Consider the following 57,671-nt stretch of genomic DNA (forward strand, 5'->3'; position numbering starts at 1 on the left):
TCCGGCAATTGTGCCGCTTGGTTGCGCGGCTATTGCCCGGCCTGTGGGGGCACCACCCCGGCTGACAGAACCACCACGTCCGTGAAAAAACGCGGCACTAAATCCCTGCGACGCAAGTGCTGTAACGATCCGGCGCTGCGCACGGTCCAGTTCCCAGGTCGAACAGAAATATCCGCCATCTTTGCCGCTGTCGGAGTATCCCAACATCACCTCGATCACATTGCCACCTGACTTAAGGCTGCGGCGGGCAAGCGGAACATCCAGAACATCCAGCAGAATTGCTGAGGCGTTGCGCAGATCACCGATCGTCTCGAACAGCGGCACCACAGAAATATCAAGTGTCTCTGATCCGAACCCGGCATAGCGGGCGAGAAGATAGACACCCAGGATGTCGTCTGCCGAGCGTGTCATCGACAAGATGAATGGTCCGACAGCTTTGGGATCCGGCCCTGTTCGAACAGCGTGCATAAGGGCTAGTAAGGCTAGCAATTCCTGCGCCTGATCACTCAACCCGTCACGCTGAGGATACTGCAGGTTCTGGTCTGCCAACTCGGTGCGCAGACGGGTCGACCATTTGGGTGTTCCGTATTTGGGCGCAGGTTCGAATGCAGACCAGATTTCTGCCAGAACGCTAGTCGTCACAGTCGAATTCTGCCGTATGTCCAAGGTTGTGGTACGCAACCCGAATACGGTTGCCGCCCGGCGAAGAGGTCGGATATGCCGCCTTGTTAGAATATCGGCGTTTACTGCACAAAGCGCCTCATCAAGCGCGTCGAGATCACACTCGAACTGCGAGATATGCTGATAACCGGCACTTGTCAGTCTTTGGCGGACGGCATTCAGGGCCTGCCGAAACGGTTCGTTCGGGTTGCGGTCATTCTTGGGTGCGCGGTTGATAATTGCCTGCAACCGTTCACCGTGAGGTTCGGGCAGTGGTAGGATCAGGGCGCTAATGCTCAGTTTTTGCGCGGCTTTATCAAGAGCCTGACAGTAGAGATCAATCGCTGTCTCGCGCCCACGTTGCAGAGCCAGTTTGGTCATCTCAGAGGTTACATTCGGGTTGCCGTCCCGGTCACCGCCAATCCAGCTATGAAATCGGACGTTGGGCGTCACATTTAAAGTCTTACCCAAAACCTGCATACAGGCGTGATCGAACCGGTCGATGACCTGTGGTACAGCATCGAATATTGCGTCGCGGAAAAATTGCAAACCCCATTCGATCTCGTCACGTAAACTGGGACGTGACAAGCGTAATTCTCCGGTCATCCATAGTAGGTCGATCTCGCCTTCCAGATCATTCAACAATGTTGAACGTTCAATTGGCGTCCAGCGCTGAGATTCGAGGCTGACCAGGATACGATAAATCCGGCGGTGAATTTCAAGAACGGTGACGCGTTTGGCTTCGGTCGGATGAGCCGTTAGCGTGGGGCCAGTCATTAAACTACCTGCCAACTTTTCGGTTTCCGCAACACTCAGATTAAGGTCCGACAACACTTCGGCAAATCCACCTTCAACCGCTTGGGCACCTTTTTGGGTTTCGATTTGTCGACGATCCCGCACATCTGCGTTTTCGTCGATGATGCGCAAAAGCTGAAACCAGATCGACAGGGCCTGCAAATACGGGATTGCGGCCTGGCCAGTTGGAATGGGGGGCAGCGGCTTGGCTTCGGCCCAAGAAGCGACATGTGGCGCCCTTTTCAAAAGGATGTTTCGCCATAGCGTGCGCAATTCAGTCCGAAGACCGTCCGCGTACGCGGACGGTGGAAGGGACGGCTGGGTATCCTGAGCCAACGCTTGCATCAGATCACTTTGTCTCTTGGATTTTTGCCATTGAAGAAATCATTGAGGTTTTCAATGACGCGGAACCCCATAGCTTCGCGTGCTTCTTTAGTCGCGCTTCCGAGATGTGGCAGCATGACGAGGTTGTCACATTGCAGCAGGTCCGAGCTAATGCGGGGCTCGCCGTCAAAAACATCCAGCGCCGCGCCGCCAATTGTGTCGAACATCAGGGCTTGGATCAGGGCGTGCTCGTCGATGACCTCGCCGCGCGCGGTGTTGATCAGGAAGGCGTCGGGTTTCATCAAGTCGAGTCGTCGACCGTTGATCAGGTGCCGGTTTGCGGCCCCTCCGGGGCAGTGCAGCGAGACGAAGTCGCATTGCGGCAACAGCTCATCGACAGTATCCACCTGAGTGGCATTGCACTTGGCCAAAACGTCGGGCGCCACCTGGCTGCGATTGAAAATAACGACGTCCATACCAAAGCCGTGATGGGCGCGGCGGGCCATTTCCTGCCCGATGCGGCCATAGCCGATGATGCCCAGGGTCTTACCGCTGACCTTGGTGCCGACCAGATGCGTGGGCCGCCAACCGGTCCAGTTTCCGGCGCGCAGCTCGCGTTCGCCTTCGCCAGCGCGGCGCGCTACCATCAGCAGCAATGTCATCGCGATATCGGCGGTACATTCAGACAGAACGTCAGGCGTGTTTGTCACGGTCATGCCAAGCTCGCGGGCTGAGGGCTCGCAAATGTGGCTGTATCCGACTCCGTAATTGGCCAGAATTTTGGTCTGTGCTGCGGGGACGTCCAGCGCCTCGGCGCTGAGCGTATCGGTAACGGTGGGCAGCACCGCATCATAGTGTTTCAGGGCGTCGCGGATTTCAGCCGGGGACATCGGAGTATCCCCGGTATTGAGTACAGTGTTGTAGTCTTCGGCCAGTCGCGCCTCGACGGCGGCGGGCCAGCGACGGGTGACAAGGACTGAAGGTTTGGTCATCACGCAGCCTTTCCCATGACGCGGGCAATGGTCTTTCCAATCACAGCCGGGTTTTCAGCAACGGTCACCCCCGCCGCCGACAAGATTTCGACCTTCTCCGAGGCACTTTCGCCAAAGGCCGAGATGATCGCACCAGCATGACCCATAGTCCGACCTTTGGGCGCGGTCAGACCTGCAACATAGGCGACGACGGGCTTGGTTATGTTGTCGCGGATGTATTCTGCGGCCTCGGCTTCCTGCGGGCCGCCGATCTCGCCGATCATGGCAATGACTTCAGTGTCCCTGTCCTGTTCGAACCGCTCAAGGATATCGCGGAACGAAGACCCGTTGATCGGGTCGCCGCCGATCCCGACGCTAGTTGAAACGCCGATGCCGTGTTCTTTCAGTTGGGCTGCGGCCTCATAGCCGAGCGTGCCGGATCGACCGATGATGCCGACATTTCCGGGCAGATAGATGTGGCCTGGCATGATCCCCAGCAGAGCCTTGCCGGGGCTGATGGTGCCCGCGCAGTTGGGCCCGGTCAGCACCATGCGCTTGTCTTTGGGATAGCGGTACATGTACCGCTTGACCCGGATCATGTCCTGCGCCGGGATACCGTCGGTGATACAGACGCAATAGCGGATACCCGAATCTGCGGCCTCCATAATGGAATCGGCGGCAAATGGTGGCGGCACGAAAACAAGGCTGGCATCGGCACCGGTGGCCTCGACAGCTTGTTTTACGGTGTCAAAGACCGGCACGCCCTCGACGGTCTCGCCGCCCTTGCCGGGGACAACTCCGCCGACGACATTAGTGCCATAGTCCAGCATGTCCTTGGTATGGAACCGTGCCATCCGTCCGGTAATGCCCTGAACGATAACACGACTGTCGCGGTCCAGAAGAATGCTCATTAGACAGCCCTCATCTTGGTGTTTTGGGTCAGATCGTTTTGCCACGCGCCAACAGCGCGTTCGGCGGCTTCCATCAGGGTGGTGGCGCGGATGATCGGCAATCCGGATTTGGCCAGAATTTTCTGACCTTCCGCGACATTGGTGCCGGCCAGCCGCACGATGACAGGGATTTCAAGCTCAAGTTCGCGTAGCGCCTGAACGACGCCCTCTGCGACCCAGTCACAGCGATTGATCCCGGCGAATATGTTGACCAGCACCGCCTGCACGTTCTTGTCTGACAGGACCAGACGAAAGGCCTTGGCCACACGTTCGGGTGAGGCGCCACCGCCGATGTCCAGAAAGTTCGCAGGTTCGCCCCCCGCCAACTTGATCGTATCCATCGTGGCCATGGCCAGACCGGCGCCGTTCACGATACAGCCGATATTGCCGTCAAGACCGACATAAGACAGGCCGCGATCCGCAGCGCGACTTTCGCGTGGGTCTTCCTGGCTTTTGTCGCGTAACTCTGAGATCTGCGGATGCCGGAACAATGCGTTGTCGTCAAAGCTCATCTTGGCATCCAACGCCAGAACCCGATCGTCACCGGTGATGACCAGCGGGTTGATCTCGACCATGGTGGCGTCCAGATTGCTGAAGGCGGCGTAGCAGCCCTGTAGCGTGCGCACCATTTGCTGCACCAATTTCGCCTCAAAACCCAGTTGAAATGCGATTTCGCGCGCCTGGAATTCCTGCAGGCCCACGGCCGGTTCGACGATCGATCGCACGATGCTGTCGGGGCGTTCGGCCGAGATATCTTCGATCTCCATGCCGCCTTCCGACGAGGCCACGATCATCACCCGCTGGCTGGAGCGATCCAGCACGAAGCCCAGATAAATCTCGCGATCAATCGGCACGGCGGATTCAACGTAGACACGGTAGATGCCCTTGCCTTCGGGACCGGTTTGATGCGTAACCAACCTACGTCCGAACATCTCGTCACAGGCTTCATGGATTTCGTTCTCGGTGTTGCACAGTTTGACACCTCCGGCTTTTCCTCGGCCTCCGGCATGGACTTGAGCCTTCACGATCCAACGATCGCCCCCTAGCTCGCGCGCCCGATATGCCGCTTGTTCGGGACTGTAGGCCAGCGCACCCGAAGGTACGGCGACACCAAAATTCGAAAGAACCTCTTTCGCCTGATATTCGTGAATATCCATCTGCAATCTTCCTCCCGTTCATGCAGTGCGGTCAGGCCGCGATCGACGTGCCGTAGCGGCTTTCCAGCAGCGCTTCGATGGCTTCAAAATCCACTGTGCCACCCAGCTCGCGGATCGCCTCGCCAAACAGTTTTACGATGCGGCTGATCGATTGGTGGTTCAGTTGGTTCAGGATGCCGATGCGCACCTGTACCGGGGCGCTGAGTGTCGGCCAGATGCCAAAGCCACGCGCGCGGCAGTTCTGTACCAATTCCATTTCGCGGCCAGCCAGTTCTGTGGGCAGGTTCAGCACTACGAGGCTTGGCATGTCCGAAGTGACATCGCAGCCCATCGCGGTGACGGCGTCACGCAGGACGGCCTCATGCGTTTTGTAGGAATGCGCGCGTTTAGCCAGTCCTTCCTGCAAGGTCAGACGCAGAGATTCATGGAACGCGGCGACGGCATAGCCCGAATGGGTCCGGTGATAGGTGCCTTTCTCAACATCCTGACCGTCGACAATGCCCCAATGGCGGGCCTCGAAAATCGGATTGTGGACGTAAGAGTAAGCACCGGTTGTCTTCAGCGCCTCGATAAAGGCGTTGGTGAAGCTGACCGGCGCATAGGTCAGGGGCAGGCAGCACAGGCCTTTTTGAGGGCACGAAGCCCAGCCTGCGATGCCGGGGAAATCGTCGATACGAAAGTCTGCAACACCCAGCGAAGACACAGCATCAATCAGACCCATGGTGCCATGATTTTTACACGCATCCGAGAATCCCTGTACATCGTTGACACGGCCGGAACCGGTTTCCCAATGTGCCATGAAAGCCCATTTCGGCTTGTGTTCGGCCAATGCGACGTCGACCATCTCACCGGTCACGGGCTGGCCATGCGGAATTTCGATCACGGTGACGCTGGCCGCAATGGGATCAAGTGGATTGGCGGCATGTTCTTCAAGTGTGGCTGCCTTAATCCGTAGGGTCAGCGCGTCAATGCCGGAAAAGGTACCATTGGTGAACGCAACCACCTTGTCGCCAGGCATAACGGCCGAGAACATAGTGTCCAGCGCGCTCCAACCGGTGCCAGCAACCGCGAAGGTATAGGTATTGTCGGTGCCCCAGATTTTGCGCAGCATGTGCTTGCATTCGATCATGCCGCGCAGGACGTCACCCTGCATGTGATCCGCAACACCCGCATTTGCAAAGGCATGCAGAACGCGGGCATCGGTATTGCCTGGTCCGGGTCCCGCAGCCAGTGTTTCCGGAATTTCGAGCGTCGGGTAGATTTGAAACGTCATTGGCGATCCTCCTCGGCGACGGGGTCCGTAATGCGCCCCGTCTGTCGCGTTACCGAAAAGAAAAGCCGATCCTTGCGTCAGGGCGCAACGTAACTTACTACTGCTTTAGGGTAGCTATTTGGGTGGGAAAAAACCTACCCATTCTGGCAAACATACCGGTGTATACCGGAAACTTACCTACCCAACATGGTAGTTATTGGGTAAATTAGGTGGAAAATCAATGCTCGACACAACGCCCCCTCCGATCGACATCATGCTCGCCAACAACAATTCTCTCGTCCTCTCGGCGATGTCCGAAATCTTTGAGAGAGACAAACGATTCTCGTTGGTGGCGACATCTGCAACTGCCGAAGGTTTCCTTGGGGCAGTCATGCGTGTGCCGGTAAAGGTCTGCGTAGTGTCCTGGGAACTGCCAGCTTTGGGTGCAGCCAAACTGATCGAAGTGCTGCGCGAACAGGAAAATGCACCGCGTTTTGTGGTCTATGGTGATGAGGCAGGTGATGTCCCTCGGCTGGCCATGCAAGCAGGCGCCGCAGGGTTTGCACCTCGTTCCGGTGAGGTTGAAGGCCTGCTGGAGACATGCGTTGATGTTGCCAAAGGTAAGATGGTTTTCCCATTTATCGATGTACGCACGGTGCAACATAGCCCTCTTCAGACCTTGTCGCGCAAAGAGCGGGCTATCCTTGAGGCACTGTCGAAGGGAATGTCCAACCGGGAACTGTCGAAAGAGTTACAGATTTCCACCAATACCGTGAAATTCCACCTCTCGAATATCTATGAAAAACTGTCAGTTAGAAACCGGGCGCAAGCCATCGCTTATTACTATTCAGCCAAATCTTCTTCAGATTAGGCTCGTAGGTGATGTGTCGAGACAAAATAGAAAAACCTGCTCATTGCAGCAAGGATGAACACCCGCTCCACTTGTACTTAAATGTACAAACCGGATTGGACTGGACGTTCAGCTATCTCATGAAACGCCCAAGGTAGCTTTGGCCAGAAGCGCGTAGGCGACCCAAAATGAGGTCGACCAAGTACCGTGTTACAAGAGGGTGCCCTTGCGCAACATCATGAATGCGTCGTCGGTCAATATCAGCGCTCAGATGAAGTCTGTCACATCATTTCTTCGATCTTGTGATGATCAAATGCTCTGCAATTGCCCGGCAAGACGTTGCCATACTTGCTCACTGAATTCTGACTGCACTGCAGCCAATCGGACCATTCTGATTGTAAGTTCTTGTGCAGGCAGAGCATCGTCAACGCGTACAAGCTGCCCCTCTGCAAGCGGACTGGCGGCCAAAGAATAGGGCAACCACGCAACGCCGATTCCATCCAGGGCATATTGTAGCATCGCGAGCGTCAGTGCGGTCTCTGCTCTGGAGGTGATTGTAATATGCTCAGGCAATCGCGGCGCGACCAATCGGGAAAACACTTGCCCAAGGAAGACATCAGGCGGGTAGACTATCGCGGGAACGGTCTCGCCAACCAATTCCTCACGCATTGCAGGCGCGCAAACCGGGATAAGAATATCTCTGCCAATCGTCTTGGCCTCAAACGCATTTTCGAGATCTCGCGCACTGCCATCCGAAATAGTGTACATGATCGCGAAATCGACCTCTTTTGAGATCAGCTGCAACAGACATTCGTCCTGATTTCCCGATCGGACTCGAACCGAGATAGCGTCATTTTCGGTCAAGGTGCGGACTACTTTTGGCGAAACGGTTGTCGTGAGAGCATGTTGGCACACAAGAGACAGAGACTTGTTGGCCCTATCACTCGCTGTTTTCAAAGTATGACGTAGTTTGTGCAGCCGCGTACTCAGCTCACGCAGCTCAGGCTCCAAAGCCTGTACACCCGGCATCAGAGATACGGGTTTGCGACGGCGATCAAATAGGGTCGCACCGATACTGTCTTCGATAAGCCGTACCCGACGGGTAAAGGCAGATTGGGTCAGCAACCGCTTGTCCGCAGCGCGGGCCAGAGATCCGCTGTCCAACACGGCCAATATGTCATCGATCCATTCCAAACGCATGTGAACCAGTTACTGCAATGCTCAGTAATATGCAAACTTTGCAACATAGAAGCCACATTTCGAAGTAGCGGAGCCGTATCTCACATAGTAAATTGACGGAAACCAATATTAGGAGCCATGTTATGCATCTCGCCCGCTTCCCCCGCCTTCACCTGGCTCATCTTCCGACACCGCTTGAACCGATGAAACGGTTGTCGAAAGAACTGGGTGTCGAGATATGGATCAAGCGCGACGATTGCACCGGCATGTCAACAGGCGGCAACAAGACCCGCAAGCTGGAATTCCTAATGGCCGAGGCGGAAGCGCAGGGCGCGGATATGGTTATGACGCAAGGAGCCACGCAAACTAACCACGGTCGTCAAACCGCAGCCTTTGCCGCCAAGCTGGGACTTGATTGCCATATCCTTCTGGAAGATCGCACCGGATATCAGGACGGAAACTACAACACGAACGGGAACGTGCTGTTGGATCATTTGCACGGCGCAACAACCGAAAAATTTCCCGGTGGTCACGACATGGCGGGCGAAATGGAAAAGGCCGCCGAGAAAAAACGGACAGAGGGCCGTAATGTCTATGTTATTCCCGGCGGTGGATCTAACCCGACCGGGGCACTTGGCTATGTGAACGCAGCCTTTGAACTTTTGGGGCAAGCCAATGACAGTGGTTTGCGAATTGATCGGCTGGTACACGCAACAGGTTCGTCGGGAACGCAGGCTGGGTTGGTGACAGGAATGTGCGCCATGAATGCGCAGGTACCGGTGCTGGGTATCGGTACAAGAGCGCCTCAACCAAAGCAGGAACAGATGGTTTATGACCTCGCCTGCAAAACAGCCGAAAAGCTGGGTTGCTCAGGCGTGGTAAAGCGCGAGGACGTGATGGCCAATACCAACTATGTGGGCGAGGGCTATGGCCTTCCGACCGAAAGCGGCATCGAGGCGATTGAGATGTTTGCCGAGCTTGAGGGCATTCTTCTGGACCCCTGCTACTCTGCCAAGGGCGCAGCGGGCTTAATCGACCTGGCCCGCAAGGGCGAATTCAATGACCAGCGGATCGTTTTCCTGCACACTGGAGGTGCTGCGGCCCTTGGTGGTTATGATTTTGCATTCGACCACAAAAACCGATGGGTGAATGTCTGAGCAATGACATTGCGCCCAATTGGCATTCTAGGTGGCATGGGTCCCGAGGCCACCATCCTCCTCCAGCGTAAGCTGGTGGAGGCCGTGCCGGTAAGTGATGACCGCGATCACATCCCGCTTCTGATTGATATGAACCCGCAGGTGCCGTCGCGGATTGATCATCTGATTGAGGGGAAGGGCGAAGACCCAGGACCGACGCTTGCCGCAATGGCACGCCGTCTTCAGGGCGCTGGCGCCGCTGCGCTGGCAATGCCCTGCAACACGGCGCATCACTACGCCGACGCGATCACGGATGCAGTGACCGTTCCTTTGTTGAATATGGTGAAACTGGCTGCGGATCATGCTGTCAGTGAACTGGGGGCCGGTGGATGCGTTGGCGTGCTCGCCTCACCCGCAGTGCGCCGTACCCGCCTTTTCGAAACGGCATTGCAAGCCCGCGGGCTATCGATTGTCTGGCCAACGGATAGTGATAGGCTGCTGACGGCGATCCGCAGAATTAAGGTCGACGGTCCAAGTGATGACGCGCGTGAAACACTGCGAACGGCCTCAATTGCATTGGCCAAAGCGGGGGCAGATCTGCAACTTGTCGCCTGCTCAGAATTCTCGCTTATTGCCGATGGCGTCGCGGATGAGGTCAAAGCAGCGGACACGATTGATTTGCTGGTCCACGCGATCATTGAGTTTGCTCAAATAGGCTATCTTAGCGACGCAGACTAGAGAACTGCGCCGCGCACAGTAGCAGCTCGCTTTGGAAGATTGACGTCACAAACGTTCCCAAAGCTGGAGCGCGATTTGATCAAAGCCGGATGGATTGGAAAAGGCTGAAATTGTCAACGTCGCGCTCCACGCATCATCACCGACTGGCACTAGCAAGCCTTGATCAAGTTCTGCTGTAATTGCCGTTTCGGGCATCCAGGCAACGCCGCTTCCTGTCATCAATCGCCGCTTAATGGTCTCGACAAGGCTGTCGACATAGATCGTCTCGGTATTCAGGGTTTTCCGATCAATGGTGTTTTCTACGACCATTCCCAGAAACGAAGACCGGTCATAGGCAAGATAGGGGATCGGCGGGCCGTCCTGTCGTGCAAGATCCCATCCCATAGTGCGCGCTGGTTCAACAGCCGCCACCGGCACCAGACGATCCTTTACCAGATCCTTACGTTCAAATGCGGCCTCATCAATCATTGGCGAGACTGAATGATGATAATAACAAAGCAGGATATCCACCGCGCCTTCGATCAAAAGATCACAACATGTGCTTAAGGAATCAGACAAGACACGTGTGCGTAATTCGGGGATTTGCCTCTGCAACTCGTCTATCCGGGTTGCCAGAAAATTAACGGCTATGGTGTGAAGAACCGAAAATCTGATGAACCGGCTATCGCCGCGATCGGCATCCCGTAACGATTGGCGCGATTCCGATAACTGAGACATGGCCGCCAGAGCAACAGGCAGGAACTGTTGACCGGCCTCTGTCAGCTGAACAGGGTATGTCGCTCGGTTGACCAAGGGCAATCCAACCCAACTTTCCAAAGCTTTGATTCTACGGCTGAATGCGGATTGCGTGATGTTTCTCTCGTCGGATGCGCGGGTGAAATTCAAGGTCCGGGCGAGACATTCAAAGTCACGTAGCCAATTCAGGTCCAATGTGTGCTCCAACATGTCAACAGACGTGCTAGGCCAGCATAACGCAAACTATGCAAAAAATGAATAGTTTGATGAAATGTTTGAATTGGCTCTGAGAAAAGCTCTTGATCTAGACTTCAGGACAGGGTCTGGCGGTTGGTCTTCTTTTTTTCCTTCCGTCCGATGTTGCAGCCAAAGGGATATTGGCTCGACCCTATTGCGCAATAGGAAAGTCGAACGACGGAAAAAACGACGCCGAAACACGGCGCATTTCAACAGAGGAGAAAACCATGAGAACCAATCTGAAAACGCTGGGAATCGCAGCCGCGGTCAGCATTTATGCGATACCGGCCTTCGCAGCCGAAGAGGTCAAAATCGGTGTGCCATCCTGGACCGGCGCGCAGGCCATTGCACACGTGCTGGGTGCGGTGGTGGAAATGCGTATCGGCGGCAAAGTTGAATATGTGCCCGGCAACAACGCCACGATTTTTCAGGCGATGGATCAGGGTAAGGGCGATATCGACGTGCACCCCGATGTTTGGCTGCCCAACCAAGAAAGCTTTACCAAGAAATATGTAGACGAAGCGGGCACAGTAACTCTGTCGTCGAACCCCTATGAAGGCAATCAGGGTTTCTGCGTTAGCAAGGATTTTGGTGAAGCCAACAACATAACCGATATTGCGGATTTAGGCCGCCCCGATGTTGCCGCACTGATGGACAGTGATGGCAACGGAAAGGGTGAAATGTGGATCGGAGCGCCGGGTTGGGCTTCGGCCAATGTGAACGAAGTCAAAACCCGCGACTACGGTCTGCTTGATTTCATCGAACCGGTCCGCGCTGAGGAAAGCGTGAAGACCGCGCGGATCAAGGATAGCATCGCCAAAGGCGAAGGCTATGCCTTCTACTGCTACAAGCCACATGCGGTCTGGTACATGTTCGACGTGCAAATGCTGAGCGAGCCGACTTTCGACCCGGAAAAATACGTGATGGTTCAGCCCTCGGACGATCCGGATTGGTACAGCAAATCCAGCGTTGCGACCAAAGACGCGCTAAAGAACGTTCAGATCGCGTGGTCCAACACATTGCCGGACCGTTCTCCGGCAGTTGCTGACTTTTTTGCGAATTTCGCCCTGACGGCGGACGATGTTAGCGGTTTTGCCTATGAAATCAGCGGTAAAGGTCGTGATCCGGCAGAAGTTGCCCGCGAATGGGTCGAGGCGAACCCGGATCGCGTGGACGCCTGGCTGGGTCTCTGATCCCACTTCCAGAAAAAAGGGTGGCGCCAATTGTTGGCGCCACCCAAGCACAGTTCTCTGGGGGACACATGAGCGACGATACCGTTATTGAAATCTCGAATGTCTGGAAGATATTCGGGGGCAGGCCCGAGGTGGCGCTGCAGGCGATCCGCGACCGTGGGTTGGACAAGTCCCAAGTGCTGGCCGAATACAACTGTGTTGTCGGCGTCGCTGATGTCAGCCTTTCGGTAAACCGGGGTGAGATTTTTTGCATCATGGGTCTGTCAGGTAGCGGGAAATCCACTCTGGTCCGCCATTTCAACCGACTGCTGGAGCCCACTGCAGGTAAGATCGAAATCGAAGGCACCGATGTCATGGCCTTGGGGCCAAAAGAGCTTCAGCAGTTTCGCAACAACAAAATCGGTATGGTGTTTCAGAACTTTGCACTGATGCCGCATCGGTCGGTGTTGGATAACGTGGCAATGCCACTGGAAATCCGGCAGGTCAGCAAGAATGAACGCATGCGTCAGGCTGCCGCTATTCTCGATATTGTCGAACTGGGTGCCTGGGGATCAAAGTTCGCACACGAGCTGTCCGGTGGCATGCAACAACGTGTGGGCCTGGCTCGCGCGCTGGCAGCCAACCCGGATGTTCTTTTGATGGACGAGCCGTTCTCGGCCCTCGATCCTTTGATCCGGCGGCAATTGCAGGATGAATTTATCCGCCTGAGCAAGATCCTGAAAAAGACCACGATCTTCATTACACACGACCTGGATGAGGCGGTCCGCATCGGCAATCGGATCGCGATCATGCGCGATGGAAAGGTGGTGCAGATCGGAACAGCCGAAGATATCGTCGTGAACCCCGCTGATGACTATGTGGCTGATTTCGTTGCGGGTATTTCACGCCTCAAAGTGGTGCGCGCCCATGCGGTCATGCGGCCAATTCCAGAACATATTGCGGCCCATGGGCCGCTATCGGCGGATGCACCCCGTGTGAATGAAGGTGAAAATCTGAGCACGCTGATCAATCTGGCGATCGACAACAGCAGCGCAATCCTTGTGGAGGACGGCGGCGTGGATGTTGGCGTCATAACGCGTGCCGATCTGTTGCGCACCGTGATCGAAGGGACCGAAGTGTCATGAGCCATTCTGATGTGAACCCGTTGGAAGATACCGAAAGCGAAGCAGCCCTGGCCTATGCCGAAGAGCGGCGTGAAAACATTCGCACCTTTGTGCGCACCAGCCCTAAATACTACATCCGCAATTTCGACAAGATTGGTGCGTCGTCCCGCTTTACGCCAACTTTCAATCTGATGGCCGGATTGTTTGGTCCGGTCTGGTTCGGCGCGCGGGGTCTGTGGTCATGGGCGTTACCATTTCTGATCCTCGAAACAATAGCATTTGTGCAGATTGCGCGAGGACTGTTCGGCGATCTGGCAGCTGAGGCAATGGAGCGTATTGCATCGATTGAAGGGACGCTTGAACTGCGTCGTCAGCAATTGGCGGCGGCTATCGAAAACAACTCGGACAAGATCGATGTCTATCAGCGAACGGTGGACTCGCTTGAAGAAAACATAGGGGGTATCCGTGCCGAGGCCGAGGCGATGGCCGCTGAAGGTCCTTACATCATTCTGACCGGCCTGATCATACTGATCATCGTCAAACTGATACAGTCTCAGGTGGCGAACTGGGCGCTTGAGGCACGTTTCTCGGAATGGTTATCAGACCGTTCGATACGCTCGGCCATGCCGGTATCGCAGATTGTGTTCAGCGCGATCTTCATGGCGCTGATCGTCGCCGCAGCGATGATGCACTACAGTTTCCCCGGGCGCTTTTCGCTGCTTAGCCATTTCCCGACAGACCCAAACATCCGCCTGACCAGTATCACGTGGGTGGAAGATTTCATCGCCTGGTGCGTACGCAACAGCGAGGCTTTTTTTGACGGGCTGACATTCGGAATCCGCACTTTGCTGGATGCGTTAGAAGTCATACTGGTCCAGACGCCATGGATCGTGATCGCGAGCCTGATCATTCTGCTGACCTGGCTGACCGCTGGCATTAGCACGGCGATCTATTCAGGCGCATTTCTGGCCTATATGGGCCTCTTGGGTTTCTGGGAAGGTGCCATGACCACGCTGGCCTTGTTGGGGACAGCGGCGTGTTTGTCTATTGTCATTGGTATTCCGCTGGGCATGTTTGCTGCACGTCGCCCGCGGTTCTATGCGTTCATCCAGCCGATCATGGATTTCATGCAAACCATGCCGGCCTTTGTCTTCATGGTCCCCGTGATCGCGTTCTTTGGTGTCGGCAAGCCGGCGGCGGTCGTGGTCACCATGATCTTCGGCGGCACGCCAGTGGTGCGCCTGACCGTTCTGGGCTTGCGCGGTGTGCCCGAAAGCGTGCGCGAAGCGGCGATCAGCTTTGGCGCCAATAAGTGGTATCTGCTGACCAAAGTTGACCTACCGCTGGCAAGCCCGTCTATTCGGGCCGGTATCAACCAGACAATCATGCTGTCACTGGCAATGGTTGTCGTGGCTTCGTTGATCGGTGCTAAAGGGTTGGGCGAGGACGTTCTGGAAGCGTTGCAGTACGCGAATGTTGGCCAAGGTATCCTTGCAGGGTTCTCAATCCTGTTCTGTGCCATGATCCTGGATCGCATCGTGCAGGGCGGCCGGAAATGACACCCGTTGTATTTGTCCATGGGTTCCTGGGCGGCAGTCGGCAATGGCAAGGGCAGGTCGATGCGTTGGCAGGTTACGATGTCGTCACGCTGGACTTGCCAGGGTTTGGTGAAAATGCGCAGCTTGATGCCCTCAGCAGCATCTTGGGTTTTGCTGATTGGGCGCTGAATGAGTTGAAGATGCGTGGCATCGAGAAATTTCACCTGGTTGGGCACTCGATGGGCGGAATGGTCGTACAGGAAATGATTGCCCGCGCACCCGAGCGTGTGGACCGTTTGGTTCTTTATGGCACGGGTTCTGTGGGTGTGCTGCCTGGGCGGTTTGAAACCATTGATACCTCAAAAACGCGCGCCTGCGCTGATGGACCGCAAGCGACGGCCCGACGGATTGCTGCAACCTGGTTTCTCGAGCGGGAACGGGCTGTGACCTATGAAGATTGTGCCGCGATAGCGGAGCAAAGCAGCCTGAAAGCCATACTCACGGGTTTGGATGCGATGCATTCCTGGAGCGGTGCTGAAAGCTTGTCGGCGATCCAGGCCAAAACGCTGGTTCTTTGGGGGGATCGTGATCGTACCTACCCATGGAGCCAGACTGAAAAACTGTGGCAGTCCATTCCAAACGCCAATCTTGCGGTGATACCAGAATCTGCACATGCGACACATCTGGAAAAAGCCGGACTATTCAACGGAGTATTAAGTGATTTTTTTGGTGCCTGCTGACCTATCGTGACCAAAGTAACCAAGCAATAAATGAAATTCTGCCGAAGATTTGGTAATACACGAGATTAATCGTCACCGGGGCAGCTGTGCAGTGAAACAATGTCTACTCTGAAAAATTGCATAGATCTGTTTTGGTCAACGTGAGTTTCGGGTATCTTCGTGGGCCAGAAGTTGATGTAACAACACTACTTCCCAGGCAAGCAAGTGTTCCGAAGCGACGCTTGAGTGTGAAATTCTCATGAATTGTTACAGACTTTCATTTCACAAACGCGCATTGCGTCGCGTTCGTTTAAGCGGCGTCCTCCTCCGGTGGTTCTTTGGCTCCGGTCATGAAAGCCACGGCGTCGGACATCGTGTAGTCCTTGGGATCAATCGTGCAGAGCCTTTTGCCCAGCCGGTGCACATGGATGCGATCAGCGACTTCGAAGACGTGCGGCATGTTGTGGCTGATTAGTATGATCGGAATGCCACGTGCCCGCACATCCTGAATAAGTTCGAGAACTTTCCGGCTCTCCTTCACCCCCAACGCAGCCGTCGGTTCATCCATGATAATGAACTTGGTCGCAAAGGCTGCGGCGCGGGCGACGGCCACGCCTTGGCGCTGTCCACCAGACAGAGTCTCGACCGTCTGATTGATGGATTGAACGGTCATCAGGCCAAGTTCGGTCAGTTTTTCACGGGCGAACTTTTCCATCGCGGGGCGGTCAAGCTGACGTAGATACTTGCCCATGAACCCCGATTTCCGGATCTCACGCCCCATGAACATGTTGTCCGCAATCGACAGGGCAGGAGACATGGCAAGTTGCTGATAAACGATCTCAATCCCCATGTTCCGGGCGTCGATCGGTGAGGTGAAGTTCACCTTCTTCCCTTCGATCAGAATATCGCCCTCATCCGGGATCGTGGCGCCGCAGATGGCTTTGACGATGGATGATTTGCCTGCACCGTTGTCACCGATAACCGCGAGTATTTCACCCTGACGCAGTTCAAAATCGGAATGGTCTATGGCGGTCACATGTCCATAGCGTTTGACGATCCCACGGCCCTGGACGACTGGGGTAGTGTCTGACATTAGCCCGATACCTTTCTGATCCACTGGTCGACCGCGACCGCTGCGATGATGAGAAGTCCGATAAGAAGGAAGGTCCACTGCGCATCCGCGCCCAACAGCCTCAGACCTAAGGTGAACACGCCGACGATCAGTGCGCCAAACAGCGACCCCAGAATGGATCCGCGCCCGCCGAAAAGGGAGATGCCGCCGATCACGACCGCTGTGATGCTTTCGATATTGGCCAATTGGCCAGATGTTGGTGAGACTGACCCGATGCGGCCGATCAAAGCCCAGCCGGCAAAGGCACAGATCAAACCGGATAGCATGTAAACAGACATGAGTGTTCTGTGGACGTTAACGCCGGATAGCTCGGCTGCTTCCGGATCGTCGCCCACAGCATAGACGTGTCGCCCCCAGGCTGTGTGTTTAAGCGCGTAGGCCAATACAAAGATCAGGACGAGCATGAATAGGACGCCAACAGTGAATGTTGCACCGCCGATGCTGAATTTGGTGCCGAAAAATTGCAGAAATGGGGCGTTTGCCTCGATATCCTGGCTGCGTATCGTCTCGTTTGCGGAATACAGGAAATTTGTTGCGAGAATGATCTGCCACATTCCAAGCGTGACGATGAATGGGGGAAGTTTGACGCGGCTGACAAGCCAGCCGTTGAGAGCACCGATCAGGGTTCCGACGCCAAGTCCGCACATGACTGCGATAGGCACCGGTATGCCGTATCGGAACGAGAATTGTCCCATGATAACAGAAGAAAAAACCATGATCGCGCCCACACTCAAATCAATGCCTGCGGTCAGAATGACGAGGCTCTGTGCGGCGGCCACGATACCGACGATCTGAACTTGTTGCAGGATCAGGGTCATTGCGAAGGGTGAAAAGAATTTTGACCCCAAAAGCAGGCCAAAGATCAAAATCGCTCCGACCAGAACGATCAGAGGTACGAGGGACGGGTTGACGTGAAGCAGATGCTGAAGCTTGCCCAGCACACCACGCCGAGGATCGTCAAACTCTGCCACAGTGTCGGTTCGACTGGTGGCAGTTTCAAATTCTTGGGCGCTTTGGTTCGCTTCGGACATATCTCCCCCTTTTCGTGGCTGGCTTCGTGACCACGAAATCAGCTTACAGGAAGTTTCAGTTTGCTGGTGAAAGGAATGGTAAGGCGCCCTTGCGCGCCTCACCTGATAGGTCTGCGTTTAACCCCAGCAGAGCTCCAAACCTTCTGCGACCGAAATTGACTCCACGCCGTCAACGGGTTGATCGGTGATTAGAGCAACACCGGTGTCGTAGAAGTCTTTTCCGGGTGTATTTTCCGGCTTCGTCCCTTCGTCGGCCCATTTTTTGACGGCCTCAACCCCCAATGACGCCATCAAAAGCGGGTATTGCTGGCTTGTGGCCCCGATGACTCCGGCCTGTACGTTCTGTACGCCGGGGCAGCCGCCGTCGACCGAAACGATCAGCACGTCATTTTCACGTCCGATGGATTTCAAAGCCTCGTACGCGCCCGCCGCTGCGGGTTCATTGATCGTGTGAACTACGTTGATCGCTGAATCCTTGGCCAGAAGGTTCTCCATGGCACGGCGCCCACCTTCCTCGTTGCCGTCGGTCACGTCACTGCCGACCAGACGTGCATCCGTTTCGTCGCCAATAACATTGGGATCCGCCAGCTCCACGCCAAAGCCCTCAAGGAATCCTTGGTTGCGCAAAACGTCCACAGTTGGTTGGCTGACATTCAAGTCTAGCGTCGCGATCTTTGCGTCCGCGGCAGCATCGCCCATCTTGGCCTTTGCCCATTGTCCGATAAGCAACCCGGCCTTGTAGTTGTCCGTCGCAAATGTGGCGTCGGCTGAATCAATCGGGCTAAGGGGTGTGTCCAGCGCGATTACCAACACACCGGCGTCTCGCGCTTGTTTAACGGCGGGTACGATTGAACTTGTGTCGGATGCCGTAAGCAGAATTCCTTTTGCACCGTCGAGGATGCAGGTTTCAATGGCCTGAACCTGGGTCTCGTGGTCACCATCGATTTTACCGGCAAAAGCTTTAAGCGTCATGCCAAGCTCTTCGGCCTTGGCTGTCGCACCTTCTTTCATTTTCACAAAGAAGGGGTTGGTATCGGTCTTAGTGATCAGGCAGACGGTTTCCCCGGCAGCGTGAGCAGATGCAGCACCAAACGTGAGAACGGTCGCAGATGCGGCTAGCTTGAGTAGACTTCTCATATTCTCCTCCCAGAAAATTGTTGTGGCCCCGCGCGGCGCGCCGGCAAGACTCGCCTCCATCCCTTAATGAAGGTCCTGTTCAAGAAACTGTGATTCTGGCCTGCCTGTCAATAAATAAATAAAGTTTATTTATTAATTTGCCCGAGCGCCTTTTCATAAGAAAACAAGGTGGTTATGTTCAGGGTTATGGAGAAAGAGGCGCTAAAAATACTGACCGGCGGGGTAAGCCAAAGCGGTGTTCGCGATCATAATGAACGTCTGATTTTGACGGTTTTACAACGACATGGACCGACAGCAGGTGCAGATGTCGCACGGCTGACGGGCCTGTCCCCACAGACCGTGTCAATCATTTTGCGCAAGCTCGAAAAGGACGAGATTCTCAAGCGTGGAACTCCTCTGCGTGGAAGGGTTGGTAAACCGTCGGTTCCCATGGAGCTCAACCCGGAAGGCATCCTGTCAGTCGGGATGAAGATCGGTCGGCGCAGCGCCGATCTGCTCTTGATCGACTTCACCGGCAAGCCCCGCCAACAGATTTCAACGACCTACGATTATCCGCTGCCCGAGGCCGTGTTCGGGTTTTTGGAAACAGGTTTGGAAACGCTTCTGGCCCATGAACCCCAAAAACTTCGCGATCGCGTGTGCGGGATTGGTATTGGAACTCCATTCGAGCTTTGGAAATGGCATGATTTGTCGGGGCTGGCAGCCAAGAAATTCAGCTCTTGGAAAAACGTGAACTTCTTCTCCGAGGTTGCCAAGTTCAGCGACCTACCGGTATTTGTCGTCAATGACGCAACAGCCGCTTGCCACGCCGAGCACCTCTATGGCCGCGGGGCTGAATATCGCGATTATTTCTACTTCTTCATCGGTTCGATGATCGGCGGCGGGGTTGCATTGAATGGCACTGTGTTCGAAGGCAATCAGGGCAATGCTGGCGCGTTGGGTGCGATGCGCACCACAGGGCCATTGGGCGAAAGCCAGCAATTGATCGATAGCGCTTCGCTGTTTTTGCTTGAGGACAGGCTGATCGAAGCGGGTGTTGATCCGGGTATTCTTTGGAAATCGCCACAGGATTGGAGCAGCATTTCCAAGTATGTCGAACCATGGATTGGCACGACTGCACAGGAATTGGCCAAGGCCGCGCTTTCAATTTGTGCCGTCATCGACTTTGAGGCCATTTTCATAGACGGCGCGTTTCCGACGAATGTGCGGGAAGAACTGGTCTCACGCGTGCGCCGCTATCTGGTTAATCAAGACAAACGCGGATTGATCCCACCAGTTGTCGAAGCCGCTGCGGTTGGAAAAAACGCCCGCGGTATTGGGGCGGCCAGCAGCCCGATTTTCCGCCAGTTTTTATTGAACACGAATGCAGGGCTTTCTGGGATGTAACCGAAGTCCACGTGCTTGTTTCGCGCACGGTCAAGGACTTGGGTGCCAAGTCTGGGATACATTATTGGTCAGGACTCGCGGCCGAAATACAGGACCAAAACTAAGCGAAGACTTTGGCCACGTCATCGCTAGTTTCTTTTTCACGCGCCAGCATAAGAGCGATGCTTGTCAGTTCGAAAACAATAAATGGCAGCATCAGCAGATTTTCAAGCCTTGGGTATACGGCGTCAATTTCTGACAAACGTTCGAACAGATGTGTGTGAAAGACCAATGCCCGAGTGGTGAGCTTTATGATGAAGATCGCTGTTACAACGACAAAGAACTGCAGAACAATATTCCAAGTTCTGACGGGTTTCCCAAAATCTGCCACGCTAAGCCGCGATGAACCAAGTACAACTGCAAAAAACCACATGACGATGGAACATTTTACCGTAATCGGTGTTGTCGGGCTATTTAGAACAAAGATTGACCCCAAGATTATTCCACTGGTGGTAAATGCAAAAACAGAAGCGAGTGCGCGGGCAGAAAAATGAACTTTGCGCAGCGCGGTTAAATCGTCGGATACATCTTCATCAGGCATCGGCCAGAGCGCATGAAGGCTGCCCATAATGCCCAGACAGATGTACAAAGCTCCACATCCCAATGCGAGAACCGCTGCCATGTGGGCTGGAGCCAGCCAAGCCACCAAGGGTGCGTTAAATGCGACCACCCCTGTCAAAGTGATCATGACACCGCCGAACAGGCATACTGCAACCTGAATTAAGATATGTCGGGCCTTATAGGGCGCGACGATCTTTTCGTTCAATCCGGGTACGCTCAACAATGCGAGGATGGCGACAAGGCCGGCAACCGTGAAGTATGGAACAATGCCCAGATCGGATCTGGTATTCCAATCAAGCTGTTGCACCAGATACGACACTGACAGTGCGACTGTCAAAGTGGTGATCGCGATGACAATTCTCAGCAATAAACGATGAGCTATTAGTATAAACCAATTCATAGGTGGGGCTTACTCGGGAAACTTGGCTAAACTACGACGTGTTTGTTTCTTTGCGGCGCGACCTGAGTAACCAATCAATTTCTCAAGACCATTCCCAAAATCATGTTTGTTGAACGTTTCTTCCCAGGTTGGCATTGAGGCACCTGTCGTGGACGGTGCGCCGCGATCTGCGGTTTTCCTGGTTCCAGATTGGTGCGTAAGCAGTACTTAGTTTGACCCAGAAGGTCCTATAGGCAAACACTGACTCACGTCGCGGTTTTAGCGGTGTACGATGAAGGCATATGCCTCACCTTAAAGCTGCATTGAAACGCTACACGCTGACACAGAGATCTTGTGCCAAAACCAAGCGAGATCAGTTAACAACTTAAGATTGCGTGCCGGCTGGCATTCTACTATCGATATGCACATGAGCCGTTATTTGCGATTGATTTACTTAACCAGCATTTTCTTTGTGCCGCATTTGACAGCCGCCCTAGAGGCTACCGAAAACCCCGTTGAGATCGGCGAAAGTGGCGAAGCCTTTCTGAAGGCGATAAGATTAAGCCGTGTCGATGCAGATGTGGCCTACTTCGACCCGGCAAGCCCTCCGCCCCCAATGCAGACAACGCAAGAGCCGCGACCACCCTCTAGTTCAAACCAATGGTCGGTGGGCGGCGATGTGAATTTCGCGACACTGCTTATTTCCGCCGCGATCCTGATGATGATCGCTTTTGTCTTTGTCCGCTACGGCAGCGGCTTTGCCGTCACAATCGGGCGCGAGCGAGAGAATACGGAAAGCGGGCGTGACGGACGGGTGCCGCGTGCGGGGTTAGGAACGCCGCCCACTCCGGGCAGCTTGAATGCGATCCTGCGCATAGCGGACCGGCGCGAAGCTTTGATCCGGTTGGCGCAGGCTGCCCTGGGCGCGGCGATCAAAGCCAATGGGGTGCTGCTGCAGCGCAGCTGGACCGCGCGCGACGCGTTGCGCCACTTGCCAGAGGACCAACGGTGTCTTGGCGCCCTACGCAATTTGGTTCTGGCAAGCGAACGGGTGCATTTTGGGGGGCGGGACGTAAGCGAGGATGACTTTCAGGCCCATGTCGCGGATATCCGCCCGCTTTTGACTGAGGTCCCCAAATGAACTCCTCAGCGACCGAAGAAACAAGGCGCGGCCCCAGAAGTGAAACCCTGATTATTCTAGGTTTCGTGGCGTTGCTGCTGTTCACGATCTTTTACTTTATATCGCAACGCCAGCAGGTGCTGAGAAGTTCTCCGTCGGGGTTTGACGGTCTGCGGATCTGGCTAAACACGAATGAGGTAAGTGCGCAGAGCTTTCTGGGGGGCTGGCAGGTCGATCAGGATACCATTGGCCTGTTGGTGCTGCCGTTATTTGACACTGTGCTGGATGAGGATAGGGTTCATCCGCGCACAAAAGAAGAACTGCTGTTACAGCAGGATGAATACGATCTGCGGCTTGATGCGGTGCTGGAAAAGGCCAGTCGGGTACAGACCTTGGTGATCTTGCCCAAATGGCGCAGCGGGATGCGGCTAACCGGTCGGGCGCATCCGGTCTTGATAAGTCAGCAACAACAGATCGAAACACTGCTGCAACAGCTGACCGGTCAAAGGGGTGCTCGGATCGAATATGCGCGCACGCCTTTTACGGATTTCGACTATTTTGATGGCGAAGACGTTCGGCAATCGGCTCAGATCTATGCGGCACAACTGTTCACCGGGGCTGATTGCTCTCCGCTGATTGGTAACTCGGATGCGATGCTTCTGGCGGAATGCCCGCTGGCGGATGATGCAGGGGACGCGCGGGTTTTGGTTTTGTCGGACCCCGATTTGTTGAACAACCATGGGCTGCGCTTGGGCGATAATGCCATTGTCGCCCGCAATCTTCTGAGCGCACTCGCCGACGACCGCAACGTGATGATCGACTACAGCCGCGAAGTCTGGCTCTCTGACCCCGAAGAAACCGTGCGCTACGAACGTAGCTGGGCCGATCTGAAGCGATTTTTTGGCCCGCCTTTTCTGACGCTCTGGCTGGGCGGGGTATTGGTGTTGGCTCTGTTTATCTGGCGCTCATGGCAGCGTTATGGCCCGGTGCAGGCTGAGGACGGTGTCAACACAGGCGCAAAATCGCTGGCTGTGCGAGCACGGGCACGTCTGATGCGGCTTTCGGATCAAGACGGGGCTCTGGCCGGCGAATACGCTAAGGCCCGTCTGGCGGCATCGGCGTCGGCTTTGTTTGGTCCGGCACTTGCCCATCACTATGCCGAACCCAAGGTCTTTTTGGGCTATGTGGCGCGGCACAATCCGGATCTCTCTCGCGACCTGGAAACAGTGTTGAGGGATATCCGGAACCTTCCACATCGGATCCCACCGGCAGAGGCAATGCACCATGTGGACGAACTTGAAGCGCTATTGGAGCAGATAACGAATGACACTTGAAACATTGCGCGCGCGCTCGGACGCGCTGCGTGCCGAGATCGGGAAGACGGTGCTGGGGCAGGAGGATGTGGTAGAGCTGCTTTTGGTCTCGCTTTTTGCGCGCGGCCATGTCTTGCTTGAGGGGCCGCCGGGCACCGCCAAGACCCTGTTGGCGCGCAGTTTTGCCGCTGCACTGGATCTGGAATTCGGGCGTATCCAGTTCACCCCCGATCTGATGCCAGGAGACGTACTGGGCACCTCGATCTTCAATTTTCAGACCAATGACTTCGTCCTGACGCGCGGCCCGGTCTTTACCCAGGTGCTTCTGGCGGATGAGATTAACCGAGCTCCTCCCAAAACGCAGGCTGCGCTCTTGCAGGCGATGAACGAACGGATGGTCAGCATTGATGGCAATGATCACTCCTTGGGCCGTGAATTCATTGTAGTCGCTACCCAAAACCCGATCGAGCAACAAGGTACGTACCCCTTACCAGAGGCGCAGTTGGACCGGTTTCTCTTTAAGCTTGAAATCGACTTCCCGCCCGAGGCAATCGAAATGGCGATCCTGCGCCAGCATGCCAATGCCCCGATCGAAAGCGGTATGGAAACGGATGTACTGTCGAAGACTCTGGATGCGGCCGCCCTGGCGGAATGCCGGGCACTGATCGACGGGATTATCCTCGATGACGATATTCTTGCCTACATCCTGCGGCTGGTCCGGGCGACACGGGAAAGCGCCGAGATTGCTTTTGGTGCCTCTACCCGCGCGGCAGATGCACTGGCAGCGGCTACGCGGGCACAGGCGGGGTTAAACGGGCGGGATTTCGCAATCCCGGACGACGTAAAACGGCTTTTCGTACCTGCGTTACGCCATCGAGTAGTTCTGGGTGCCTCGGCCGAGATCGAGGGCCGAAACTCTGCTATGGTTCTCGAAAACATCCTCAACCAGATCGAGGCTCCCCGCTGATACGCCCATCCACCAGATTGCTGAGCGCCGCCTGCGTCGCCCTTGTGTTGTCGATTCTGGGACTTGCATTTTTCGGCGGGTTGCGTGAATTGGCGCTGGCGCCGTGGGTCCTGTTGGCGCTTTTGTCAGCGGCGGATCTGCTGATGTCCTTCAGCCGTCGAAAGCAATTGGTTTTCGACATGCGGCCCGAGATTTTTGTGGGCGAAATACAGGCGCTAAAATTGCAGGTTCCGGACGCTCCGAAAGACTTGCAGGCGCGGCTAGAATGGCCAAAAGGATTGAGCGGGGCGACAGAGCCCGAGTTCAAGATCGGACCGGATGGGACTGGATCAGCCGAGATTGGCTGTCGCGGCGTGCGGCGCGGCATCTGGGCTTTCGAACATCTCTGGCTTCACTGGTCGTCACGCCTGAAGCTTTTTGATTTCGTGCCACGATTGGATTTCGCGCTGGAAGTTCGGGTGGTGCCCAATATCCGGATGATTCAGTCGGGTGAGATTGCGACGACGGTGCAGTCCACGCTTTATGGCGTGAAGGAAAACCGTGCCATCGGCGAAGGGTCCGAATTTCACCAGCTTCGTGATTTCGTACAGGGTATGGACGTTAAATCGATCGACTGGAAACGCTCGGCCAAACGGCGGGGGCTTGTAGCCAAAGAGTTAAGGGCCGAGCGCAATCACCACGTTATCGTAGCGCTGGATAACGGCTATCTGATGCGCGAAGAGATCGCCGGTTTGCCCAAGATTGACCATGCCGTTACTGCCGCGCTGGCCGTGGCCTGGGCGGCGGCAATTGGCGGTGATCTGGTGGGGTACTACGCCTATGACGTGCGTCCGCGATCTTTTGTGGCACCACGGGCGGGGCGACAGACCTTCGCGCGCCTGCGCAGCTGGACCAGCGAGCTGGCCTATGTAGGCCACGAGACCAACCATACCCTGGCCCTGACTGAATTGAATGCCCGCACCCCAAAACGCAGTCTGATCATCATTTTCACGGATTTCATCGACACGACTTCGGCCGAACTTCTGATCGAGAACATCGCCATTCTGTCAAAGCGTCATCTGCTAATCTTCGTCACCATCCGCGACCCAGAGGTCGAGGCGCTAGTGGAATCCGCACCCAAGGATCTGGATGGGGTCGCCACGCTGGTGGCCGCGAACCAGACGATCAGCGAACGTCGTCTGGTGTTGGAAAGGTTAGCACGTTTGGGGGTTACGGTGCTGGATGCGCGTCCCGATACGGTGACTGCCAAGCTGATCTCGACCTATCTGGAAATCAAGGCGCGGGAGTTGATCTGATGGCAGAAAGCGACCTCATCCGCTCGGCCCGGTTCCGGAAAGAGCGAGAAGCCGACTGGCGTCGTCTGGAAACTTTGGTCACCCAGGCCGAGCGTGTCGGACTACAGCGAATGGATTTCGCGGCCGCTCGCGATTTGGCCGCGCTTTACCGAAATGCGACCACATCCCTGGCCATTGCCCGCGAAATTTCGTTGGACAAGGCGCTGCTGGACTATCTCGAAGCGCTGACCGCACGCGCCTATCTGTCAGTCTATGCCCCTCAGGAGCGTCTGGGCGGGCTTGTACGCAAGTTTTTTACAAGCGGCGCGCCGAGTGCGATACGTCGGTCCTGGCTGTTTATTCTGATTGGTTTTCTATGTATGGGGCTGGGCGTTTTGGCGGGATATCAGCTGTTTCTGGAAAACCCGGCTTGGTACCATGTTTTCATGCCGCCGGAACTGGCCGGAGGGCGCGGGCCAACATCTACTACCGAAGAGCTGCGGCAAGTGATTTATGATCAGGATCCCAGCACCTCGGGACTTGGGGCCTTTGCCACTTTCCTGTTCTCGCACAACACGCGCATCGCGATTTTTGTGTTTGGCCTTGGTGTATTCCTGTGTGCGCCGGCGGTCTTGCTGACCTTCTATAACGGCCTGTCGCTGGGCGCATTTTATGCGCTGCACGTGGAACGCGGTCTGGGCAGTGATCTTGGGGGGTGGTTGTCTATCCACGGGGTGACCGAGCTGTCGGCAATCTGCATTGCATGCGGCGGTGGGGTGCAACTGGGGGCAGCTATCCTTTTTCCGGGGAAAAGAAGCCGCCGCGCTGCCTTGCGCCACGCGGGCCGGGATGCCGTAAAGCTTGCACTGGTGGCGGCTTTTATGCTGGTGGTCGCTGCCCTCGTGGAAGGGTTCGGACGCCAGCTTATCCAGGACAAAGCCATAAGGTACGTGATTGGCTGGGGGCTAGGACTATGCTGGCTGGCCTGGTTTGCCTTGGGCGGTAGGATGCGGCGATGAAGCTGTGGCGACGCAAAGAAAAGACGGCAGCCCCATCGCTGGGTGAGCTGATCCCGCCCGAAGGGGTACCCATCCACCTTGAGGTGGCCGGGCTAGGTGTGCGCCTTGCCGCGCAGCTTACAGATGTGGGCATTACGCTGATCGCAGCCGTCGCAGTCCTGATATTGATCATGTCCCTGGGTATTGGCACACCTACGACGCTGCTTGCTATCGGCAGTCTTCTGTTCTTCGTGATCCGGGTGCCCTACTACGTCATCGCCGAACTGGCGTGGAACGGTCAGACATTGGGAAAGCGGTTGATGAAGATCAAGGTCGTCTCACATGATGGCCGATCGCTTAGCACGCATGCGTTGGTGCTCAGGAACCTTATGAAAGAGGCTGAGATTTTTCTGCCTGCAACCCTGCTGCTGACACTTGATACCTCATCACCCGTGGCCTCGGGGCTGGCACTGGCCTGGATACTGGGGGGGCTATTTGTGCCGCTGTTCAATCGTCACAGGCAAAGGCTGGGCGATCTGATGGCCGGTACACATGTGATCCACCTACCGGTGCCGGTGCTGTTGAAGGATTTGGCTCAGGCTCCGGTCGGCGAGACCGCCGCAAAAACGCGTTTTACCTTTCTGGCGCATCAGCTTGATCACTACGGCGCATTCGAATTGCAGACCCTTGAAACGCTTTTGCGGGCGCAAGAGAAAAGGCGCGCGTCGGGTCCCTCTCAGAATGACAGGGCCACCATTGAAAGCGTGGTCGAAAAGATCCGCCAAAAGATCGGCTACGCGAACAAAGTTCCCGAGGCCGATCGGCTAAAATTCCTCCGGGCGTTCTACAATGCGCAGCGTGAACATCTTGAGAAACGTCAGTTGTTCGGCGAACGCCGCAGGGACAAGCACTATGCGGTCGACGATAGTTCTTCGTAATCCATGTCGATAGCTGCCCCTTTTTTGCCCAAAAATCGGCTTGGAAAGGCCGCTCTCAAACTCAATTACCGGTGTCATAAAGATACTGAAGACAACCTTAGATGACCATCATACACTAGCCGAAACACAGAGTAGTATTGAGGATAAAACAGTGGCCAGCACAACAGAACACACGGGCAGCGAGGCGCTCGGCGTCGGGAGTATCGTGGGCGAGAGTTTCTCGATCCTGTTCAAAAATTTTATCACCGTCATCCTGCTTGCGCTGGTGCCGACGTTATTGAGCTCGGTGATTGCGGGTATGATGGTCGGGGCCGATGTGGCGTTGGGTGCGGCAGACCCCGATTTCAGCACGTCTTCCGGCGTCACCACCTGGGTCCTGACGATTTTGCTGCAGGTCGTGTTCTATGCCCTGACAACCGCTCTGCTGGTGCAACTGGCATATGACGCCAAACTCGGACGCCGCCTGCAGGTGGGTCGCTATTTTGCGCCAGCTCTGCAGGCTGCTATCCCGGTTGCGGTGCTGACGACCGTCGCAGGAATTCTGACCGGGTTTGCATCGCTTGCTTTGATCATACCCGGTCTTTGGGTTTATGCGGTTTTTTCGATGGTTGCGCCTGCCGTGGTGATCGAGAAAGCAGGATTTGGCGGGCTTGGGCGCAGCGCGGCTCTGACCATAGGATACCGCTGGCCAATTTTTGGCGCTTTGCTTCTGATCGGTATCTGCGCCGGGATCGGTGGTTTCCTCGCCAGTTTCGCCGCCGGTTTGCTTGAAGGTGTCGGAAGCTGGGCAATGACGGCAGGTTTTTCAGTTGTTGCAGCTTTTGGTGCGGGGTTGAGCGGCATTTCAGTCGCTCTGATCTATGCCCGTCTGCGCGAGATCAAAGAAGGCGTGAGCGTCGATCAGATCGCATCTGTTTTCGATTAATCAAGTGAGGTTACAAAGGGTGTGATCACCCCTTGGAGGCCGAAGGCGCTGGCTTGCGCCTTCGGCCTTCTGATACGCTTGGCTGCATTGAACAGGTAGCGTGGATTCGCGCAATCCGCGCTTCATTTTGTAACCGAGGTTTTTGGGCTGGACAGTTTTTGACAATCTTGCTTGGCTGCGTTGCACCACTCTCATTTTTTAGGAGATTTCAATGCCCCAAGCATCCGACACCAACCGTCGCATAGTTCTTGCGGAACGCCCCACTGGTCGCCCGGACAAAAACACTTTGCGGCTTGAAATCACAGACATTCCAACACCCGGCAACGGAGAGATGCTGGTGCGCACGGTGTACCTGTCTCTGGACCCTTACATGCGGGGTCGTATGAATGACGCGAAATCCTACGCTGAACCGGTTCCGATCGGTGGGGTCATGACGGCTCAGGTTGTGGGGCAGGTAGTGGAATCGAACCTCGAAGGGTACGAAGCCGGAGACTACGTTTTAAACACGAGTGGCTGGCAGGATTATGCGATCTCAACTGGTGAGCAGGTCGTCAATCTTGGCAAGACGCCGGACAATCCGTCCTGGGCTTTGGGTATCCTGGGAATGCCCGGCTACACGGCTTATGCGGGGCTGCTGAAGATAGGCGAACCAAAACCTGGTGAAACCGTTGTCGTGGCGGCTGCGGCTGGACCAGTGGGCGCAACCGTGGGTCAGATCGCAAAGCTAAAAGGGTGCCGCGTGGTGGGTATCGCGGGTGGCCCGGAAAAATGCGAACACGTGGTAAAGAACCTTGGGTTCGACGCTTGTGTGGATCACCGCGCGGCGGATCTTTCGGAACAATTGCGCGACGCGTGCCCTGACGGCATTGATGTCTACTTCGAGAATGTCGGTGGCAAGGTGCTGTATGCGGTCTTACCGCTTTTGAATCCGTTTGCGCGTGTTCCGGTCTGCGGCGTCGTGGCCTGGTACAACTTGCCGGGTTTGCCGGACGGACCGGATATGGGCCCGGTGATCATGGGTACCTTGTTGCGGATGAAGGTCAAAATGCAGGGTTTCATAATTTTCGACAATTTCGGCCCTGAGGTTTACGCCGAGTTTGTCCGGGACATGACAGGATGGCTGAAGGACGGCTCAATTACGTATAAAGAGCATGTGGTTGAAGGTCTTGAAAATGCTCCGGTTGCATTTAACCAACTGCTGGCCGGAGAAAACTTTGGGAAAATGGTTGTAAAGGTGGATTGAGCCAGGGCAGTGAAAGTTGGTCCTTCCAACTCAGACCCTAATTCGTTCGCAAAACGCATGAGTGTCAAATTTCAAAACTATGTAGAAACCTGGCTCAGGACTCTCTGATCTTCGTCTGGGTGCATGATTCCTGATTGAAAAAATTCGAGCGGTGAATTTGCCAGACTTTTTCCGGCGGAGTGACGAGCGGTAGGCTCCGTCCGGAACCTTTCTGTCCCAAGTTTCAAAGTAAAGCTCGCGCCGATGACTGCTGGGTCCTGAGTGGCCACGATCAAAGAAGCCCACGCGATCATTGAATCTGGCCGCATGATCGGCAAACTCGTTGTTGCATTTTAATCAGAAAGACCAATGCTCCATGACAAGCGTCCGGAAACTTGATGGGGATTACGACTATATCATAGTCGGCGCGGGCACGGCCGGGTGCGTTCTGGCCAACCGCCTGACAGAAAACCCCAAAACGCGGGTGCTGTTGCTTGAGGCCGGCGGCTCAGACAACTACCACTGGGTGCATATACCGGTGGGGTATCTTTATTGCATTGGCAACCCGCGCACGGACTGGATGATGAAAACTGCCCCCGAGCCGGGCTTGAACGGACGTTCGCTGGTTTATCCGCGTGGCAAGGTGCTGGGGGGATGCACCTCGGTCAACGGCATGATCTATATGCGCGGACAGGCAGCGGACTACGATCATTGGCGGCAGCTGGGCAATGCCGGATGGGGTTGGGATGACGTGTTGCCCTATTTCCTAAAATCCGAGGATCACCATGCCGGGCCCGCAGACATGCATGGGCACGGAGGGGAATGGAAGGTCTCGAAACAGCGCTTGGAATGGGACATTCTGAAAGCCGTGCAGGAGGGCGCTAAGGAATTTGGCATCCAACCGCGCGCAGACTTCAACGATGGCAGCAACGAAGGGACCGGATTTTTCGAGGTCAATCAACGCAACGGTGTGCGTTGGAACACGGCCAAAGGCTTTTTGCGCCCGGCGATGAAACGGCCCAACTTGCGCGTTCTGACCCATGCTGAAACCGAGACGCTGTTGTTCGATGGCAAGCAGGTGACGGGCGTACGCTACCTGCACAAGGGCGTTCAATATGACGCCTATGCCGGGTCCGAGGTCTTGTTGGCGGCGGGCGCGATCAACACGCCTAAAATTTTAGAATTGTCAGGCGTGGGCCGGGGCGATGTGCTGTCTGAACATGGCATCGTCTTGCAACACGAAAGTCAGGGCGTGGGTGAGAACCTGCAGGACCATTTGCAAATCCGCACTGTGTTCAAGGTCCAGAACGCAAAAACCCTGAACACGATGGCGAATTCGCTGCTTGGGAAAGCAAAGATTGCATTGCAATACGGCCTGACGCAATCAGGGCCAATGTCGATGGCCCCCAGCCAATTTGGGATGTTCACAAAATCCAATCCCGATCTGGCCACACCCGACCTGGAATACCATGTGCAGCCGCTGTCCACCGACAAGTTGGGTGATCCGCTTCACCCTTTCCCTGCGATTACTGTCTCGGTCTGCAACTTGCGACCTGAAAGCGTGGGCACCTGCCATATTCAGTCGAAAGACATCGAAGAACAGCCTGATATTCGCCTGAACTACCTTTCGACTGAAAACGACAAACGCGTTGCAGCGAAATCCGTGCGACAGGCGCGGAAAATTATGACGGCGAACGCTCTGAAACACTATCAGCCTGAAGAAATCCTGCCCGGCCCGGCGATGGAGTCAGAGGAAGACCTTGTGAAAGGTGTAGGTGATATCGCCACAACTATTTTTCACCCTGTCGGCACCTGCAAAATGGGCTCGGATGCAGCTGCTGTGGTCGGCGCGGATCTCAGGGTGCACGGACTGTCGGGATTACGGGTGGTTGACGCATCTATCATGCCAAAAATCGTATCCGGCAATACGGCCTCCCCGGTTGTGATGATTGCGGAGAAAGCGGCAGATATGATCCGCGAAGGAACTTGATAAGTGACGTATATTGCGCATTGCGGATGTAAGCCACGAAACCGTGCGGCATCTCCTTCTCTGCTCACCCCACTGAATGTTCCGAAAAGCCTCTGTTTCTCAGTGCGTTGCGCAAAGATCCATCCAGCAGAAGAACGGCTGGAATGACGAAGGCCATCATGCCCAGCCCAATCAAGACAAACCGGACTAGATCGTGGGCTTCCGAAAACAGATTTAGCCTGTCTGCGAAGAAAATGGGAATGCAAGCCAACGCAAGCGCCGGTAGCACTGCCCAAGACCTGCAGAGGATGATATGCCAGTGAATACCGGCGTAACGCTTCATGATGATTGCGTTGATCGAAAAGACAATGAGTGAAGCCACCACTTCGGACAACGCAATTGCGGTTATGCCGAAAGACGCCGCCGACAGGATCGCGGCAATCGTGATCCCTGAATACAACGCCATAATCCAAGGTAATTTCTGAACTTGACCAGCCAGCGTTAAAATCGCGGCGCTGGCATTGCCGCTGCAACGGATCAGCGCAGCAACAGCAAGGATACGTAGAACCGGTGTTGCGGGCTCCCAACCGGGTCCCAAAATCCCGGCCGTCAGCGTATCCGCCATGAGGAACACACCGATAAACAAGGGAACCGCCCCATAAAACAGAATGGGAAAGAAGCGCAGCGAAAGTGCCCCAAATCTAGACGTATCGCCATAAGCATCACGGCTGCGGCGGAAGAGATTCCATGACAGAATACGGGTCGGTTCGCTGACAATTTCTTCAAATGCCGCGACAATGCGCTGCGCCGCACGATAATATCCGGCTGAGGTTGCGCCCAAAAATCCACCAATAATCAGGGTTGCGAAATAGATACGAACATTTACCACCAGACGGGTCATTATGATCTTTTTGGAAAAGGCCACTGTATCCGTAAGCGTTTCACGCCCCATGATCTCGGGTGTGGTTTTACTTACAATCAGACCACTGACGCTCCAGATTACGGCGCCGCAAAGCCGTCCCCATGCCAGCGCCATAACGCCAAACCCTTGATACAAAGCCCAAATCGCGACGGCCAGGTTCGCAAGGTCCGCAATCGGCGTGATCAGCGCTGCGGTCGTCAACCGGTCCTGCCGGACCAAAACGCCATTGTATGCAGCACCCATCGAAGTGAAAAACACACCGACTGACAAAACCTGAAGAAGCGGCTTGGCAACGGGGTCAGAAACTATGCCCCCGATAGCGCTTCCGCTCAAAACACCCATCGCAGCGATCGTAAAACCGCATAGAATGGCCACAAAAAGAGTTTCGCGAATACGGTCCTCGGGCCCATGCCATTGCATGATGTACTCTGACCAGCCTGCCATTGAAACTTGTGTCAGGATAACGACCATTGCCGCAGCCAACGCAAAAACGCCAAACTCAGCAGGAGTCATCATACGTACGGCCACCAAGAAGATCGCAAACTGCGTCAACTGGGTAAAAATCTTGGATACCGTGGTCCAAACCCCGCCACGCAACACAGTATCTTTTTTTTGGGCAGGCTGTGTCATTGGCTCAACCTGTCCGACGCACCGGCTCTGGCGTCAGTGTTGGGCCATTGTTGCCCGCCGCCATTCTCAGCAGGACAAGCAGACGACAAACCCAACCAACTCAGGCGACACTGCGCGTCAAATTTATCGCAACGGGTGTTTTCCAAAACGTCCCTCCACTACGTAGCCACAGGGGCACGCAAACGTTCCGTCCCCCGAGTTGTGCTTGGGCTTTGCAGGATATCGCGGTAAAGAGACAACAAGGCGTCGCACCAAGCTTGCGAAGACAATGAGATGTGGCGCGCGCCCGTTTTGGCATTCGAAGCCATTTGCGCGACCCAATCATCGTCAGCAGACAGGCCGGCCAATGCTGCAACCAGCGCATCCCGATCTCCGGCAGCAAAGCTCTCGCCCATCTTTTGAGCGCAAATGTCCCGACTAATTAGCAGGCTATCCGATGCCAGAACCGGAACGCCACATAACAAGGCTTCGACCGGTGCCAAACCAAATGGTTCCGGACCCAATGTCGGCGCTACCAGCATCCTGGCTTTGGCCATGGCACGCTCCAACCCGGTTCGATCTTGCCAACCATCGAACCGGTGTTCGGGAAAGTCGGCCTTTAGTTTCGCCAGATCCAGACCACTGCCCACAAACCGCATTTTGACGCCGGCACACCGTGCGGCCTCGGCCAATAGGAAGACCCCTTTGTACTCGTGCAGATCGCCAACGTACAGAAACTCACTGTTCTGATGGCATGGCACCGGATCTGGAAAAAGAGGTTCTGACGGATTGGCTAAAGCGACTACCGGGCCGGGCGTGCCGTCCGGAAACAATCGGTGTTCCATACCCGGGTGGATTAGTAAGGTCGTGACGTCCGGCAATAACTTGCGTCGCGCTCGGTTTTGTAGTGCTTGCCGCGACACCCGCCAGATTTTCTGCCCGTAGCTACGCTTGTCACAGTTATGCAGTATGCATGACGCGGACATCGCAACGCGTGGACACGTGTTTTGCTGGCGAAAATCAAAAAACGCGCCATTGGGACAACTCAGAAAGTAGTCGTGGGCGTGCATGACTGCGCGGCTTCTCACCGGCTTAAGAGGGCACAAAAGCGACGGCGACAAAGTCTGATGATACCCATGAACATGGTAGATGGTGCCCGGGCAGTCATTTTTTTTGATCCAAGTGGCTAGCCGCTTCTTAACCCTATGATTCCAGAGCCCCGACGCGGCTGCGGACAGTCCACCCTGATCCAACAAGCTTTGACCACCCATAGATATCAGCTCGACCCCAGTCGGCATCTCCCCCCCATCGTCGCCACAAAAAAATGTAACAGGGATGCCCTGTCTCGCAAGCAACCGGGCCTGAAGAACCGCAAGCTTGGAAGCCCCTCCGCGAATTTTTGCGAAGTCACTAAGTACCACCACGCGACTTGGAGCTGAGTTCGTCATTCGAACCGCGCCACTTTCTCAGGGTTAATCCTGCCGCGCGCCAAGTCGCCAAAGGCATGCAGGTTTCCTTTCAAGCGCCCCAACCGATCAATTTCAGGCTCGGAATTGAAAGACCTGACAAAGTTGCTCGCCAAGTTTCTACACATGATGTTCAGAGCGCGATTAAACGCCATCGTCCCTTTTCTATGCAGATAAAGCGGGTTGGCAATTTGCGAGTACCCAACACGCAAGCCGCTTGATCGCCCAACCTTGGTTCCTAAATGGACACCTCGCAAATTGCTCGATCGAACGATGCGACCATACGCAGCCATCTGGCGTGAGAAATCTACATCCTCAAGCCAAGCGTAAAGCTTGAGCCGCGTATCAAAGAGTATTTTGTCCAACAAAGCTGGTGCAGCGCGCAGCGCCATGTTGCAGCCATAGCAATTGTAGACGTCAGTAATTTCAGGAGTAATGGTGGGCGCTGTTCGCGAGACCATTTCCAAACCTCGCAAGTGGCTGATTCCCGGACCATGTATTCCATCTGCCAAAACTGTCCCAGTCGCCATGACGACGTCGGTCCGAGACTTGAACAGATGTTCTAGATTGGCCAGATAATCCGGCGCCATTAGAAAATCGTCATCCAAATATAGTAGGACATCTTCTTCCTGCAGCATGCTCAAGGCTGTGTTTCGTTGAATACAAGAGCCGCGTTCGCTTTGAACGATGCAAACTGGGAATGGCAAATTGGCAATTTTATGCGCGTCAATATCGTCGGCCCGCGCAGCAACTACGATCACGAGGTCTGGAAATCTTTTTTGGCGCGCTATGTCCAAAACTGTGGGAACCACAATATCCGGGCGATTTGTAGTCGGAATGGAAACAATTAAACGCATAACGCTAACACACTTTAGACATAATATTGCCGATAAACCGCCGCCACAGCCTGCCTTATTGACAGGTATTCGTACTCAGCGTAGCCGTGGTGGTAATGATGAAAAAGAAAAGTCGAGCATAGCAAATGGCCCTCGTTCACGAGAATAAAACGTTGCGTTTCAACATCATCGAAATGATCGAATCCGCGTCACCTAAGTTACTACGCAGGCTGGTGATTGGCGGTTGTCTCCTCTTCTGGTTAGTCGTGGTTTTGTTCGTTTTCTTCTGACCGCAACCCAAGATTTCGCTACCGAGCACCATCGCTCATGATCATCACTTTTATCGTCTTGAGAATGATTTTGAGGTCGCGTCCAAATGACCGGTTGTTCACGTAATAGACATCCATCTGTACTCTTTCGGCATAGGTCGTGTTGCTCCGCCCACTGACCTGCCAATACCCGGTAATCCCTGGTTTGACCGAAAGATAGTCACTGAAATGCTCGCCATAGTGCGACGCTTCTGCAGCAACGACCGGGCGAGGTCCGACAATCGCCATATCGCCCACTAAAACGTTCCAGAATTGCGGCAGTTCGTCCAAGCTCGTCTTACGGAAAAACTCGCCGACCGTCGTAATCCGCGGGTCATCATCCAGTTTCTGTTGAGCTTCCCACTGGGCGCGCGCTTCGGCGTCAGATTCCAAGATCTTCGCCAAACGCTCTTCGGCATTCCGTGCCATCGTTCTAAACTTGAGGCAGTTGAATTCTTTGCCATCTCGGCCGATGCGTTTGTGCCCAAAAAAAATCGGCCCACCGTCCGTTATCAAAATAACAAGTGAGATCAGAATGAGAAAAGGAGAGAAAAAGATCAGCGCAAAAAATGCAAACAAACGGTCAAACAACGATTTGAGAATAGTGTCTGAACCACCGTTGTACTTCTTTAATCGACCAGAAGATGAGCCACCGAGCAATGAAGACTCCACCTCAGCCCCACGATTAAAATTCGTTCTCATTACACAGCCAATCGTTAATACAATACACAACACGCGCGACCCGAAAAACATTGGCCCGCATTACAATTCCCCACCATTCAAAGTATAAGTAAATCCCTGCCCAAGCCGCAACTTTTTTGTAAAATCGAGGAAGGGCAGCAGGCGTCCTGTGGATAACCTACTTCTTCAAGTCAGTTTGTCGCCATAAGATCAACAGTACTCAAGTTTACCTCCGGACTGTTCCTGACAAAAAAATCCACCAAAGCTATACACGATTCGAAAACCCTTCGGCAGATGCTGCCAAGGTCTCAGTCGTGTAGCCTTCGAAAACCTGTTCTCGGGCAACAACGCACAGCCCCGAAACCGCCATAAGAAGCAGAGTTGGATCCGGTGTCGTTGCTGAAACTAACATGGCCGTCAATAATGTCAGCGCGCAAACGCGACCAGCGCTAAACAACCGTAGCGTGCCGCGATCGGCTCCTGTAGCTGGCAAACCAATTGCGCTGAAAATGAACATCAAAAAAGCAATCGTTCCGGGAAAGCCCACACTTCCTAAAAGAACGGATGCAATGCCATTCCCCCGCACTGAGCCGACTCCGGCCCCAAGCCCCCAGGTTTGGAAGAAAGTATCAAACCCAGCCGCAGCCCACGCGCCGCGTTCCCGTCCTGATAGGGAATCTTGTTTGGAAAAAACCAAACGGTCTAGAATATCTGAAACGCTATCCATCACGAATGGCACCAGAAGTAACGCACTGATCGCAATGGCGAAAAACGAAACACCTATGACCATGAGATGCCCAAACCCACGAGACATACTGAAGCCCAGAAAAACTCTGAAATGCAGAGTCACGAAGAATACCCCTGCGGCAAGAGCGGCTATGCCTGTGCTGGACATGGCAAGCACGGCGCCAACAAAATTGGCTGCTGCCAAGATGCCGTGGCTTTGCGTTCTGACAACCAAGTAAGACATAAAAAAGTAAGTAAAGAACGCAGCCGAAGCGGCCCCATAAGCGGACGCTTCGGCATATCCTCCGATCACCCTACTGAACGGCCCCACCAGATGTTCGTTTAGAAGGGTATAGTCGGCAGTTCTGACTAGGCTCAAAACCGCATCGGCACCCAGAAAGTCTAAGAGTCCAAGAACCACGTTAAGCGAGGCGGCCCAAACCAGTCCTTTTTCAATGAACTCTGCCCCGCGCCGTCTGGCGACAAAAACTGTCGCTAGAAAGAATGCAAAGGACAGCAGGATATAGACCGATTGCGCTATGTTGGAGTTTGTAGGCCGTAGTGGCAGCATTACAGAGCTGAAGAAGTTACTAACCTGTGGCCCTCTGTTTGTCACCGTCATCGGGAAAACAAGAAACTGCCCCTCGAACAGGCGCACAAGGACGATTCCGGAGAAAACAGAGTACATCGCAAAAACAAGAAGATAGACACCCGACGGGGGCAAACGGAATTCTGCCGACCCAGGCGCATGCGTAATCCGCCGTAAGATCAATAGAAAGATCGAAAGAATAGCCAATAAATTGGCAATGATCATTGAGAGACCACCGGCAACCAACGCTGCGAACATCCCAAATGGGATGACCGCTATGGCCATCAAAATCCCATTGTCAGCATTTCGTGCGCTGAGCCAAAGCCACAATAGCAAGAATGCGGCTGCAGCAGGATAAACAGCCATTTTCGTCCTCGCTTACAACCTCGGAGCGTGAACCCCGAACGGAACATCTATTAAATTGGTCAAATTCACTGTTTCGTCTGTTACTTCGACAGGCATCGTTGCCCGAATCGGTTATCGGCAAGCGGCATATCGAAAATCATTCTCTGTCAAAGTAACTGAGCATATTCAGATCGCGAACCGAAAGCACTAACACTCCAAAATTCGAGCAGCAATTGCCAACTATCCCTCATAATGTTTCCGAAATGTTAACAGTAACGAGCGCATTTTGCCTTTGGGTTTTCCCGAATCCGGTTTGAAAGTAGTTTGGCGGAGTATTTTCTTCGGGCTCAGAATTCATACTGGCGGTTTTTCTCGCTTTTTGTGCGGTGGTAAAATTTTGTTTAGATCACGAGAAACCCTAAAATTTAGCTTAAGTCTTTTGAAACGTGGGATTGGGCTCCCGGTTTCAGCAGCTTGGGCTCGGCTAATGACGACCGGCATTCGCCCCCCGGCCATGGTTGGCGCTTATCCAAACTATGCAACGGCCGCAGGTAAAGCCCACGGCAACGGGTATAATGATAAGGACGTGGCACAGGTGAACACCGACCTGATGCGCAAAACCGTTGTTTGGGATTATCCGGTCATTCATTGGATTAACGAAGTTTTTAGCGAAGGAATGCACCTGCTGGATGCAGGGGGGCATTTCGGGTCGAAATACATCGCCTTTCGGGATTTGTGTCCAATCGACAGGTTGCAGTGGACAGTTTACGATTTGCCCATAACTGTCGATCTGGCCCGCGCCGCACAGGAGAGTCAGGAGTTACCTGCTGAAATTGTGTTTCAAGACGACCTTGCGAAAGTTGGTCAGATAGACGTGTTGCTAGGGTCGGGCCTGATGCAATACTTGGATATTTCTCTGGCTGAATTGATCGGCAAGCTCGACGCCCCACCCAAATACATCTTGCTAAACAAAGTCGCGACTCGCTGTGGCCCGACCGTTGTAACTCTGGAAAAGATCGGGCCTGGCCGGGTGCCTTATCAAATCAGAAACAGAAATGACTTTGAAAAAAACCTAACCGAAATGGGCTATGTAATACGCGATCAATGGGACATCCCATCTCTTGGTCGTATCATTTCAACGCATCCCGGTTTGGGCCCAAGTGTCAGCCGAGGCTATTTTCTGGAACGACGTGAGTAGGCTCGGACGATCGGATCACCGGATCGCCACCGAAGCTCGACAGGGCCGCCTGTATCGCGCAGGGCCAACGCGCCGATCCAACCCGGCGCAGGTTCGAAATGAGTTAAAGTCCAACGTAAAGGGTCGTCGTCTTCAATCCGCGTCAATCGAGGAGGGACGTCGGGCGAGAGGGTCACGTCGAAAGAATCAAGGGGCATGTACAACCCATGCCCCAGTGATTTCAGAACAGCCTCTTTTCTGGTCCAGCAGCGAAAAAACCCTTGCAACCAATCCGACGGTTGCAAGCACGACAACTCGGCGTATTCCGCTGGAGAGAAATGATGTTTAGCCACCGCATCTTCGATAGGTCGCACCAACTCGATATCGAGACCCGGATGGGCATACGAGCACACTGCCAATGCAGCCCGACCACCAGAGTGACTGAGGTTAAACCCAGGGCCATTTTGCAAATACGGCTTGCCATGCGGCCCGTACTCAAACTCGACCGCCTTGGCGTCAAGACCAATGTAATCCGCCAAGATTCTCCGCAATCCGGCGCGACCTACAATGTACATGCTCCGATCACTGGATTTGACAAAACGATCGGCCCTTCGCAGTTCGTCAACCGACAGTTCCTTACTAAAATGATCAAGGTGTTCGTCTGCTTCTTCCAGAGACCACAGCCAAAGATCCACACTGAGCACGCAAAAAATCCTTCCTTCTAATACCGAAACTACTCGTGGCGAACCTAGCAAGTCGATAGGGTGTTTAAATGAAACGCAAGGTTGTTCTTGTTATCTGTTCCGTGATTGCAATTGGTTGTTTAGTCCTGATGGGCAAAACCCTTTTGGACAAAAACCGAAATCAAATCGCGTGGTGGGTACAAGCTGGTGCACCGGATTTAGCGGATGTTATGGTGACGGTGCCTGACGGCGTGCGCCTGGCGACGGATGTCTACCTTCCGGCTGAATCCGGCCCGCGCCCAACGGTTTTGATGCGCCTTCCCTACGGCAAACGAACCTACGGCGAAGTGAGGTTTTGGGTTGGAGAGCTGACGCGCCGGGGGTTCGCTGTGGTCGCTCAGGACATGCGCGGACGGTACGGATCAGAAGGGACATTCGCCCCATACCCCAACGAGGGTCCGGACGGCGCGGCCACGCTAGATTGGATCATTAATCAACCGTGGTCAAATGGACGGGTTGGAACACTGGGTTGTTCAGCTTTGGGTGAATCCCAACTCATGTTGGCGGCTCAAGGACATCCAGCCCTGCATGCCATAGTTCCAATCGCAGCAGGCGGCGCAATCGGGTCAGTCGAAGGGAAGAACGCTTATTTCAGTGCCTTTGAAGGCGGAGTCTTCAACCTGGCAGCCAGCGTCGGCTGGTTTGGTACAGAAGGCGGCAAAACCGCACCCAAGTCTGGTTATCATCCAATTGATCCGGGCGATGTTCTCGATGGACTTCCTGTCGACGGCCTAGTCGCACAATTGCGCTCGGACGAGACTGATTATGAAGCGTTTTTGCAGAACTTCGATAACCCTCAATACTGGCGGGACGCCGGCTATATCACCGGCAACGAGGCGTTCTCGGTACCTGCACTATTCATTGATACCTGGCATGATCCCGGAATAGATTCGAGCCTAACACTGGCTGAAACTCTGCAAAATGCGGGCGCATCCGTAAATACTATCATCGGCGCAGGAACACATTGCAACTACCTCGGTACGGACGGTGACACGGTCGTTGGGGATCTACCAGTCTCACCGGATCGCCGCATCGGCTATGTTGATCTCATTAGCCGGTTTCTGGCTTGGCACCTGGGGGACGGACCCGCCATTGATTTACCCGAATACACCTATTTTACACTCGTGGATAACCAGTGGCGCGAAGCCAACAAATGGCCGCCTGCCGACGCAATTCAAAAGCAGCTATATTTGAGCGCAGGTCAGTCATTGCTCTGGAAAAAAAGCGCAATTTCAGACTTAAAGAGTAGCTTTTTGTCCGACCCCGAAAACCCTGTTCCCTCTATCGGTGGCCCGCTTTGCTGCACTGGAAATCCCGAGGATCGAGAAGGGCCCGTGTTGCAGAACTCGATCGAGAAACGAGACGATGTGCTGTTGTTCTCATCCGCACCGCTGGAACAGCCAATAACAGTCGCGGGCCCAATCCAAGCAAAGCTATGGGTCACCATTTCAACTCCGGATTCCGACCTAGTCTTGCGCATTTCGGATGTAGATACACAAGGAAATTCGCTATTGGTGCAAGAGGGCGCATTAAGGTTGCGATACAGGGGTGGATTTGAAACACCCGAGCTGATGACGCCAGGACAGATCTACGAAGTAACAGTCGACATGCGCCAAATCGCCTATAAGTTCGAAGCTGGTCATCAAATTCGGTTACACGTGGCCGGAACCAACTTTCCGCGCCTTTCAAGAAACACCAATACAGGCGGGCCAATCTATTCTGAAACAGAGGTCCGATCGACAGAGATCACTGTGCTCAGTGACACTAACGAACCCTCCGCGCTGATCCTGCAAACCCTGCCGAATTGAAATAGGTCAAAAACAGCGAAGCGCTTAGACGGCCCAATCACTAAGGACAGCGTCAACGACGTTGGAGAACTCACGTCGAAACCGTTCTGCACCGAACCCGCTTGCGTGTTCGCTAATGTCGCCGGAATTAAAATGCGCGCGTTCAAACCGATGAATAGTCTCCACAATAGAACTGCTTGATTGATCGTCGAAGAACAGGCCTGTACGGCCCTCAATAACACTGTCGCGCACACCGCCTTGGCCGTAGGCCAACACAGGTGTCCCGCAGGCCATGGCTTCGACCGGGACAATACCAAAGTCTTCTTCGGCTGGGAATATCAACGCTTTCGCAGTCTGATACAGACCCGGCAAGTCTGCACTGGGGACCCGACCTAGCAACCGAACATTTGGAGGAAGATTCTGCTCTAACTCGGACCGCTGGCTACCATCACCTACGACAACCAGTTGCCGGTCGAGATCACGAAAGGCCTCGATGACCAAGTCCGCTTTTTTGTACGGAACCAGTTCAGAGACAAACAAGTAGTGGCTGCGTCTATTGGTCTCGTCAGGTAGGTGGTAGGCATCAAGATCGACCGGCGGATGCACAACTTGTGCGTCACGATGATAGTAACGCCGTATTCTCTGTGCCACAAAATTGGAATTGGCCACAAACTTGTCGACTCGGGCCGCAGTGCTGACATCCCAAATTCTAAGCCTGTGCGCGAGATGCGAAAAGTACATCTTTTCAATCCGTGACAACCGCTTGCTGTAGGCACCGTACTGATCCCAGATGTATCGCATCGGTGAATGTGCATAGCAAATATGAGGCGTACCCGGTGGTGCGATGATACCTTTGGCCGGCCCGCTTTCGGATGAAATGATCAGGTCATAACCCGACAGATCCAGTTCTTCGAGTGCCCGAGGCATAAAAGCCAGGTACTTTTGATAGTGGCGTCGCGCGCCCGGAAGCCTGGCGATGAATGTTTCATGGATGGGACGGCTTTTTAGCCGAGGCGACAGTTTGTCTGGATCGGCAACATGCGTGAACAGGTCAGCTTGAGGAAATAGGTTGACCAATTGTTCCAACACGTGCTCGCCACCGCGCATACCAGTCAACCAATAATGAACAAGGGCAACTTTCATAACATCACTGTCTTACAAACACTCAAATCAATAGTTGTACTTGTACGAATAGCTCCCAAGATCACGCGCTGCTGCATCCTGGCGACGTACCATTGTCATCACCGTTCCAAACACCGGTTGCCCATTCTCCTCCAACCTCGCAATCGAGCTAAACACCACCTTGGCCGGTGTCTTGCCACTACGCACGGCGACCAGGGTTGTGTCGGCATGTTTGGTCAGCAGAATTGCATCTGACAAATACAGCACAGGCGGCGCGTTTACGATGATGACGTCGTAGCGAGCACTTACTCGGCTTAACAAGCCAGCAAACAGATTAGACGACAGCAAATCCGCAGCGCTCGCGGTTTCAGACGATGGTGAAATGACATCAACGCCAGCCAGATCGGATCGGATGGGTAAGTCCTTAATCTTTGCATTTCCATTAAGGTATTCCACCAAACACGGCCCGTCGGACGGTAGGTCCAATGTTTTTCGTACATCCGGATGCCGAAGGTCAGCATCCAACAACAAAACGGATGTTTTCGAAGTGCTGATTGCCCGCGCCAAAGCACAACATAATGACGATTTTCCTTCTGCCGGAACAGAAGACGTAATCATTATTACTTTGGGCTGACGGGATTTCCCCAGCCCGAACAGGCTCGTGCGAATGGTGCGCACGTTCTCCATGAACTGTGATTTTTCCACGCCTGACAGTTCTTGTCGCAGCCATCTGTATTTGCTTCCAAAATGCCGGACGTATGGGATCAAAGCCAGATTGCGGCGCTGTGTCAGTGCTTCCAATTCATCCGCTGTGTTCACCGGCGACCGCGCCAGATTTCGCAAGAATACGAAAGCAGTGGCTGCAGAAAGGCCGAAAACAAAGGCCGCGATCATGTGCAGGGTCTTGCGCGGACCAGAGGGGACAGACGGAACCTCGGCCTGACCAATAATACGCGCTTCTGGAAGCTGGAAATCCGCCTGTGCGCTGGTTTCCTTGAAGCGCGAAAGAAAGTTTTCGTAGACTAGACGGTTGGCATTCGCCGCCCGTTCCAGTTGCCCTAAACGTACCGAGGCCTTGGCCAGTGAATCCGCCCTCTCAGATACAACGGCGATCTGGCTCCTCAAAGCGTTCTCTCGATTGGTGGTCACGATAACGTCACCCCGCATTTCTTCGATCCTACGCCTCAATTCGGTATCAATCGATTGGTCAATATTCGCGATTTGCGCGTTAATTCGAACCATATCCGGATGCCGACGCCCGAGGGTGCTAGCCAATTGAGCCTGATTTGTCGCCAATTCTGTTCTTTGCTGGGTCAATGTTTCCAATAGCGGTGAGGTCACAACGTCTGATACTGCGCGTAAGCCGCCAAGATTTTGTAGCGCTTTAACCTGAGAGAGGCGCACTTCAGCATCCGCGCGCTCGGTTGAGCTGCCGACCAATTTAGTATTCAATTCGGCCAATAGCTGGCTGATGCTTTCTTCATTGCCATCCGCGATTTCGATCATCTCTGCCTTGAAATCAACCACCGCTGCGTCTGCAGCTTCAAGTTGAACGCTCAATTCAGCCAACCTGTCAGATAGCCAAGAATTGGCGCGCAATGTGGCATCCATTTTCGAGTCAAGCTGACTGTTAATGTACCGGTTTGCGATGGCGTTGGTTATGTCTGCAGCAAGCACCGGATCGGTGCTCTGGAAACTCACTCCAATCACATAGGACACCCCAATCTGCGTCACAGACAGATTGTCTCGCACCGCACTGATAATCCATGAACGTAGCGTTTCTTCGGGCAATCGCGCAGCGACCACATGTGGCGGATCGTCTCCGCGCAATAGACGTTTGGCCCGGCCGAATAGGCCTTCGCTGCGCTGTTGGCGGGGGTCGTATCGGGGATGCTCCAACAAACCCAATTCGTCAACAACCTGGCCAATCAGCACGTTCGACCGCATCGTCACGACCTCACCGGCCAGGACCGAGCTGTTCAGATTAAGGTCAGAAACCACTTCCTCGACAGGCGATACACTTTCTTCGCGCGTGTCGAGAATGATCTGCGAATAAGCGGTGTAAGTCGGAGGAACAAAGAGCAGATAAATGAACATCGCTACGGCGCACCCGATGGCCGCTGCGGAAATCAATCGTGCATTAACCCGTAAAATCGAGAACAGATACATCACGTCGATAGATTGGTAAGCTAGGAAACCGGCATTCGATTTGGCAGCGCGACCCACTTCGCGCGGGTTGGACGACTCCGGGTTTCTACGCACATTCATTGTAGTTCACCCAACGTTTCGGGTGGTTTCACCACGATAACCAGTAAGTCGCCCGGCGAAAGCTCGTCCCCGGGTCGCAACAGTAGCTTGCGAACCCCGTTGTCTTCGCGTCGGCGCACTTGGAATTCGAGCAGCATTTCGCTCTCCAAACCAGAGGCCGCGTTCATCCACTGGTCCAAAAGCCCCAATCTGTCTTCGATAGAATTTCTGTTTGAAATCAGCTTCTTGATCTCGTTCCAGATCCGCTGGGATTCGTTGAGCCGCTTCTGCTCCAGATCCGAAGCGAACTGGGACAATCGTCCCTTGAGAGTTGCAAGTTGCACCAATGCCTCGGACTGTCGCTCGCGTTGATCCAACAGACTGCTTTCTGCCTGGGAAGTCTTAAGCTCAAAGTCTCGGACATCAAATTTTGGGATCAAACCTCGGGCCGCCAGATCAATCATTCTCTCCAGTTCTGTCTGAGAAACATCCACAATCCTTTGCTGCACGACTTCGCGCTGCCGCAGGATGGCGATCTGGCTTTCAGCTTCGGACACGGCCTGCGTCAGAAGCTCATGTTGGGTTATCGCATTCCGCGTCTCCAACGTGATGACCTGATCTTCACTTGCTTTATGTTCGTCAAACAACTCTCGGTTCACTGCCGGGCGCAGGTCTGGCGGCAGGTTAGACCAATTCAAACTGTCCTCGCCTTTCAACAATGCCTGAGCCCGTGCATATTGGGCGGCCGACAATGCAAGATCGTATTCAAGGCTGTTCAACGTGCCTTTCAGATTTCTACGCTCTAGAACACGGGCTTCTTCGTTGTTTGCAGAAATCGCTGGACCCCCAGCCAAACCGACGGCTTGTTCTGCAGTCATGAAAGGCTGGTAGTCGAAGTTTCCCGGATTCTTAACATCCCCCAAAACCGAAATCGGCCGGAAACTTGCAACCGAAAGCTCGATCAAGGGGTCCACAAAAATTTCATTTTTTACGTAGGTGCGATGAATTAAATCCCTCGCATCGCCAACCGCAATAGAAGATACCTGTAGACCGCCGATGTAAGGTAACTGCACCTCACCATCGAGGCCTACAGTAAATCGCTGCGGTGGTTCATTATCATCGAGAATATCCAGCTCGAGCTCGTCACCCACGTTTATCAGATATCCATCAAAGGTTGTGGCTCGGCCAATACCGCCGACCATCACTGCGCTTACAAAAACGGAAACAGCGCACAGGCTACGCACGAGATTTCGCGCGGAAGCTAAATCAGAACCCTTAAGCCAAATCATCGAATCGCTTACAACTAAATAACAACTGTCACATGATAGCGAATAATTGTGCCCTGTCAGGAGCATTTCACCCCGTGAGTTGCGAAGTGCGGGCTTAAACTTATGATTGTTGTACGGCGCCTGTAGTATTTAGCGAGTTTTATTTGACTCGCGCGACTGCGGCAGAGAAACTTGGATTGTGTAATTAGTACCCGCATTTTGCCCTGTTCGCCGCATGCCGGGAGTTTTTTGGCTCGAAATAGCTTGCGAAACGTTTTTCCGCGTCCAGGGTGATTGGGTTTAGCGGAGCGATTTTATGAAGGCATTGAAGCAGCAGCAGATAGTCGGAACCTTTCCCACTTCTGTTACCCAAAAACGGTGCTGGTTTATGGAGCAGATTCACCCCGGTAATAAGGGACTGAATCTAGCCATACGGTGGGAATTGCGAGGACCGGTAACCAGCGACATGGTTCAAACTGCGTTCCAGAAGATCATCGACCGGCATGAGATTTTTCGAACACGTTTCGTAGAACAAAACGGGGAGCCTGTGCAGGAAGTCTTCGCACATGTTGAATTCAAACTCGATCTCGTTGATATCCTTAATGTCCCCAAAGCCGATCGCGCAGAGCGAATTAACTCGATTGCCATTGCACATTCAGAACAGCCATTCGACCTGTCTGAACCCTGTCTCTTTCGCGTTGCGATGGTTCCAATGGAAACTGAACGCGCAGCTCTATTGATTTCGGTACATAACAGCGTGTTCGACGGATACTCCATCGGTGTCCTGGGTCATGAACTGGGCGTACATCTCGAAGCGCTGCAGACTGGTACCGATCCTGATCTGCCAGAATTAACACTGCAGTACGGTGACTTTTCTATGTGGCTTTCTGATTACGAACAGAGCGGTGCCATGGATGAAGAGGAAGAGTACTGGAAGCAAACCCTCGGTGGCATGAAATATTTCGAACTGCCGCTTGATCGACCGCGTGCGGCCTCAGAGCCCGAGCCGAAGTCATTTGCCAGGGAACTTCCGCAGGACTTCGAAACCAACCTTTCTGAAACCGCAAAAGAGCTGGATACCTCAGTCTTTGCCCTGGGCGTTTCCGCTTTCAGCACGGCGCTAGAACGGTTTTCGTGCCGCAATGACGTAAGCTTTGCCATCCAGGTTGCAGGCCGAACAGAAATAGATTTGGAACCACTGATCGGGATTTTCACTAATCCCATCGTCATGCGCCTCGACATTGACGCAAGCAGATCAGTAATCGATCAAGGTCGCGCTGCTCGTGAGGTCGTAAATGGCGCCCTGGCACACCAGACATTGCCCTTCGATAAGCTGGTTCAGGTACTAAACCCACCGCGAGACCCGTTACGTATCCCGTTGGTTTCGATCATGTTTAACCTTCAGCGCGTTTTCTTAAACGAAAGGAAATATGGCGATATAGAACTGGTTTCGGTTCAATCACACTCACCTGGTACGCTTTACGATCTCAATGTAAACATTATAGGTCGAAATTCAGGATGGCGTCTGGCGATAGACTACAATGCCAATCTGTTTGACGAGTCCACTATTCAGGCGTTTTCGGACCTTTTGCTCGAGGTGTTCCAAGCCTTGATGCGACGCGACCCCGCTCCGACCTCAGCGATAGCAGCAAATCGACCCACTAAGGTAAAAAACCCTCCGCTAAACCTGAATGGTTTTACGTCACTTGCAAAGCCAACACCGTCCCCGAACAACGTTAAACCTCGACTGGCCTCCTTGTGGTCCGACATTCTTGCGCTGCCTGTTGATCACGTCAACGGAGATTTCTTTGATCTGGGCGGTTATTCCGTACTGGCTTTGCAAATGTTGTCGCGCGTAGGAGAGACTTTCGAGACCAGACCAAGTCTGCACGCGTTTTTGAATGATCCGACTCTGGACGGGCTGGCCAATCTACTGGGACAGACCGAACCTGTTGCAACAAAGCATCCAACGCCTCGAGACGAAACAACGCCCGATTCAATCTGGTCTCTGGCCGAACTCAAATCCGCGCCAGAAACCGCGCCCATCTTGCTGACGGTTAATCAACCATTCCTTTATCAATCACTGGGCAAAGAGATCGGAGCAATTTGTGCTGTTGGCAATATCGGTATTGCTGATCGGGCGCAGCTCAATGCACTATCTCAAGCCGGATTCGACCCGGCGATTGACGAAGCGGCATCAATTGTTCAAGACCGATATTCAGGGCGCGACATACTTTTGTGCGGGCTTTGCGTCGATGGTCGTGTCGCGTTTCGGCTAGCTAAGCAACTAACTGCTTTAGGCGAGCGGGTGCGTTGTGTTGGTATGATTGACACTTGGGCCCCCGGCGCAATTGGCAAGTTTACACGGTCTCAACGCATACGCGATAAATGGACCATTAGAATGCGCAGGCTTCGGTATTACCTAAGCCTACGGTGGCGTGGAAAGATCAGTACAACAGATCTCCTCGGTCAGAACGATTTTGCACAGCGTATTCTCCAAGCAACAGGGCTCGCACCACCGGCGTCTCCAACCGATACGCTGGTCGACGACACCGTGGATGCTTTAGTAAGTCAAACGCGGGCCTACAGCTTTGAACCATATGACGGCGAAGTTGTTCTCTTTATCACAAGATCTCAGGCCATGGTTCCTGACGATGGCGTATTGGGATGGTCGGAGCTGCTTTCGGCGGACACAGCTGTCTATCCGGTGAATGGCTGGCATGGTGACTCCCTCATGCGATCGGGCTTTGGCCGAATATCCGAAGTCTTCGATGCGAAGGCACGCCGATTGGAGAGCGACAGTGCAAAATGAAAAGCTTAAAGTCGCACTGGTAACACCACCGGGACTGCTAGGCCTGCAGGATTGGCAAGCGATATTGATCGACCGATTGCGAAATGATCCCCGGTTTGAAGTTACGGGTCAGATTGTTGGCGGAATTGATCGGCGGGACCGTTCAGGAACACTTTTGATGCGCTTGTTAATGCGGGCCGAACAGGTTCTGGCCGCGCGACGTATTCTGCCTTATGATACTCAGCCGGCCGCAGATTTCCTTAGCACTCTACCGGTCACCCAAGATCAGGCCGACCTTGCGCTTGCGCTTGGCCCCGCTTCGCTGACAAAGTATCAGTTGGCCCAGCTCCGTTTCGGAGAATGGGCAGTTGCATTTGGCGGTATGAGCGACCCATTCAAGGCTGCCATGACAACTGGAGCGGGCCGCGCCCCCCATGTCCAGGTCGAAATCCATTCGAGATCCTACGAAGACCCAACTCAACGGGTTTTTCGGCAAACCAGCTACAACCGCAAACCTGGCAGTGTTTTGACCGGAGCCTTTGTAGCTGAAAAGTCGATCCTCTTTCTGTACCATGCAATGAATGAATTGGCAGAGCGTCGCATTGTGCCTGAAACCAAGCAGCTTCCCGAGGCTACCAAGGCAAAACCTGACTTTGAATCCTCTCTCGTCTATGCATTCAACCTTATAAGTGACGTGTCAGAAAAACTGAAATCTGAACGTCTTGCACGAGCCGGACAAATCAGAGAGTCTTGGCAACTTGGTAGCTCATCCGGTCCGGTCTCAGGGTTTCATCCACGAAAGGCAAAAGGCCTGCCGCGATCGTCTTGCATAATGGCCGATCCCTTCCTTTTCGAGCATCAAGGGCAACAGTGGGTTTTTTTCGAAGCCATGAATGCCGAAGATATCAATGGTCGCATAGAGGTGGCGCGTCTGGAAGGAGACTGTCTGACCGAACCCGTTACCGCGTTGAAGTGTACTTATCATCTTTCCTTTCCTTTCGTGTTTCGGGCCGGAGACTCGATCTTTATGATGCCCGAAACCCAGGCAGCTAAACGCCTTGAGATATGGCGTTGCACCAAATTTCCAGATGAATGGGAATTGCATGCCAGAGCATTCGAGGGTCAGTACTTAGCAGATTCCAGCATGTATCTTGGGGATGATGGGCGGTGGTGGCTGATTACCAACTTATCTGATCATTTTGCTTTTCAGGATCATTCCAGCGAACTGTATCTGTTTGAGGTCGATGGCCCGGATCTGAAAACGATCAAACCTCATCCAAAAAATCCTGTCGTGTTTGGGTCAGACTGCGCCAGAAACGCAGGGGCGATCATCCGGCAAGGGGATCGGCTATTCCGGCCGTCGCAAAACAACAGCCATGGCGTGTACGGTTTTGGCCTGAACCTCATGGAAATTATCAAGCTTGACGAAACAGAGTACGAAGAGCGGTTTATCCGGCAGTTCACGCCCAAGGATCGACCTGGTGTCAAAGGCATGCATCATCTGAGTGTTGCCGGTGGCCAGATCGTGATGGACTGGAGCAGCGCAGAATGAAGTGGAAACTCGCGATCTCAGTTGTGTTTCTGGCGGGATCAGCTATCGCCGACGAAGATGGGTTCAACCTTGGCGTACAAACGCATCTGGAACAGGGATGGAGCAGAGCCGCCCTCGATCTGGCGCAAGATCTGGGTGCGACGCACCTTCGTGATGAGATTGGGTGGGCCACGGCGGAACAACGACCAGGCGTTTACAATTTTGCGGTCGCGGACAAGTACATGTTGCCGCTGATTGAAAAAGGTATGGTACCGCTTATCGTCATCACCGACAGGAATCCTTTGTACGACAACGGTGATACGCCGCACAGTAAGGAGGGTCGCGAAGGTTTCGCCGCCTGGGTAAGCGCCATTATCAGCCACTATGGAGTCGATAATTTAAAGATCGAAATCGGGAACGAATTCAACTCGAGCGATTTTGTCAGAGGTCCATTTACCCAGAACCCACCGGCATATCTGGCTGCACTGGTTCGAACGGTACACACGCGCCTGGAGCAGGATCATCCCGATGCCAAGATCATCTGCAGCGGCTTAAACACAATTGCGATCGGGTTCTATCGTGAATTTTTTCGTCAGGGCGGCCTGCAAGCCTGCGATGCGATTTCCGTGCATCCTTATCGCGACAACCCCAATACCGTCCTGCCAGAACTGAATCGTCTGAAGGCCTTGATGCAGGAATACGGTGGAGAACGCCCAATCTACGTAACCGAGTTCGGCAATTGGTTTGAAGATCAGAATGATGCACCTGATTACATGATCTTGATGGTGACACAAATGGCGGCATCCGGGATAAACGACGCGTATTGGTATGCGTTGCTGGATGAGCCTTGGTGGCCCAATATGGGCTTGCGTACGCAAAACGCTGAAAAACGAAAACCCGCAGCGGACTCATTTGAGTTTCTACAGCGTGAGCTCCTGCCATTCGGCCGTCCTGTCGCAAGCGAAACGATTGAACCAGCGCGGATCTACGAATTTGGAAAAAACGGTGAAGCTTTCGTCGCGTGGGGCAGCGGCGTACTCGAAGTGAAAGGAGTGGCTGAGTTTTTTGACGCTCGCGGCCGCCCCATTGATCCTGTGAACACTCTGACAGATTCGCCAATTCTGATCATTGGACAGAATCTGAGTGTCGAGTTGTCAGTACAAACAGTACACGCGGACACGCGATACCAGTTCAATCAGCCACCATGGAGCTACTTTGCCAGACGCCCCAGCATCGGTCTGGTTCCGCTGGAAATCATCGATTGGTATTGGCCGAGCTACCGCGGCGCACCTGATCTTTCGCCTCTTCGCATCACTGACGACGGCGTGACGACCGCGCGGTTCAATGGCAAACCTTACACCGCCATAGAACGATTTACTGCACAAATGGATGGTCGATTTATAGTGAATGGGCAGTGGAAAGCCTCCTCAGAGACCGAACCATCGCGCCTGTTTATCTTGCACAACGGAACACCTGTTCACGAGGTCGAGGTTACAAATGATGGCTATTCTTTGCCCGAGATTGGATTGGAATTGCAATCTGGTGACACGGTGGATTTCGAAATCGTACCTACTGGCCCAAATGGCGATGGATCCGTAAAACGCCGGATCAAGATATCAGGGCCACCCGTTTCGCATCCGGGTGATTCTGAAAATCGCTTATAGTCCCCGGCGGGCACCACGACGATAGGATTTCAGCGAAGGTTTGCGCGGTGCGCTGTCCTCCTCTGCCCGATTGTCAGCAAATGCGGCAAGGCGCGCAATTGAGGGGTATTCCAATAGGTGTCTCGCCTCAACGTTCAAATCAGCATCGATCATGCGCGCGGCAATACGGAATACTGTTAAGGAATCTGCGCCCAACGCAAAAAGGGTTTGCGACGTTGAAATTTGATCGATACCCAGAGCGTCTTCCCAGATTTTTGCCATTTTCTTTTCCGTCGGCGTACTGGGCTCAGTGTACAATGCGGTGACTGTCGCAACAACGTCCGGATCAGGCAGAGCTTTGCGATTCAATTTTTCGTTGCCGGTTTTGGGCAAATTACTGAGGAATACCCAAGCAGTCGGCACCATGTAGTGCGGCAGCCGTTCGGCCAAAGCCGTAGTCAGGCTTTCCGGTTTGGGATCATGTCCTGGCTCGGCAACGACATATCCGACCAGCTGCTTGTCTCCACGCGGCGAAGGACGCAAAGTCGCGGCGGCCGCCTGAACGCCGCGCACCGCGCGCATTGCCGTTTCAATCTCTCCAAGCTCGATGCGGAAACCGCGCAATTTGATCTGCCCATCATTGCGACCCAACACTTGGATTGTGCCGTCGACCAAACGGCGGGCAACATCGCCGGTCTTATACAAAAGACGTGGGTGCCCGTTCAGGGACACTTCACGAAATGCTGCTTGTGTTAGATCGTCGCGTCGGAAGTACCCCTTCGCCAACCCTGTACCACCAATGTTCAGTTCGCCATCAGCCCCGATTGGCAACGGCTGGTCGTCAGGACCAAGCACATGCAATTCGGTATTGGCTATGGGATGACCAATCGTAATCAATTCGCCCGAATGAACCTTTGAAACAGCAGACCAGATCGTGGTCTCGGTCGGGCCATACATGTTCCACAGATCCGCGCCGCTTTCCATCAACCTCTCTGCGAGATCGGCTGGCAAGGGTTCACCGCCCGCCAACATGGTCAAACCTTTGTCAGGCCGTAACCCAGCTTCAAGAAGCATGCTCCACAGCGTAGGCGTGGCCTGAATATGCGTGACATCGCCACGCTTCAAGCGTTCGACCAATCGGAACCCGTCCAGAACGTCTTCTTGTGCCGCGATAACCACTCGACCACCCTGCAGCAACGGCAGGAACAGTTCCAGAACCGAGATATCGAACATCGTTGTAGTCACTGACAACATTACCGATTGCGGGTCGAAACCGGGTTCGTACGCCATAGACGTCAGGAAGTTGATTACCGAGCGATGGCCGATCTCAACCCCTTTTGGCGTGCCGGTAGAACCCGAGGTGAACATCACATACGCCGTTGGATCAACTCTATCTGCGATGATCAAAGGAATGCCACCCGCTCTTACTTGACTCATCTGAAGCTCAGGCAGATCAAGACCTTCAGCGCAGTCGGGTAGATTGGCCTGATCGTGCAGGACGGCAGAAACATCTGCCGTCTCAAGTATCATGCGCAGCCGCGATGCGGGTTGAGCGGGATCAATCGGCACGTAGGCGTTGCCGCTTTTCAGAACGCCGAGCAAAGCTGCCAGGCATTGTGATGACCGAGACATGGCCACGGCAATCCGGCCGCCGGACCCGCGGACAAGGGCCTGGATGTCAGCGGCGACCGCATCACTTAGCCGGTCAAGTTCCGTGTAGCTGAGCTGTCCCAGATTATCCTCAACTGCGATCGCGTTTGGATAAGTTTTGGCAGTTTCCGAAATTAGCCTGTCGAGCGTTGTCGCCTGTGGCAAAGCCTCGCTCGTTCGATTCACAGTCTCCAGCATCCACTCGAGCTCGTCGGCGGGCTGAACGTTAACCTTAGACAGAGGGCGCGCGGAATCCTCTGCCAGTTCGGAAAGAACTGTCTCAAAGTACTTCAACCAACGCATCACCGTGTCTTCGTTATAGACGTCAGTGTTGTAGTCGACATCCACTCGCAGACCGTCGCGACGTTCGATCACGTTAAAGAACAGGTCGAAATTCACAGCTGTTTTAGGGTTGGGTGCCGACGTCATGCTAAGCGGGCCCATATCTACGGCCTCGCCCAGTCGTTCCAGATTGAACTGCACTTCTGTGAGCGGCAACCGGTTCAACGTGCGCTCGATATTCAGATCGCGAACGAGTGTTCCGTAGGTATAATCCTGGTGGTCAAATGCATTCATAACCTGATCACGAACCTGCGTAAGAAAGTCAGCAACCGAAGCATTCCGGTCTTGAACGGCGCGGATCGGCAGAAAATTGACGCAGTGACCAACCATTTCGTTGTTGTCCAGCAAGGCCTGCCCGCCGGTTGGCACCCCAATGACCAGATCATGAGACCCGGTTAGCCGTCCTAATACAATCTGCAACGCGGCAAACAGCGTTGCAAACAGCGTGCAACCTTGCGCGGCACCGGCCTTACGTGCCGCTGACGCGACATCTCCCGATATGCGCGTCGTGCAAGTCGCACCGGAGAATGTTTTGATTGCAGGTCTAGAATGATCTGTTGGTATATCCGGCAATTCAGTAGGTTCTGAATATTGTTCTTCCCAATAGGCGCGCGTCGCCGGTCGCACATTTTTACCGGACTGAGTGGCGGCATAGGCAGCGAAAGACGGGGCCGGCGGAAGGTTCGCCGGCGTACCCGAAACCTCTGCTTTGTAAAATGCCACCAGGTCCGAAGCCAGTACGTTGTATGACCAGCCGTCGCATACGATATGGTGTGCATTGATGATCAGAACATGTTCTTCCGCCGACATCCGTGCAACGAAAGATCGTATGGGAGGTCCCGAAATCAAGTCGATTTCAATCGAAGAGTCTTCATGCACGAGGCCGGCCAACGCAGCCTCTGAATCTTCTTTTTCACTCAGATCATGAAGCGTAAGCTGCAGCTCGAATGGATCGATAATGTTGAACGTCTCACCGTTTTTGGCAAAGACCTGACGCAATCCATCATGCCGCTCAATTACACGGTTAAGCGCCCGTTGTAATGCGTCTTGGTTCAATGAACCCGTTAGACGGAACGAGGCGCTTTCATTGAAACTGCACGACGCTTTCTCTCCTAGTTGACTGGTCATCCAAACTTCGCGCTGTGCTTCGGTCAGGGGGATACCTTCGGTTGGCGGTTTGGCTACCGGCGTTGTAGCGACGGGTTTGGCTTTCCCGTCGCCGACAAGGATACCAACGCTTCTGAGCGCATCGACGGATTGTTCAAACGCGTTCACAACCGCATCGAAGTCCTGTTCAGTATGGGCAGTCGTAAAGAAGCAGGCATACCCGACCTGAACATGGATACCGGCCATCTTCATGAGCGGGTAAAACAGGGCGGCATTGGGATCAAAGTCCATTAGTTTTGGAACAAACCAGCTTGAATAGCTTTCGACCAATTGCGGCAACCCGCGCGCTACAAGAATGGCATTCATCCTGCCGACTGCATCAGCCGTCCAGGCGGCCGTGCGCTGCCAAAGATCGGACCCATTGGTGCCCATATGTTCTAGCGTTGCGTCCACCGCGGCAACAATCAACGGATGACGAACGAACGTTCCTGCAAAGAAGGTTGGAGAAACTTCCGGGACCGAGTCATCACCGAACTGCCACATGCCTCCGTCGAGTGCATCCATAAACCGGGCTGAACCCGCCAGCATGCCAATTGGCATACCGCCTCCGATTACTTTGCCGTAGGTTGCCATGTCGGCCTGGATATCCCACTCGCCCTGCATTCCCCGGGCACCAACCCGGAAACCGGTCACAATTTCATCCATGACCAAGGCCGCACCGCTTTCGTGTGTGATATGGCGCAGTTCACGCACAAATTCCTTAGGGCGCAGGTTTGGGTTCCGGCTCTGTACTGGTTCGACAACAACAGCAGCGACTGAGCCAATATTTTCGCGAATCCAATCGATGCTTTCTGGCGCGCCATACGGCAACACAACCATGTTGGACAGGCTCGAGCGCGGAATTCCCGGTGCAATCGGCAGAGCCGCAGGGTCGCCACCACGTGACTTGCCTTTAACCAATACTTCGTCGAACTGGCCATGGTAGTCACTGCCAAAAACTACGATCTGGTCGCGACCTGTTACCGTTCGTGCAATGCGCATTGCTGCCATCACAGCCTCGGACCCTGTGTTACAGAACGTAGCGCGCTCATGACCTACGAATTTAGCAAAGCGTTCCAGAACTGGGCCGGCGAGGTCACATTGCGGTCCAATTGCAAAGCCGCGTTCCATCTGTCGTGATACAGCATCAATGACAAAATCCGGCGAATGGCCAAAAGCTATAGGCCCGAAACCACTGACCAGATCTATGAATTCATTACCATCGATATCCCACAGGCGCGCACCTTTAGAACGATCGGAAACAACCGGGAACACCAACTCCTTCCATTCAGCGCGAAACCCAGCTGCCGTGCGCGGGTCGGCCATCACAGATCGGTAGGTCTGTACATACTCTTTGGATTTGGCGTGCCGCTGGCTGTAACTTGTTGCCAAGTCCCGCGCGAAGGCCAGTTGCTCGGACGTGAGGTCGCCGCCGGCTGCATTGGTTGCACGTCCAATCGAAAAGGCGCCTTTGCTCGCCGCATTTTTGGGCAGCGCAGGAACTGCAGGTTTAATCTCTGCCTCGACTTTTGGTGTACTGGCCACAGCAGTAGGTGCCGCTGTCTGAGCTCCAGACAAAGCCTGAAGCTGTTGTGCAAAAAGTGACTGCATAGCAGCGACCTGCGCCTGCATGACAGCAGCGACTGACCCGTCACCAATCGGCGCGGCGGGCACAACTGAAGGTGGCAATACCGCAGGAGCCACGGGTTCCGTAGCGCTTTGCGTGACCGTTTGTGTGGCCTCCGGTTCAACCGAGGGAACAGCCGTTTCGGGGAGTAGGCTTTCATCCAGGTAATCAACGAGCGCCTCAGCGG

General features: G+C 54.2%; 44 protein-coding genes (1 of these 44 running past the window's edge). 22 read left to right on the plus strand and 22 right to left on the minus strand.

The genetic code is table 11. The features are described 5' to 3' along the window. The 5 genes from AC2FJE_RS22000 to AC2FJE_RS22020 form a co-directional block, all read right to left on the minus strand. A partial coding sequence (locus AC2FJE_RS22000; protein ID WP_496761478.1) for a phosphoenolpyruvate carboxylase occupies positions 1-1,701 on the minus strand: 1,701 nt, incomplete at its 3' end. Between the two features lie 98 nt (positions 1,702-1,799). Then, entirely contained in the window at positions 1,800-2,771 is a 972-nt protein-coding gene (locus tag AC2FJE_RS22005; RefSeq protein WP_496761479.1) for a 2-hydroxyacid dehydrogenase, read from the minus strand. Continuing rightward, the gene (sucD, locus tag AC2FJE_RS22010) at positions 2,771-3,661 is read right to left on the minus strand and encodes a succinate--CoA ligase subunit alpha (RefSeq protein ID WP_496761480.1); all 891 of its coding nucleotides are present in this window, start codon (positions 3,659-3,661) and stop codon (positions 2,771-2,773) included. The genes AC2FJE_RS22005 and sucD overlap by 1 nt, the downstream gene beginning before the upstream one ends. Next, the gene (locus AC2FJE_RS22015) at positions 3,661-4,857 is read right to left on the minus strand and encodes a malate--CoA ligase subunit beta (RefSeq protein WP_058273745.1); all 1,197 of its coding nucleotides are present in this window, start codon (positions 4,855-4,857) and stop codon (positions 3,661-3,663) included. Before AC2FJE_RS22015 ends, sucD begins: the two co-directional genes overlap by 1 nt. A 31-nt stretch (positions 4,858-4,888) precedes the next feature. Continuing rightward, a complete protein-coding gene (locus AC2FJE_RS22020) occupies positions 4,889-6,130 on the minus strand; it encodes a pyridoxal-phosphate-dependent aminotransferase family protein (RefSeq protein WP_496758265.1) in 1,242 nt (413 codons plus the stop codon). Between the two features lie 220 nt (positions 6,131-6,350). Here AC2FJE_RS22020 and AC2FJE_RS22025 point away from each other — a divergent pair, with 220 nt between their 5' ends. Next, positions 6,351-6,980, plus strand: a complete 630-nt coding sequence (locus AC2FJE_RS22025; RefSeq protein ID WP_058273743.1) for a response regulator transcription factor — start codon at positions 6,351-6,353, stop codon at positions 6,978-6,980. 288 nt (positions 6,981-7,268) lie between these two features. On the opposite strand, the gene AC2FJE_RS22030 is transcribed toward AC2FJE_RS22025, so the two are convergent. Beyond that, positions 7,269-8,159: a LysR family transcriptional regulator gene (locus AC2FJE_RS22030; RefSeq protein WP_282169677.1), complete on the minus strand. Its 891-nt coding sequence runs from the start codon at positions 8,157-8,159 to the stop codon at positions 7,269-7,271. Between the two features lie 122 nt (positions 8,160-8,281). On the opposite strand from AC2FJE_RS22030, the gene cuyA reads away from it, so the two are divergent. Both cuyA and cuyB read left to right on the plus strand, forming a co-directional pair. Beyond that, the gene (cuyA, locus tag AC2FJE_RS22035) at positions 8,282-9,295 is read left to right on the plus strand and encodes a D-cysteate sulfo-lyase (protein ID WP_496699944.1); all 1,014 of its coding nucleotides are present in this window, start codon (positions 8,282-8,284) and stop codon (positions 9,293-9,295) included. Between the two features lie 3 nt (positions 9,296-9,298). Then, entirely contained in the window at positions 9,299-10,012 is a 714-nt protein-coding gene (gene cuyB / locus AC2FJE_RS22040) for a cysteate racemase (protein WP_496758271.1), read from the plus strand. Between the two features lie 45 nt (positions 10,013-10,057). On the opposite strand, the gene AC2FJE_RS22045 is transcribed toward cuyB, so the two are convergent. Continuing rightward, the gene (locus tag AC2FJE_RS22045) at positions 10,058-10,942 is read right to left on the minus strand and encodes a LysR family transcriptional regulator (protein WP_496761481.1); all 885 of its coding nucleotides are present in this window, start codon (positions 10,940-10,942) and stop codon (positions 10,058-10,060) included. A gap of 269 nt (positions 10,943-11,211) precedes the next feature. Between AC2FJE_RS22045 and AC2FJE_RS22050 the strand changes: the two genes are divergently transcribed. The 4 genes from AC2FJE_RS22050 (at position 11,212) to AC2FJE_RS22065 (ending at position 15,558) form a co-directional block, all read left to right on the plus strand. Continuing rightward, a complete protein-coding gene (locus tag AC2FJE_RS22050; RefSeq protein ID WP_496761482.1) occupies positions 11,212-12,177 on the plus strand; it encodes an ABC transporter substrate-binding protein in 966 nt (321 codons plus the stop codon). 68 nt (positions 12,178-12,245) lie between these two features. After that, entirely contained in the window at positions 12,246-13,301 is a 1,056-nt protein-coding gene (locus AC2FJE_RS22055; protein WP_496758278.1) for a quaternary amine ABC transporter ATP-binding protein, read from the plus strand. After that, positions 13,298-14,839 (plus strand): ABC transporter permease, encoded by a 1,542-nt coding sequence (locus AC2FJE_RS22060; protein ID WP_496758294.1) that lies wholly within the window; start codon positions 13,298-13,300, stop codon positions 14,837-14,839. The genes AC2FJE_RS22055 and AC2FJE_RS22060 overlap by 4 nt, the downstream gene beginning before the upstream one ends. Next, entirely contained in the window at positions 14,836-15,558 is a 723-nt protein-coding gene (locus AC2FJE_RS22065; protein WP_496758296.1) for an alpha/beta fold hydrolase, read from the plus strand. Before AC2FJE_RS22060 ends, AC2FJE_RS22065 begins: the two co-directional genes overlap by 4 nt. Positions 15,559-15,847: 289 nt before the next feature. Here AC2FJE_RS22065 and AC2FJE_RS22070 read toward each other — a convergent pair whose 3' ends face one another. The 3 genes from AC2FJE_RS22070 to AC2FJE_RS22080 form a co-directional block, all read right to left on the minus strand. Next, positions 15,848-16,630, minus strand: a complete 783-nt coding sequence (locus AC2FJE_RS22070) for an ATP-binding cassette domain-containing protein (RefSeq protein WP_282119243.1) — start codon at positions 16,628-16,630, stop codon at positions 15,848-15,850. Then, the gene (locus AC2FJE_RS22075) at positions 16,630-17,700 is read right to left on the minus strand and encodes an ABC transporter permease (protein WP_109310884.1); all 1,071 of its coding nucleotides are present in this window, start codon (positions 17,698-17,700) and stop codon (positions 16,630-16,632) included. Before AC2FJE_RS22075 ends, AC2FJE_RS22070 begins: the two co-directional genes overlap by 1 nt. A 117-nt stretch (positions 17,701-17,817) precedes the next feature. Beyond that, a complete protein-coding gene (locus AC2FJE_RS22080) occupies positions 17,818-18,837 on the minus strand; it encodes a sugar ABC transporter substrate-binding protein (protein WP_109311180.1) in 1,020 nt (339 codons plus the stop codon). Between the two features lie 186 nt (positions 18,838-19,023). Here AC2FJE_RS22080 and AC2FJE_RS22085 point away from each other — a divergent pair, with 186 nt between their 5' ends. Then, the gene (locus AC2FJE_RS22085; RefSeq protein WP_282119518.1) at positions 19,024-20,223 is read left to right on the plus strand and encodes an ROK family transcriptional regulator; all 1,200 of its coding nucleotides are present in this window, start codon (positions 19,024-19,026) and stop codon (positions 20,221-20,223) included. Between the two features lie 100 nt (positions 20,224-20,323). On the opposite strand, the gene AC2FJE_RS22090 is transcribed toward AC2FJE_RS22085, so the two are convergent. Then, positions 20,324-21,223 carry a hypothetical protein gene (locus tag AC2FJE_RS22090; protein WP_496761483.1) on the minus strand — a complete coding sequence of 300 codons (900 nt, stop codon included), beginning with the start codon at positions 21,221-21,223 and terminating at the stop codon, positions 20,324-20,326. 406 nt (positions 21,224-21,629) lie between these two features. On the opposite strand from AC2FJE_RS22090, the gene AC2FJE_RS22095 reads away from it, so the two are divergent. The 9 genes from AC2FJE_RS22095 to AC2FJE_RS22135 all read left to right on the plus strand — a co-directional run bounded on the left by AC2FJE_RS22095 (position 21,630) and on the right by AC2FJE_RS22135 (position 31,949). Then, entirely contained in the window at positions 21,630-22,343 is a 714-nt protein-coding gene (locus AC2FJE_RS22095) for a DUF4129 domain-containing protein (protein WP_496699937.1), read from the plus strand. Next, positions 22,340-23,656, plus strand: coding sequence for a hypothetical protein (locus AC2FJE_RS22100; RefSeq protein ID WP_496761484.1), 1,317 nt, complete (start codon positions 22,340-22,342; stop codon positions 23,654-23,656). The genes AC2FJE_RS22095 and AC2FJE_RS22100 overlap by 4 nt, the downstream gene beginning before the upstream one ends. Then, positions 23,646-24,602: an AAA family ATPase gene (locus tag AC2FJE_RS22105; RefSeq protein ID WP_282119247.1), complete on the plus strand. Its 957-nt coding sequence runs from the start codon at positions 23,646-23,648 to the stop codon at positions 24,600-24,602. The genes AC2FJE_RS22100 and AC2FJE_RS22105 overlap by 11 nt, the downstream gene beginning before the upstream one ends. A gap of 44 nt (positions 24,603-24,646) precedes the next feature. Continuing rightward, entirely contained in the window at positions 24,647-25,897 is a 1,251-nt protein-coding gene (locus AC2FJE_RS22110) for a DUF58 domain-containing protein (RefSeq protein WP_496761485.1), read from the plus strand. Beyond that, the gene (locus AC2FJE_RS22115; protein WP_496761486.1) at positions 25,897-26,895 is read left to right on the plus strand and encodes a stage II sporulation protein M; all 999 of its coding nucleotides are present in this window, start codon (positions 25,897-25,899) and stop codon (positions 26,893-26,895) included. Before AC2FJE_RS22110 ends, AC2FJE_RS22115 begins: the two co-directional genes overlap by 1 nt. Then, positions 26,892-27,812, plus strand: a complete 921-nt coding sequence (locus tag AC2FJE_RS22120) for an RDD family protein (RefSeq protein ID WP_282169667.1) — start codon at positions 26,892-26,894, stop codon at positions 27,810-27,812. The genes AC2FJE_RS22115 and AC2FJE_RS22120 overlap by 4 nt, the downstream gene beginning before the upstream one ends. A gap of 151 nt (positions 27,813-27,963) precedes the next feature. Beyond that, positions 27,964-28,737 (plus strand): hypothetical protein, encoded by a 774-nt coding sequence (locus AC2FJE_RS22125; protein WP_496761487.1) that lies wholly within the window; start codon positions 27,964-27,966, stop codon positions 28,735-28,737. A gap of 211 nt (positions 28,738-28,948) precedes the next feature. Further along, entirely contained in the window at positions 28,949-29,980 is a 1,032-nt protein-coding gene (gene curA / locus AC2FJE_RS22130) for an NADPH-dependent curcumin/dihydrocurcumin reductase (protein WP_496758305.1), read from the plus strand. Positions 29,981-30,335: 355 nt separating this feature from the next. Further along, on the plus strand, positions 30,336-31,949 hold the full coding sequence (locus tag AC2FJE_RS22135) for a GMC family oxidoreductase (protein ID WP_496758307.1): 1,614 nt from the start codon (positions 30,336-30,338) through the stop codon (positions 31,947-31,949). Positions 31,950-32,013: 64 nt separating this feature from the next. Here AC2FJE_RS22135 and AC2FJE_RS22140 read toward each other — a convergent pair whose 3' ends face one another. The 5 genes from AC2FJE_RS22140 to AC2FJE_RS22160 all read right to left on the minus strand — a co-directional run bounded on the left by AC2FJE_RS22140 (position 32,014) and on the right by AC2FJE_RS22160 (position 38,431). Next, positions 32,014-33,480 (minus strand): oligosaccharide flippase family protein, encoded by a 1,467-nt coding sequence (locus AC2FJE_RS22140; RefSeq protein ID WP_496758309.1) that lies wholly within the window; start codon positions 33,478-33,480, stop codon positions 32,014-32,016. 158 nt (positions 33,481-33,638) lie between these two features. After that, on the minus strand, positions 33,639-34,340 hold the full coding sequence (locus AC2FJE_RS22145; protein WP_496761488.1) for a glycosyltransferase: 702 nt from the start codon (positions 34,338-34,340) through the stop codon (positions 33,639-33,641). A gap of 563 nt (positions 34,341-34,903) precedes the next feature. Continuing rightward, positions 34,904-35,782 (minus strand): glycosyltransferase family 2 protein, encoded by an 879-nt coding sequence (locus AC2FJE_RS22150; RefSeq protein ID WP_496758313.1) that lies wholly within the window; start codon positions 35,780-35,782, stop codon positions 34,904-34,906. 287 nt (positions 35,783-36,069) lie between these two features. Continuing rightward, the gene (locus AC2FJE_RS22155) at positions 36,070-36,771 is read right to left on the minus strand and encodes a sugar transferase (RefSeq protein ID WP_496758314.1); all 702 of its coding nucleotides are present in this window, start codon (positions 36,769-36,771) and stop codon (positions 36,070-36,072) included. 244 nt (positions 36,772-37,015) lie between these two features. Next, on the minus strand, positions 37,016-38,431 hold the full coding sequence (locus AC2FJE_RS22160; RefSeq protein ID WP_496758316.1) for a hypothetical protein: 1,416 nt from the start codon (positions 38,429-38,431) through the stop codon (positions 37,016-37,018). A gap of 271 nt (positions 38,432-38,702) precedes the next feature. Between AC2FJE_RS22160 and AC2FJE_RS22165 the strand changes: the two genes are divergently transcribed. Then, positions 38,703-39,608 (plus strand): methyltransferase, TIGR04325 family, encoded by a 906-nt coding sequence (locus AC2FJE_RS22165; RefSeq protein WP_496761489.1) that lies wholly within the window; start codon positions 38,703-38,705, stop codon positions 39,606-39,608. On the opposite strand, the gene AC2FJE_RS22170 is transcribed toward AC2FJE_RS22165, so the two are convergent. Next, positions 39,584-40,291 (minus strand): 4'-phosphopantetheinyl transferase family protein, encoded by a 708-nt coding sequence (locus AC2FJE_RS22170; RefSeq protein ID WP_496758320.1) that lies wholly within the window; start codon positions 40,289-40,291, stop codon positions 39,584-39,586. The genes AC2FJE_RS22165 and AC2FJE_RS22170 overlap by 25 nt on opposite strands. 68 nt (positions 40,292-40,359) lie before the next feature. Between AC2FJE_RS22170 and AC2FJE_RS22175 the strand changes: the two genes are divergently transcribed. Continuing rightward, positions 40,360-42,138 carry a CocE/NonD family hydrolase gene (locus tag AC2FJE_RS22175; protein ID WP_496758322.1) on the plus strand — a complete coding sequence of 593 codons (1,779 nt, stop codon included), beginning with the start codon at positions 40,360-40,362 and terminating at the stop codon, positions 42,136-42,138. Between the two features lie 24 nt (positions 42,139-42,162). Here the strand turns inward: AC2FJE_RS22175 and AC2FJE_RS22180 are convergent, their stop codons facing one another. From AC2FJE_RS22180 to AC2FJE_RS22190, 3 genes are read right to left on the minus strand one after another with little or no spacing between them, the layout of a single operon-like run. Beyond that, positions 42,163-43,260, minus strand: a complete 1,098-nt coding sequence (locus AC2FJE_RS22180; RefSeq protein ID WP_496699923.1) for a glycosyltransferase — start codon at positions 43,258-43,260, stop codon at positions 42,163-42,165. 27 nt (positions 43,261-43,287) lie between these two features. Continuing rightward, positions 43,288-45,507, minus strand: a complete 2,220-nt coding sequence (locus AC2FJE_RS22185; protein ID WP_496758324.1) for a GumC family protein — start codon at positions 45,505-45,507, stop codon at positions 43,288-43,290. Further along, complete coding sequence (locus tag AC2FJE_RS22190; protein ID WP_496758326.1) at positions 45,504-46,841, minus strand: polysaccharide biosynthesis/export family protein; 1,338 nt, start codon at positions 46,839-46,841, stop codon at positions 45,504-45,506. The genes AC2FJE_RS22185 and AC2FJE_RS22190 overlap by 4 nt, the downstream gene beginning before the upstream one ends. Positions 46,842-47,070: 229 nt before the next feature. On the opposite strand from AC2FJE_RS22190, the gene AC2FJE_RS22195 reads away from it, so the two are divergent. Continuing rightward, positions 47,071-49,566: a condensation domain-containing protein gene (locus AC2FJE_RS22195; RefSeq protein WP_496758329.1), complete on the plus strand. Its 2,496-nt coding sequence runs from the start codon at positions 47,071-47,073 to the stop codon at positions 49,564-49,566. Between the two features lie 247 nt (positions 49,567-49,813). Here the strand turns inward: AC2FJE_RS22195 and AC2FJE_RS22200 are convergent, their stop codons facing one another. Next, positions 49,814-49,999: a hypothetical protein gene (locus AC2FJE_RS22200; RefSeq protein WP_496707636.1), complete on the minus strand. Its 186-nt coding sequence runs from the start codon at positions 49,997-49,999 to the stop codon at positions 49,814-49,816. Positions 50,000-50,071: 72 nt separating this feature from the next. Between AC2FJE_RS22200 and AC2FJE_RS22205 the strand changes: the two genes are divergently transcribed. Together AC2FJE_RS22205 and AC2FJE_RS22210 are read left to right on the plus strand one after the other, a co-directional pair. Further along, the gene (locus AC2FJE_RS22205; protein ID WP_496761490.1) at positions 50,072-51,097 is read left to right on the plus strand and encodes a glucosamine inositolphosphorylceramide transferase family protein; all 1,026 of its coding nucleotides are present in this window, start codon (positions 50,072-50,074) and stop codon (positions 51,095-51,097) included. A 221-nt stretch (positions 51,098-51,318) separates the two neighbouring features. Then, positions 51,319-52,740: a glycoside hydrolase 5 family protein gene (locus tag AC2FJE_RS22210; RefSeq protein WP_496758332.1), complete on the plus strand. Its 1,422-nt coding sequence runs from the start codon at positions 51,319-51,321 to the stop codon at positions 52,738-52,740. Here the strand turns inward: AC2FJE_RS22210 and AC2FJE_RS22215 are convergent. Further along, positions 52,735-57,671, minus strand: partial view of an amino acid adenylation domain-containing protein gene (locus AC2FJE_RS22215; RefSeq protein WP_496761491.1) — the 3' portion only. 4,834 nt of this gene lie beyond the right edge of the window; the window shows 4,937 of its 9,771 coding nt (coding positions 4,835-9,771); its start codon lies beyond the right edge, outside the window — the gene reads right to left on this strand; its stop codon occupies positions 52,735-52,737. The genes AC2FJE_RS22210 and AC2FJE_RS22215 overlap by 6 nt on opposite strands.

Source organism: Ruegeria sp. CDSC002 (assembly GCF_059610905.1).

Bases quoted from the DNA above. Each gene is read 5' to 3' on its own strand.
- AC2FJE_RS22005 (WP_496761479.1), bottom strand. From the start codon at position 2,771: ATGACCAAACCTTCAGTCCTTGTCACCCGTCGCTGGCCCGCCGCCGTC.
- sucD (WP_496761480.1), bottom strand. From the start codon at position 3,661: ATGAGCATTCTTCTGGACCGCGACAGTCGTGTTATCGTTCAGGGCATT.
- AC2FJE_RS22015 (WP_058273745.1), bottom strand. From the start codon at position 4,857: ATGGATATTCACGAATATCAGGCGAAAGAGGTTCTTTCGAATTTTGGT.
- AC2FJE_RS22020 (WP_496758265.1), bottom strand. From the start codon at position 6,130: ATGACGTTTCAAATCTACCCGACGCTCGAAATTCCGGAAACACTGGCT.
- AC2FJE_RS22025 (WP_058273743.1), top strand. From the start codon at position 6,351: ATGCTCGACACAACGCCCCCTCCGATCGACATCATGCTCGCCAACAAC.
- AC2FJE_RS22030 (WP_282169677.1), bottom strand. From the start codon at position 8,159: ATGCGTTTGGAATGGATCGATGACATATTGGCCGTGTTGGACAGCGGA.
- cuyA (WP_496699944.1), top strand. From the start codon at position 8,282: ATGCATCTCGCCCGCTTCCCCCGCCTTCACCTGGCTCATCTTCCGACA.
- cuyB (WP_496758271.1), top strand. From the start codon at position 9,299: ATGACATTGCGCCCAATTGGCATTCTAGGTGGCATGGGTCCCGAGGCC.
- AC2FJE_RS22050 (WP_496761482.1), top strand. From the start codon at position 11,212: ATGAGAACCAATCTGAAAACGCTGGGAATCGCAGCCGCGGTCAGCATT.
- AC2FJE_RS22055 (WP_496758278.1), top strand. From the start codon at position 12,246: ATGAGCGACGATACCGTTATTGAAATCTCGAATGTCTGGAAGATATTC.
- AC2FJE_RS22060 (WP_496758294.1), top strand. From the start codon at position 13,298: ATGAGCCATTCTGATGTGAACCCGTTGGAAGATACCGAAAGCGAAGCA.
- AC2FJE_RS22065 (WP_496758296.1), top strand. From the start codon at position 14,836: ATGACACCCGTTGTATTTGTCCATGGGTTCCTGGGCGGCAGTCGGCAA.
- AC2FJE_RS22070 (WP_282119243.1), bottom strand. From the start codon at position 16,630: ATGTCAGACACTACCCCAGTCGTCCAGGGCCGTGGGATCGTCAAACGC.
- AC2FJE_RS22075 (WP_109310884.1), bottom strand. From the start codon at position 17,700: ATGTCCGAAGCGAACCAAAGCGCCCAAGAATTTGAAACTGCCACCAGT.
- AC2FJE_RS22080 (WP_109311180.1), bottom strand. From the start codon at position 18,837: ATGAGAAGTCTACTCAAGCTAGCCGCATCTGCGACCGTTCTCACGTTT.
- AC2FJE_RS22085 (WP_282119518.1), top strand. From the start codon at position 19,024: ATGGAGAAAGAGGCGCTAAAAATACTGACCGGCGGGGTAAGCCAAAGC.
- AC2FJE_RS22090 (WP_496761483.1), bottom strand. From the start codon at position 21,223: ATGAATTGGTTTATACTAATAGCTCATCGTTTATTGCTGAGAATTGTC.
- AC2FJE_RS22095 (WP_496699937.1), top strand. From the start codon at position 21,630: ATGAGCCGTTATTTGCGATTGATTTACTTAACCAGCATTTTCTTTGTG.
- AC2FJE_RS22100 (WP_496761484.1), top strand. From the start codon at position 22,340: ATGAACTCCTCAGCGACCGAAGAAACAAGGCGCGGCCCCAGAAGTGAA.
- AC2FJE_RS22105 (WP_282119247.1), top strand. From the start codon at position 23,646: ATGACACTTGAAACATTGCGCGCGCGCTCGGACGCGCTGCGTGCCGAG.
- AC2FJE_RS22115 (WP_496761486.1), top strand. From the start codon at position 25,897: ATGGCAGAAAGCGACCTCATCCGCTCGGCCCGGTTCCGGAAAGAGCGA.
- AC2FJE_RS22120 (WP_282169667.1), top strand. From the start codon at position 26,892: ATGAAGCTGTGGCGACGCAAAGAAAAGACGGCAGCCCCATCGCTGGGT.
- curA (WP_496758305.1), top strand. From the start codon at position 28,949: ATGCCCCAAGCATCCGACACCAACCGTCGCATAGTTCTTGCGGAACGC.
- AC2FJE_RS22135 (WP_496758307.1), top strand. From the start codon at position 30,336: ATGACAAGCGTCCGGAAACTTGATGGGGATTACGACTATATCATAGTC.
- AC2FJE_RS22140 (WP_496758309.1), bottom strand. From the start codon at position 33,480: ATGACACAGCCTGCCCAAAAAAAAGATACTGTGTTGCGTGGCGGGGTT.
- AC2FJE_RS22150 (WP_496758313.1), bottom strand. From the start codon at position 35,782: ATGCGTTTAATTGTTTCCATTCCGACTACAAATCGCCCGGATATTGTG.
- AC2FJE_RS22155 (WP_496758314.1), bottom strand. From the start codon at position 36,771: ATGAGAACGAATTTTAATCGTGGGGCTGAGGTGGAGTCTTCATTGCTC.
- AC2FJE_RS22160 (WP_496758316.1), bottom strand. From the start codon at position 38,431: ATGGCTGTTTATCCTGCTGCAGCCGCATTCTTGCTATTGTGGCTTTGG.
- AC2FJE_RS22175 (WP_496758322.1), top strand. From the start codon at position 40,360: ATGAAACGCAAGGTTGTTCTTGTTATCTGTTCCGTGATTGCAATTGGT.
- AC2FJE_RS22180 (WP_496699923.1), bottom strand. From the start codon at position 43,260: ATGAAAGTTGCCCTTGTTCATTATTGGTTGACTGGTATGCGCGGTGGC.
- AC2FJE_RS22185 (WP_496758324.1), bottom strand. From the start codon at position 45,507: ATGAATGTGCGTAGAAACCCGGAGTCGTCCAACCCGCGCGAAGTGGGT.
- AC2FJE_RS22190 (WP_496758326.1), bottom strand. From the start codon at position 46,841: ATGCTCCTGACAGGGCACAATTATTCGCTATCATGTGACAGTTGTTAT.
- AC2FJE_RS22195 (WP_496758329.1), top strand. From the start codon at position 47,071: ATGAAGGCATTGAAGCAGCAGCAGATAGTCGGAACCTTTCCCACTTCT.
- AC2FJE_RS22200 (WP_496707636.1), bottom strand. From the start codon at position 49,999: ATGGATTTCGACCTGGACATGGGGGGCGCGGCCCGCTCCAGTTGTCAT.
- AC2FJE_RS22210 (WP_496758332.1), top strand. From the start codon at position 51,319: ATGTTGCCGCTGATTGAAAAAGGTATGGTACCGCTTATCGTCATCACC.